Source organism: Kribbella sp. NBC_01245 (genome assembly GCF_036226525.1).
GTDB lineage: Bacteria > Actinomycetota > Actinomycetes > Propionibacteriales > Kribbellaceae > Kribbella.
Genome location: NZ_CP108487.1, coordinates 6,354,390 through 6,412,060 on the forward strand (window position 1 = coordinate 6,354,390; position 57,671 = coordinate 6,412,060).

The 57,671-nt window shown below is 65.5% G+C and carries 53 protein-coding genes (2 of these 53 cut by a window edge); 31 read left to right on the top strand and 22 right to left on the bottom strand.

What is annotated here, in order from left to right:
- The 9 genes from OG394_RS29055 to OG394_RS29095 form a co-directional block, all read right to left on the bottom strand.
- Nucleotides 1-27: the 5' portion of a lantibiotic dehydratase gene (locus OG394_RS29055; protein WP_328990288.1), read on the bottom strand. Its footprint begins 3,066 nt before the window's first position; 27 of the gene's 3,093 nt are visible here — the first part of the coding sequence; it begins with the start codon at nt 25-27; its stop codon lies beyond the left edge, outside the window.
- A gap of 103 nt (nt 28-130) precedes the next feature.
- Nucleotides 131-292: an FxLD family lanthipeptide gene (locus OG394_RS29060; RefSeq protein ID WP_328990289.1), complete on the bottom strand. Its 162-nt coding sequence runs from the start codon at nt 290-292 to the stop codon at nt 131-133.
- Nucleotides 276-641, bottom strand: coding sequence for a hypothetical protein (locus tag OG394_RS29065; RefSeq protein ID WP_328990290.1), 366 nt, complete (start codon nt 639-641; stop codon nt 276-278). The genes OG394_RS29060 and OG394_RS29065 overlap by 17 nt, the downstream gene beginning before the upstream one ends.
- 235 nt (nt 642-876) lie before the next feature.
- A complete protein-coding gene (locus OG394_RS29070; protein WP_328990291.1) occupies nt 877-1,305 on the bottom strand; it encodes a hypothetical protein in 429 nt (142 codons plus the stop codon).
- Nucleotides 1,302-1,766, bottom strand: coding sequence for a hypothetical protein (locus tag OG394_RS29075; protein ID WP_328990292.1), 465 nt, complete (start codon nt 1,764-1,766; stop codon nt 1,302-1,304). Before OG394_RS29075 ends, OG394_RS29070 begins: the two co-directional genes overlap by 4 nt.
- Nucleotides 1,766-2,326 (bottom strand): hypothetical protein, encoded by a 561-nt coding sequence (locus tag OG394_RS29080; RefSeq protein WP_328990293.1) that lies wholly within the window; start codon nt 2,324-2,326, stop codon nt 1,766-1,768. Before OG394_RS29080 ends, OG394_RS29075 begins: the two co-directional genes overlap by 1 nt.
- Before the next feature lie 97 nt (nt 2,327-2,423).
- A complete protein-coding gene (locus tag OG394_RS29085; RefSeq protein WP_328990294.1) occupies nt 2,424-2,759 on the bottom strand; it encodes a hypothetical protein in 336 nt (111 codons plus the stop codon).
- Nucleotides 2,756-2,995, bottom strand: coding sequence for a hypothetical protein (locus tag OG394_RS29090; protein WP_328990295.1), 240 nt, complete (start codon nt 2,993-2,995; stop codon nt 2,756-2,758). Before OG394_RS29090 ends, OG394_RS29085 begins: the two co-directional genes overlap by 4 nt.
- Nucleotides 2,992-3,891: an SAM-dependent methyltransferase gene (locus OG394_RS29095; RefSeq protein ID WP_328990296.1), complete on the bottom strand. Its 900-nt coding sequence runs from the start codon at nt 3,889-3,891 to the stop codon at nt 2,992-2,994. The genes OG394_RS29090 and OG394_RS29095 overlap by 4 nt, the downstream gene beginning before the upstream one ends.
- 499 nt (nt 3,892-4,390) lie before the next feature.
- Here OG394_RS29095 and OG394_RS29100 point away from each other — a divergent pair, with 499 nt between their 5' ends.
- On the top strand, nt 4,391-5,287 hold the full coding sequence (locus OG394_RS29100) for a helix-turn-helix domain-containing protein (protein WP_328990297.1): 897 nt from the start codon (nt 4,391-4,393) through the stop codon (nt 5,285-5,287).
- Between the two features lie 43 nt (nt 5,288-5,330).
- Here OG394_RS29100 and OG394_RS29105 read toward each other — a convergent pair whose 3' ends face one another.
- The 3 genes from OG394_RS29105 to OG394_RS29115 all read right to left on the bottom strand — a co-directional run bounded on the left by OG394_RS29105 (nt 5,331) and on the right by OG394_RS29115 (nt 6,288).
- Entirely contained in the window at nt 5,331-5,543 is a 213-nt protein-coding gene (locus OG394_RS29105) for a DUF397 domain-containing protein (RefSeq protein ID WP_328990298.1), read from the bottom strand.
- Nucleotides 5,544-5,863: 320 nt separating this feature from the next.
- Nucleotides 5,864-6,070 (bottom strand): hypothetical protein, encoded by a 207-nt coding sequence (locus tag OG394_RS29110; protein WP_328990299.1) that lies wholly within the window; start codon nt 6,068-6,070, stop codon nt 5,864-5,866.
- Between the two features lie 41 nt (nt 6,071-6,111).
- A complete protein-coding gene (locus OG394_RS29115) occupies nt 6,112-6,288 on the bottom strand; it encodes a hypothetical protein (protein ID WP_328990300.1) in 177 nt (58 codons plus the stop codon).
- Nucleotides 6,289-6,638: 350 nt separating this feature from the next.
- On the opposite strand from OG394_RS29115, the gene OG394_RS29120 reads away from it, so the two are divergent.
- Nucleotides 6,639-8,492 (top strand): hypothetical protein, encoded by a 1,854-nt coding sequence (locus OG394_RS29120; RefSeq protein ID WP_328990301.1) that lies wholly within the window; start codon nt 6,639-6,641, stop codon nt 8,490-8,492.
- Between the two features lie 21 nt (nt 8,493-8,513).
- On the opposite strand, the gene OG394_RS29125 is transcribed toward OG394_RS29120, so the two are convergent.
- Nucleotides 8,514-9,371 (bottom strand): inositol monophosphatase family protein, encoded by an 858-nt coding sequence (locus OG394_RS29125; protein ID WP_328990302.1) that lies wholly within the window; start codon nt 9,369-9,371, stop codon nt 8,514-8,516.
- 102 nt (nt 9,372-9,473) lie between these two features.
- On the opposite strand from OG394_RS29125, the gene OG394_RS29130 reads away from it, so the two are divergent.
- Nucleotides 9,474-10,109, top strand: coding sequence for a Scr1 family TA system antitoxin-like transcriptional regulator (locus tag OG394_RS29130; RefSeq protein ID WP_328990303.1), 636 nt, complete (start codon nt 9,474-9,476; stop codon nt 10,107-10,109).
- 28 nt (nt 10,110-10,137) lie between these two features.
- Nucleotides 10,138-10,278, top strand: coding sequence for a hypothetical protein (locus OG394_RS29135; RefSeq protein WP_328990304.1), 141 nt, complete (start codon nt 10,138-10,140; stop codon nt 10,276-10,278).
- A 12-nt stretch (nt 10,279-10,290) separates the two neighbouring features.
- On the opposite strand, the gene OG394_RS29140 is transcribed toward OG394_RS29135, so the two are convergent.
- Together OG394_RS29140 and OG394_RS29145 are read right to left on the bottom strand one after the other, a co-directional pair.
- Complete coding sequence (locus OG394_RS29140; RefSeq protein WP_328990305.1) at nt 10,291-11,190, bottom strand: aminoglycoside phosphotransferase family protein; 900 nt, start codon at nt 11,188-11,190, stop codon at nt 10,291-10,293.
- A gap of 15 nt (nt 11,191-11,205) precedes the next feature.
- The gene (locus OG394_RS29145) at nt 11,206-12,612 is read right to left on the bottom strand and encodes a helix-turn-helix domain-containing protein (protein ID WP_328990306.1); all 1,407 of its coding nucleotides are present in this window, start codon (nt 12,610-12,612) and stop codon (nt 11,206-11,208) included.
- 392 nt (nt 12,613-13,004) lie between these two features.
- On the opposite strand from OG394_RS29145, the gene OG394_RS29150 reads away from it, so the two are divergent.
- From OG394_RS29150 to OG394_RS29160, 3 genes are all read left to right on the top strand, one after another.
- The gene (locus OG394_RS29150) at nt 13,005-13,184 is read left to right on the top strand and encodes a hypothetical protein (RefSeq protein ID WP_328990307.1); all 180 of its coding nucleotides are present in this window, start codon (nt 13,005-13,007) and stop codon (nt 13,182-13,184) included.
- Nucleotides 13,185-13,470: 286 nt separating this feature from the next.
- The gene (locus OG394_RS29155) at nt 13,471-13,806 is read left to right on the top strand and encodes a DUF397 domain-containing protein (RefSeq protein ID WP_328990308.1); all 336 of its coding nucleotides are present in this window, start codon (nt 13,471-13,473) and stop codon (nt 13,804-13,806) included.
- Nucleotides 13,807-13,996: 190 nt separating this feature from the next.
- Nucleotides 13,997-14,743 (top strand): SDR family NAD(P)-dependent oxidoreductase, encoded by a 747-nt coding sequence (locus tag OG394_RS29160; RefSeq protein WP_328990309.1) that lies wholly within the window; start codon nt 13,997-13,999, stop codon nt 14,741-14,743.
- A 206-nt stretch (nt 14,744-14,949) separates the two neighbouring features.
- On the opposite strand, the gene OG394_RS29165 is transcribed toward OG394_RS29160, so the two are convergent.
- Entirely contained in the window at nt 14,950-16,152 is a 1,203-nt protein-coding gene (locus tag OG394_RS29165) for a helix-turn-helix domain-containing protein (protein WP_328990310.1), read from the bottom strand.
- Nucleotides 16,153-16,347: 195 nt separating this feature from the next.
- Here OG394_RS29165 and OG394_RS29170 point away from each other — a divergent pair, with 195 nt between their 5' ends.
- From OG394_RS29170 to OG394_RS29185, 5 genes are all read left to right on the top strand, one after another.
- A complete protein-coding gene (locus tag OG394_RS29170; RefSeq protein WP_328990311.1) occupies nt 16,348-17,715 on the top strand; it encodes a hypothetical protein in 1,368 nt (455 codons plus the stop codon).
- A 368-nt stretch (nt 17,716-18,083) separates the two neighbouring features.
- On the top strand, nt 18,084-18,272 hold the full coding sequence (locus OG394_RS29175) for a hypothetical protein (RefSeq protein ID WP_328990312.1): 189 nt from the start codon (nt 18,084-18,086) through the stop codon (nt 18,270-18,272).
- Nucleotides 18,273-18,584: 312 nt separating this feature from the next.
- Nucleotides 18,585-19,001 (top strand): DUF397 domain-containing protein, encoded by a 417-nt coding sequence (locus OG394_RS40150; RefSeq protein WP_442914313.1) that lies wholly within the window; start codon nt 18,585-18,587, stop codon nt 18,999-19,001.
- A gap of 644 nt (nt 19,002-19,645) precedes the next feature.
- The gene (locus tag OG394_RS29180; RefSeq protein WP_328990313.1) at nt 19,646-20,680 is read left to right on the top strand and encodes a serine hydrolase domain-containing protein; all 1,035 of its coding nucleotides are present in this window, start codon (nt 19,646-19,648) and stop codon (nt 20,678-20,680) included.
- Between the two features lie 225 nt (nt 20,681-20,905).
- Nucleotides 20,906-21,466: a DUF6624 domain-containing protein gene (locus tag OG394_RS29185; RefSeq protein WP_328990314.1), complete on the top strand. Its 561-nt coding sequence runs from the start codon at nt 20,906-20,908 to the stop codon at nt 21,464-21,466.
- Here OG394_RS29185 and OG394_RS29190 read toward each other — a convergent pair.
- Entirely contained in the window at nt 21,463-21,729 is a 267-nt protein-coding gene (locus OG394_RS29190; RefSeq protein ID WP_328990315.1) for a hypothetical protein, read from the bottom strand. The two genes, OG394_RS29185 and OG394_RS29190, sit on opposite strands and share 4 nt — an antisense overlap.
- A 160-nt stretch (nt 21,730-21,889) precedes the next feature.
- Between OG394_RS29190 and OG394_RS29195 the strand changes: the two genes are divergently transcribed.
- Nucleotides 21,890-22,042, top strand: coding sequence for a hypothetical protein (locus OG394_RS29195; protein WP_328990316.1), 153 nt, complete (start codon nt 21,890-21,892; stop codon nt 22,040-22,042).
- A 125-nt stretch (nt 22,043-22,167) separates the two neighbouring features.
- Here OG394_RS29195 and OG394_RS29200 read toward each other — a convergent pair whose 3' ends face one another.
- The gene (locus OG394_RS29200; RefSeq protein WP_328990317.1) at nt 22,168-23,499 is read right to left on the bottom strand and encodes a helix-turn-helix domain-containing protein; all 1,332 of its coding nucleotides are present in this window, start codon (nt 23,497-23,499) and stop codon (nt 22,168-22,170) included.
- A 41-nt stretch (nt 23,500-23,540) separates the two neighbouring features.
- Here OG394_RS29200 and OG394_RS29205 point away from each other — a divergent pair, with 41 nt between their 5' ends.
- The 9 genes from OG394_RS29205 (at nt 23,541) to OG394_RS29245 (ending at nt 33,682) form a co-directional block, all read left to right on the top strand.
- Nucleotides 23,541-23,711, top strand: coding sequence for a hypothetical protein (locus OG394_RS29205; protein ID WP_328990318.1), 171 nt, complete (start codon nt 23,541-23,543; stop codon nt 23,709-23,711).
- Nucleotides 23,708-26,080 carry a PEP-utilizing enzyme gene (locus tag OG394_RS29210; protein WP_328990319.1) on the top strand — a complete coding sequence of 791 codons (2,373 nt, stop codon included), beginning with the start codon at nt 23,708-23,710 and terminating at the stop codon, nt 26,078-26,080. Before OG394_RS29205 ends, OG394_RS29210 begins: the two co-directional genes overlap by 4 nt.
- The gene (locus OG394_RS29215; protein WP_328990320.1) at nt 26,077-26,724 is read left to right on the top strand and encodes a gamma-glutamyl-gamma-aminobutyrate hydrolase family protein; all 648 of its coding nucleotides are present in this window, start codon (nt 26,077-26,079) and stop codon (nt 26,722-26,724) included. The genes OG394_RS29210 and OG394_RS29215 overlap by 4 nt, the downstream gene beginning before the upstream one ends.
- Nucleotides 26,724-27,506: a phosphocholine cytidylyltransferase family protein gene (locus OG394_RS29220; RefSeq protein WP_328990321.1), complete on the top strand. Its 783-nt coding sequence runs from the start codon at nt 26,724-26,726 to the stop codon at nt 27,504-27,506. The genes OG394_RS29215 and OG394_RS29220 overlap by 1 nt, the downstream gene beginning before the upstream one ends.
- A complete protein-coding gene (locus tag OG394_RS29225; RefSeq protein ID WP_328990322.1) occupies nt 27,491-28,930 on the top strand; it encodes a Mur ligase domain-containing protein in 1,440 nt (479 codons plus the stop codon). The genes OG394_RS29220 and OG394_RS29225 overlap by 16 nt, the downstream gene beginning before the upstream one ends.
- Before the next feature lie 89 nt (nt 28,931-29,019).
- The gene (locus OG394_RS29230; protein ID WP_328990323.1) at nt 29,020-29,403 is read left to right on the top strand and encodes an HIT family protein; all 384 of its coding nucleotides are present in this window, start codon (nt 29,020-29,022) and stop codon (nt 29,401-29,403) included.
- Nucleotides 29,387-30,727, top strand: a complete 1,341-nt coding sequence (gene murC, locus OG394_RS29235; protein ID WP_328990324.1) for a UDP-N-acetylmuramate--L-alanine ligase — start codon at nt 29,387-29,389, stop codon at nt 30,725-30,727. The genes OG394_RS29230 and murC overlap by 17 nt, the downstream gene beginning before the upstream one ends.
- Before the next feature lie 1,286 nt (nt 30,728-32,013).
- On the top strand, nt 32,014-33,141 hold the full coding sequence (locus OG394_RS29240; protein ID WP_328990325.1) for a hypothetical protein: 1,128 nt from the start codon (nt 32,014-32,016) through the stop codon (nt 33,139-33,141).
- Nucleotides 33,142-33,292: 151 nt separating this feature from the next.
- Complete coding sequence (locus tag OG394_RS29245) at nt 33,293-33,682, top strand: pyrophosphatase (protein WP_328990326.1); 390 nt, start codon at nt 33,293-33,295, stop codon at nt 33,680-33,682.
- A 150-nt stretch (nt 33,683-33,832) separates the two neighbouring features.
- Here OG394_RS29245 and OG394_RS29250 read toward each other — a convergent pair whose 3' ends face one another.
- The gene (locus tag OG394_RS29250) at nt 33,833-34,468 is read right to left on the bottom strand and encodes a 2'-5' RNA ligase family protein (RefSeq protein WP_328990327.1); all 636 of its coding nucleotides are present in this window, start codon (nt 34,466-34,468) and stop codon (nt 33,833-33,835) included.
- Nucleotides 34,469-35,105: 637 nt separating this feature from the next.
- On the opposite strand from OG394_RS29250, the gene OG394_RS29255 reads away from it, so the two are divergent.
- Nucleotides 35,106-36,365, top strand: coding sequence for an MFS transporter (locus OG394_RS29255; protein WP_328990328.1), 1,260 nt, complete (start codon nt 35,106-35,108; stop codon nt 36,363-36,365).
- A 179-nt stretch (nt 36,366-36,544) separates the two neighbouring features.
- Nucleotides 36,545-37,855, top strand: a complete 1,311-nt coding sequence (locus OG394_RS29260; RefSeq protein WP_328990329.1) for a GGDEF domain-containing protein — start codon at nt 36,545-36,547, stop codon at nt 37,853-37,855.
- Between the two features lie 448 nt (nt 37,856-38,303).
- Here OG394_RS29260 and OG394_RS29265 read toward each other — a convergent pair whose 3' ends face one another.
- Complete coding sequence (locus OG394_RS29265) at nt 38,304-43,121, bottom strand: DEAD/DEAH box helicase (RefSeq protein WP_328990330.1); 4,818 nt, start codon at nt 43,119-43,121, stop codon at nt 38,304-38,306.
- 1,010 nt (nt 43,122-44,131) lie between these two features.
- Complete coding sequence (cutA, locus tag OG394_RS29270; RefSeq protein WP_328990331.1) at nt 44,132-44,467, bottom strand: divalent cation tolerance protein CutA; 336 nt, start codon at nt 44,465-44,467, stop codon at nt 44,132-44,134.
- A gap of 264 nt (nt 44,468-44,731) precedes the next feature.
- Between cutA and OG394_RS29275 the strand changes: the two genes are divergently transcribed.
- The gene (locus OG394_RS29275) at nt 44,732-45,670 is read left to right on the top strand and encodes a PIN domain-containing protein (protein WP_328990332.1); all 939 of its coding nucleotides are present in this window, start codon (nt 44,732-44,734) and stop codon (nt 45,668-45,670) included.
- 460 nt (nt 45,671-46,130) lie between these two features.
- Nucleotides 46,131-47,021, top strand: a complete 891-nt coding sequence (locus OG394_RS29280; protein WP_328990333.1) for a DUF2726 domain-containing protein — start codon at nt 46,131-46,133, stop codon at nt 47,019-47,021.
- Nucleotides 47,022-47,136: 115 nt separating this feature from the next.
- Here OG394_RS29280 and OG394_RS29285 read toward each other — a convergent pair whose 3' ends face one another.
- Entirely contained in the window at nt 47,137-47,604 is a 468-nt protein-coding gene (locus OG394_RS29285; RefSeq protein WP_328990334.1) for a hypothetical protein, read from the bottom strand.
- Nucleotides 47,605-48,160: 556 nt separating this feature from the next.
- Between OG394_RS29285 and OG394_RS29290 the strand changes: the two genes are divergently transcribed.
- From OG394_RS29290 to OG394_RS29310, 5 genes are all read left to right on the top strand, one after another.
- The gene (locus tag OG394_RS29290; RefSeq protein WP_328990335.1) at nt 48,161-51,757 is read left to right on the top strand and encodes a hypothetical protein; all 3,597 of its coding nucleotides are present in this window, start codon (nt 48,161-48,163) and stop codon (nt 51,755-51,757) included.
- A 342-nt stretch (nt 51,758-52,099) separates the two neighbouring features.
- A complete protein-coding gene (locus OG394_RS29295) occupies nt 52,100-53,230 on the top strand; it encodes a hypothetical protein (RefSeq protein ID WP_328990336.1) in 1,131 nt (376 codons plus the stop codon).
- A 306-nt stretch (nt 53,231-53,536) separates the two neighbouring features.
- Nucleotides 53,537-55,423: an ATP-dependent nuclease gene (locus OG394_RS29300; protein WP_328990337.1), complete on the top strand. Its 1,887-nt coding sequence runs from the start codon at nt 53,537-53,539 to the stop codon at nt 55,421-55,423.
- Nucleotides 55,416-56,921, top strand: coding sequence for a UvrD-helicase domain-containing protein (locus OG394_RS29305; RefSeq protein WP_328990338.1), 1,506 nt, complete (start codon nt 55,416-55,418; stop codon nt 56,919-56,921). The genes OG394_RS29300 and OG394_RS29305 overlap by 8 nt, the downstream gene beginning before the upstream one ends.
- Before the next feature lie 155 nt (nt 56,922-57,076).
- Nucleotides 57,077-57,671, top strand: partial view of a hypothetical protein gene (locus OG394_RS29310; protein WP_328990339.1) — the start only. 776 nt of this gene lie beyond the right edge of the window; only the first 595 of its 1,371 coding nucleotides appear in the window; the start codon lies at nt 57,077-57,079; its stop codon lies off the right edge, out of view.

The following is a 57,671-nucleotide window of genomic DNA, read 5'->3' on the forward strand; positions in this document are numbered from 1 at the left end:
GCGGTGGTCGAGCGTCATCGCGGTCATCTCCTGCAGGTAGGGAACAAGTATTTGGAAGGCGAACGGCTGGTGCCGGCCGGAAGAACTGAGGTGTCGAACCGGCACCAGCCGTTCAGCAGCAGCTGACTGGTCAGCCCATGTTGGTGGCGCAGGCATTGGGACAGGTCGAGCCGCAGTTGTCGTCGGTGTTGCGGGCCATCAACGGCCCCGCGTCCGCGATCTCCAGGGCACGAATGTCCAGGTCGAAGGCCTGCTCCGGGCCAGTGCTGATGACCTCAGTGGTCGTGCGCATCGGTGTTCTCCTTCTGGTTAGGTGGATTCCGGCGGAATCGCCGGAACAACCGGCCGCGTTGGCGCGGGCCGGTGGACTGTGGTTTCCCTGCCGGTACATCGACGAGGTGGATCTCCTGTGCGCGGATCGTCCGGCCGCGGCCCGGCTCGATGACGACCAACTGTTTGCCTTGGGCAACCTCGTTCTCGATGAAGTCCAGGGCGGCAAGCCCGCGGCGCATGGTCTCGCTGAACGAATCGCCTCGCCGACCGCTGATTCGCCGGAGGAGGATCGAGGTGTCGGCAGCCAAAGTGACAGGCACGACGTAGCACAGCTTTCCTTCGATCCAGCGGGGTTCAAGCTTGTTCATCGAGAGATGCCTTCGTGACAACGGGCCGGCGGGCAGGTATGGGGCGAAGCCCCCGGCGCTCGGGGGAGGCTCCTCAGACCAATGCGAGACAGGGGTCTCGCTTGGGGCGGATTGAGGTGCCGGGGGCCTCGGTCATGGTGAGGGGCGGGACAGGCAGAGTCGCGGCCGGTGAGGACTCCGGCCGTCCCCGGAAGACTCTCGGGTTGAGGATCCCGGTGCCGGTCCCGTCCCGGTCTCAGGGGAAGACCTCCTGGACATCAACTGCGAGGCGCTTCAGGCGCTCGAGTTTGGTTTCGCCCGTCGGCTCGCCGTCGATGATGACTGGTGAATCGAGGTGCGCCAGTCTGGAGACGAGGACTCGCTGCGGGGCAGTGCGTTCGATTGAGGCCAGCAAGGCGCGAAACCCGAGGCCGTTCTCGTACGGAAGGTCCACGTGGGTGGAGATCAACGTGAGCTGATGCCGTTCGGCGTACTCGCGGATGCGCGCAGTGTGCTCTCCGAGGTCGGCGCTGCGTTGCAGCCCGGTGGCATCGACATAGCCGAGCGTCCAAGCCCTGGCCTGCCGTGGCGTCGCCGCGCTGGTGGAGGGCCCTCGTGTCACTCCGGCGCTGGCCGCCAGAAGTGCTTCGACAGCGTCGGAGCTACGGCGCGGCTCATCGGTCATGCGCTGCGAGCCGTTCGCGGTCGCTTTCCAGACAACGGCCGGACCTTGGCCAGGGTGTGCCGCTGGATCAGTTCCTGCCTCGTCTGCGTACCGTGGCGGACGTCAGCGGGGGTTTCGACGTGGGCAAGGCTCGGGACGAGGATGTGCTGTGGGTTGTAGCGGTCGGCGGCGATCAGCAGCACACGAAAACTTGATCCACCAAGGCCTGGATAGTCGACGTAGATGTGCCCGAGGGCTAGGTGCTCGGCGTCGGCGAACTCGGTGAGCTGCAGCCGCGTCCGGGCGATGGCGGCCTTGCCGCGCGGAAGACAGGCGGCATCGATGTAGCCGATGACGAATGGCTGCGGTTCGTGTCCTGCGACGATCGGCTCGTGGAGGTAGCCGGTTCTTGCCGCGAGGACGGCAGGCAGGAGGGCTGGACCTCTTGCTGCGCGGGCGGCCAGGGTGATGGTGGCAGCCATCAGTTACCTCCAGGCAGCTGCAAGGCCAGGCGTGGGGTGGGGCTGCCGATCGGCGACCGGTGTTCTCTGCCGCCGCCTTCGGTGGGGCACTGTGGACACCACAGCTGCAATCGTGAGTGGCGCGACAGCGACAGCATCACCCACATGGCTGGAACGGCGAACACGAACGTTTCTGCCTGTTCCGGGATGACACTGCTGCGCTTCGTCAGGCTGACCAGTACGGCAACCGCGGCCACGCCTGCCATCCAGCCCAGCTGGTGAGCCCCGAGCCAGTGGAACGTGGCCAGGCTCCAGCGGTAGCGCTCAGCTCTGGCTGAGCCGTCGTACGGCATCTCACCGATACAGCGCTCACACAACGGTCCGCGAGCATGCAGGAACAACGCGGCTGCGGCATAGACAACCGTCGACAACCACAGCAGTCCGAGCTCCGAGCTGAAGCGATGGGGAAGGTCAGCGAGCAAGTCGATGGTGGTGTAGGCGATTTGTCCCGCGTAGGCGGTGAACACGATCCGCCAGGCGTGATGGTCGATCCAGGGGCTGATGAAGAGGTCGTAACGCACGGTGTCGTAGATCCGATCTTTGCGGCGGATTTCGGTTGGAAGGCCGGGGTCGAGCAGGTTCTCGAGGATGCGGGGCGACGTCGTCGGGGCTCTGCGGTCAGACGGGCCGACTGAACCGTGCCGTCGCTGTCGGCGGACTTGAGCCGGGTTCTCGCCTGGTCATGCCGAGCTCGTCGTCACTGTCGAGTCGCAGGACTGCTCGCAGAGCCGTGCGGTAGAGGTCGCGGGCGCGGCGCACTACGCCGCGCTCGAGTTTGGCGATGTAGTGGGCGTCCAGCGCGACTACCTGGCCACAGTCGCTGTAGATCCACGCAGCAACGGCCTCGGCCAGTTCGGCTCGCGTCAGGCCATGGGCTTCGCGGGCACTACGCATTCTCGTGTTCGGCGGTCTCTGCTTGCTGGTCGGCAGTCTCGCGGCCGTCTGAGCGCTCATGAGACCCCGCTGTACTGGACCGGCGCGCCGTTGACACGGCGGACGTTGTGGGTGGCGAGATGGTCGCAGCAGTCGTAGCTGCTGATCGTGCGAATCGGCGCCCCTGGACGACGCATGATCCCCGGGGGCGGCTCACCAAGAAGCAGCATGGGGCGCAGGCCCGCAAGTATCTCCTCGATGGTCCGGGCGTCGGCGAGGATGCGCCACGCCGCGGCAAGCTTCTCGGGATCGTTCATGCCAGCTTGCCGTTCTCGGGGATACGGCCAATGCCACCTGCGATACCTGCACCGTTCTTCATCTCGCGTTCGGCGTCGAAGTCGGGGTTTCGCCATTGGCGGCATTGCACGATGCCCGGGTCCTGGATCTGCTGGCCGGGGAACAGGGCCTCGATCTCGTTCTGGGTGCGGAACTGGCAGTGGTTGGGCCGGCCTTGGAGGACCTCCTCGAGGGGGTGGAGGACGCCTTTGGCGTGCTCGTCGCCGGTGTCGAGGAAATGTGAGATGGCCGTGTAGGACCCGGCTGGCAGGCGGTCGACGTAGCAGGCCATGATGTCGGCGATCTCATCGACGGGTCCGGGGTATTCGTGCAGGACCGCGGTGCAGATCAGGCCGATCGGCTTTGCCCAGTCGAGGAACTCGTTGAGTTCAGTGCTGTCAAGGATCTCTTTGGGCTGGTAGATGTCGCCGTCGATGATGAGGACCTGCCCTGGCTGGTCACGCAGTGCCCGGGCGTGCGCGAGAACGATCAGATCGTTGTCGACGTACACGACCTTCGAGGCTCGGCTGGCGCTCAGGACGCTGCCGTAGAGGCTCTTCGCGTCAGTGGGCGGTAGACCGTCGGTGGGAATGCCGGGGCCGAGGTCGATGAACTGTGTGATGCCGACTGCTTGTAGCTCGGCCACGACGCGGTGGACGAAGGCGTTGTTGGCGTGCACGATCTGGCTGAAGACAGGGTGTGGCACGGCCTCGCCGAGTCGGTCGAACAGATCGCGCTCGGCCGAGAAGCAGTTCTTCCCTCCGCTGGCGAGGTTCCACAGCAGAGCGCTGTGTGGGTACGAAAGCGTGTCCTCGAATCCGGGTGGCCAGCCGTTGCGGTTAGCCAACGAATCAGCCTCGTCGGCATATCTCGCCATCGTTGACCTTTCGCAGGGTTCAGGTGTGAGCGCGATGACCGCGCTGTGGGCTGGTGGGAGCCCCCGGAGGTTCCAGGGAGGTGGCTGGTGTGGCCGGCCCTCACAGGGGGAGGGCCGGATCGGCCCACCAGGGGCTCCGATCAGGGGCGACGGAGCCCTGAAGCTCGAGGTCCGCCAGGCCCACGAGCAGTGGGGTGCTGGGACACCCCTGGCCGCGGCTCCGTCGCCGGTTCCCCTGACGGCGCACCGTCAGGGAGCTCGTTTCGTCAGCGACGGCGGAAGCTGCCGAGGTGGTCCATTGGTGGCGGCGTCGGTGTCGTCATTGGTCTCCCCGTTCAATCACTGTCTGGCGTCGGGCATCAGTGAAACAGTGATCGGAACATTTTGCAACCATTTCACTTTGTTACGATTTCACTCTAAGCTTTGAGGGCGGAGGAGCGGGCGCCGCCGATCCGTGGGGGACCGTTGCTACTGTTTGGTCGCTCAGAGAGAGGGGCAGATGACGCCTTCAACGAAGCGCGCACGGGGCGCACGATTGCTGCTCGGCCATCACCTTCGTTACCTACGCGAACGGGCCGGCGTGTCGGAGCAGGAGGTGGCCGACGCTGTCGAGCGCTCGAAGATGACGTGGTGGCGAATCGAGAACGGCCAGACATCCATCCGCGGCTATGACGTCGAGCGCGCCTGTCAGGCCATGGGCGTGACGAACCCTGAGCTCATCGGCAAGCTGACGGACCTCGCGCGGCAGTCCAAGGACAGCGAACGCGGCAGCAAGGGCTGGAAGGAGTCCTACGACTCGGTGGCCAGCGACAACTTCCTGCTCTTCACGTCGCTGGAGGACGCTGCAGCTTCGACCTGCTCCTACGATCGCAACTACCTCCCGGGGCTGTTGCAGACTCCCGGGTACATGCGTGGACTGATGGCGACTGAGCGGCACACAGGGCTCAGTCCCGACCCGGAAGACCTGGAGAAGCGTGCGGCGCTTCGGCTGAAGCGTCAGGAGATCCTGACTCGGGAAGACAACTCCTTGAGGATGCTGTCCGTGATCCACGAGGCCGCGCTGCGTCCGCCGTACGCGGGAGCCGAGGCGATGCGCGAGCAGTTGAACCACCTGCTGGCTGCCAGCGAGCGAGACAACATCTCGATCCGCGTGATGCCGGCCGATCGCGACCATGCGGGCGAGGCCGTGGGGCAGTTCATCTTGCTGGAGTTCCCCACGTACGGCGATCTGCAATTCCCTGCACACATCTACGTCGACGGGTACATCAGCTTCTACCTCACCGATAAGGCGCACGAGGTCGAACGCTTCACGTCCTCGTGGCCGAACATCTGGAGCACCGCACTCGGCGAAGAAGAAACCAGAGACTTCATCACCCAGATGCTGGCCGACCTTTAGCCCCGAAGGACCGCGCTCTCGAAGCTCGCGCGACAGCACATACTCACGGCTGTTCGAGGTCGAACTCGCCATTCTTGGCGCCATCAAGAAAGCGATCCCATTCAAGGGGGCTGAACTGCAGTACCGGCCCCGTTCCGCCGTCCTTGCTGTCTCGCAGAACGACGCCCCCGCCAGGTCGGTCGGCCACCTCAACGCAGTTGTTGGTCGCGTTGCAACGGCTGGACCTACGGAAGTCCAGGTCATTGAGGTCGGTCATCGGTCTCCTTCCGATCATGTGCTGGAGCGTCAGATAGCGGCCGATCTGCGGCCCTGTACGCCGTCCCCGCCCGACTCGACCGGAGCGGGGACGGCAGGGCCCTCAAGGGAGCCGCCCGATCCCGAGGGGGTGGAACGGCGAGCGACCGCAGCGGATGCAGTACGTATCGCTCGCCGGGTTTGGGGAAGGGAGTCCCGGCCGCGGCCGGGGGAGGCCCGCGACGGTGCCGGGCCGGGATTCCGGAACGGGACGGCTGATGCGACTGTCAGGCAGATGCGACGCCGCGCGGAGGCTCAGCCGCACCGTTGCTTGGTGGGTGGTCATGCCGGGCAGTTCGCGATTCCGGCGCCGACGCACTCACGGTCATCTGATGCGACAGCCTGGTCGATCCAGCGCACCTCGGTTGCACCGTCGTGCCCGTGGATCGACAGCAGGTCATCGATGCTGTCCCAGACCGCGGTGCAGGGTTTCGTGGACGTCCATCGCAGCGCTACCGCTCCGCCGCTGAACTCGATGCCCTCGGCCACGGGCCCGGTACCGCTGACCCCGGAGACATCGACGTGACGGATCAGCTCGAACCGCCTGGTCCGTGCCCGGGGAGCGCTCGGCGGGCTGTCGGCCGCCGAGTGAGGGGAAAGGTCGTCGGTGCTCGCAGCACCATGGCGATGCCGGACAGCTTCCACTCGAACAGCAGCGAGCTGTTCAGGATCCGGTCGATGGCGGCGACCTTCTCCGCCGATGTCATGCCGCGGCGGTTGCGCATAAGCGTAGAGGCCAGCGAAGGCGATCGAGTTCGTCATCGGCACGCGGCTTTCAGGACACGGGCGGCGTGACGCCACCGGCCTTGTTGTCGGCTTCCGGCATGCACGGCGTCATCTCCCCCTTGTGGCTGGTACGGGTTGACCACGGGAACCCGGGAACGGCGAGGTATCCGAGAGGACTCCCGGTTCCTACGGCTGGCCTCAGCGCCACAGACCCCCGTCTGTTCTTGCTGAGCATCGAATTCGTCGACTTCACCTTCAGATGCTGCAGCTGTGACGGTTGAACAGCGAAGCGTGATGCCGCTGAACTTTCAGTTCTGTTAAGTTCTTCGCTGTGAGAGCGGCTTTCCTGTCATTTTTGGAAGCTGTCCGCCGTGGATCGGGACTGGTTGCCGCCGACTACGCTGGGTGGCTGGTGCCGCACGACCAGCGTGAGCTGTTCATCCTCGACGCCGCCGGCGCGGAGAATGTCCGGCTGGCCGGCTGGGTGCGTGATGACCTCAGCGATCGACTTGCGGAGATCATCCACCGGAGCGCACCGGCCAAGCACCGCGACCAGCTGGCCGAGCTTGCCCGCTACTACCTCCGTCCCATCGGTTCAAAGGATCGGACTGCAAGCAGGGCATCTCTGAGCAACTGGCGACATAACGCGGCGGAGAACGTCGCCGAAGACTTCATCGCGCGCCATGCCACCGGACTCACCCTCCACGTGTCAGGACTGCCGCATAAGGGCGAACGTCTGAGTCTGGAGTCGTTGTCCCGCGATCCTGCTGTGAGCTGGATAAGGCGACTGGCCCCACAGGAACGTGACGTGGCCATCTACCGAGGCTTGGCGGATGCAGCAGCCGAAGCAAAGTCCAAAGCGGACGCAAAGATGCTAATCGGGGTCGCGCTGATTGCCGCTCGCCTCGCGCCGGAGACGAACCCCGAGCCCGCGACCGACTACGACGGAACGACCTTGGCTGGCATGGACGGCCGTAGGTTCACGCGGTCTCGGCTTGCACTACCGTTGGTCCTGTTCTGCCTGCAACGCGCCGCTGTCGCTGCTCGACAACCAGGACAACAGGCCGATCAACGGACTGCGCTCATCGCAGGTCAGCGTCTCATGGACGCTGCGGAGGGGCCGCTGATACGTCCTGGACCGCTTTCAAGGTTGGACACTGAGAACAGGTTCGAGCACGAGCTACTTGCTGACGGGATCGACTACGCGTGGCAGATGATCTCGACGGGAGACGCTAAGCCGATTCTCGCCAGCCTCACTCGATACGGAGCCCTTGCGTCGGGCATGCTGAACGACCGCGAACACCGCGAGCTGGCTCTGCTCAGCATGGGGGTCGCTCGAAGGCATTCCGATCGCCGCGCCCTCCATATTGAGCTCCACCATCCGTCATTTCGCAATGACTCTGCAGATTCGGTCCTGTTTCAGTTGCGGTTTCGCCGGGAACGGCTCCTGCTGGCAAGCCATCACCGTCCGGGCCTGGATTGGCGTCCTGAACTAACCAGGATGAACGATCTCCTGGTCGTGAGAAGGAGGCTTCTTCCCACTGCCGAGGCGCGCCACCTGGAGAAGGTTCAACTTCATGTGCAGCAGGGAATCCTCCTCCGCCAGGCCCGAGAGCTCACTGCCGCTGGGCGGCCGATGGATACCGTCCCCGTCACTCTGACCGACGACCATATCCGCAGGGCTGTGCACGCAATCGATGACATGATCGCGTTGATGCAGAACAGTTTCCGGATCGCCGACGAGGATGCGGATGAAGTCTCTGCGGCGAATGCTCATCGCCGTAAGACCGAGGCGGACGGCGTGATTCACCTGCTGAGCCGGGTACCCCATCCTGAAGCGCTTGCGAGCGCCCGGCGGCTCCGACGCGACTTGAACCGCCTTGACGAGGTCCACGCTGATCAGCTGACCGATCTTCGCGCCGACGCTACTACCCTATGGCTGCTTGCGATGGCCGACCAAGCGGTGCGCCACAACGAGATCGCGCAGGCCAGGCACTACCTCGGCGCCGCCGTAGCAGAGCTACCCGCAGGCATACCCCATCTAGCCATCCGATCTGCCAGCGTCGCTGTAAGCATCGGAGATGTCGAACTCGCTAAGCAGCTGGTAGAGCACGTGCCGCTTTCTCACGCATGGCCTTCATACCTCAGGCACCTGGTCGAGCGGCTTGGTGTCATCGAACGCTAGAACGCCTTTGTTGTAACCGAACTAGCGCTTGGACCCTTCCACAACGATCTGTGCGGCAACCGCATCTGATGCGACAAGCGTGCTGTCGAAGATGGGCTCGGCAGCATCCAACGCAATATCAATCGCGGTGCGCTCCCGGCCGGCGCCGTCGCCTACATAGAGACCAGCGGCGTATGCCATGCAAATGCCTGCGGCACCATCCCAGACCTTCTGCCGTTCACGGTAGAACAGACCGAATGATTCGAGTGCTGGGTCGGTGAATGGCGCGATATCGATGCACGTCCTCACCATGTCCAGAGTCTGCGATGTCGCACGAACCTTGAGCTGGTACCCGTGAGCCGACAGTTTGCTTTCATACGGCCGCGCGTTCGTGCCGGAACTCCTCGTAACGGAAGCCCGGTGATGCTGGCCGGAAAGGGACGGACCAGATGCTCGCCTGCCATTAATCAGAATCGGCTCATTTTTGCCACTCAGGCTGATGCAGACAGCGCCACGATCGGGTCCGATCTCAGGCGCAAGAACGAACGCTGCCACTGGAATCTTGTTCTCAACTAGACAGACGACACTGCAAAATTCTCGGCCGTCTCGATCAACAAATTGAGATGTCCCGTCGATGGGATCGATGATCCAGAGCCGATCACTCGGTCCACTCCCGTGAAGTGCGTCCGCGCCATTGACGCCCTCCTCCCCGATGATCAACCCGTCGGGATCAGCCGCTCGCACGCACTTGATGATTTGCTCCTGCACGGCCTCGTCTGCCTCTGAAAGCAAGGTGCTATCGGGCTTCTGCTCGACCCAAAAAGATCGCTTGGAACGAAACCCTGCGAGCATGGGCGTCAGGACGCCCTCCAGCTCTTGCCACAACGATGGGATGTCCACAGACGGAGTCTATGGCCCCATCCCTCGCCCGGTTTGCGCCCAGGCGGGTGAGAGCCGAAATCGTGGGGGCCAGCGGTGAGCGCGGCGGAGCAAGGCGCCCGGGTGAGGCGCAAGTTGCCTACTGGCAGAAGGATTGCCGCGATCGGCCGAGCTGGCGCGCGAAGGCCAACCATTCGCCCGAGCAGGTGGCGGCGTGCTGCGCCAAGCCAGTCAGGAAGCCCGAGCGCTAGCCGCGCTGGGCGATGCACACGGGGTGAACGTTGGACCAAACCGCGTCCGCGGCGAACGGGGCGAGAGCTCGGACGGGGGAGCGGGCAGAAGGACTACGGGCGGGCGGTGATGTCCCTGGAACGGTTCAATAGTGCTGACTTCGATCCCGTGTCGCTGGCCGTGCGACTGAAGGTTCGCATGAACCGGCAGCGGATCCTTGAACGGGAGACCGATGTCCCGCAGCTCGAGGTCATCATCGGTGGTGCCGCGTTCCTTCACATCGCCGGCAGCAGCCAGACAATGATCGGTCAGCTGGAACATCTGCTGATGGACTTCCCGCCGCTGGCGGAAGGGCGCCTGGTGGAGCCGACGCAGGTATACGTCGATGGGTACTCGGCCTTCTACATGTCGGCTGATCCCGCTGAGGTCGGCAAGTACCGCCGGGCTTGGCCGAGCATGCGCGAGACCGCGTTGAGTGAATCGGCCTCGCGCGAATTCCTCAAACGCCGGATCGCCGACTTGTCGTAGATGGCCGCTGGCGGATGAGCTCGTCAGCGTGCATTCCGGGCCCGCGGCCGTCGCGGTTCCGGGGCTCGGCAAGGGACTGCGGCTGACCGCCCGAGCACACGGGCATGCCCGGTTGTGGCCGCGGGCGTTCCTCGACGTACGCGAAGCGATGCTGTCCTCGCTGCGGTGATCAGTGGAGCGGCTAGAGCGCAACCCAGTTGTTGGTGCGGTCGCCGGTCCGGATGGCGGTGAGCCGTTGGCGAAGAACTGCGGCGTACGCCGGTTTGGGGTATTGCCGGATTGGGCCGGGCACCTGGGCGAGGTCACGCATGGCAATGAGGGTTTTGTAGCCGTCCCAGTCGCGCAGGTCGTAGCCGTACTCGTCGACGAAGGCCTGGATCCAGACCTCGTCGCGCCCGTAGCGCGTTGCTGCGTGCCAGGTTGGAATCAGGTCGACCTCGCGGGGTCCGCGGCTGACGGAGTCCCAGTCGCACAGGATCGGCGTGGCTGGATCGGTGGAGGTGTCCCAGAGCAGGTTGCCGGCCCAGGCGTCGCCGTGCACCAGTCCGTATCCGAGTGGCCAGCTGAGCTCGGATACCTCGGTGCGCAGGTCGCCGAGGTAGCCAGTGAGCCAATCGAGGTCGTCGGGGCTCAATGCTTGTGCGGCCGCACCTGATTTCAGTGCTCGGCCGAGGGACTCCAGCGGCGTCCAGTCGGCGAGCTCGGCCGGCGGTTGGTCGGTGCTGTGCAGCGCCTTCAAGAGGGTGCCGAGGTGCCGGGAGCCGAGCGGCTCCGCGTGCTCGGCGTCTGGCTGGGGGTAGTAGGTCCAGAAGGTGACGCACGTCGTGTCGTCGATCTCGACGAGTTCGGTGCTCGGAAGTGGCGTGGTGGCGCCGAAGCCTTCTTCGCCGAGCCAGGCGGTCACCGTCTGGGTGACGCGCAGCCGTGCCGGGTCGTTGCCTGTCGCGACACGGGCGATCGCCGGTACGGCGGGCAACAGGTAGACGGCGTTGTTGTAGTGGTGGATCAGCTCGGCGCCGGTGGTGTCGAGGCCATAGCGATCGCAGGCTGTGGTGAGGGCGTCGGCCAGGGGAGTGGGCACGGCGCACCACCTTAGCTACCCGGTGGCTCCTGCGAACTCACGGAAGTCCTTCTCGACCTGCTGGACGGCCGGCAGGTCGCCGTACTCGGCGAGGCGCCGCCGTACGGCGTTGATCGCGGCGAGGCCGCGGGCGCTGGTCAGTCCGGCGGCCGCCGGGAGTACGTCGACGAGGATCGTGCAGGCGCGGTCGACGTCGACCGGGATGCCGCGGCCGCGTTCGCCAGGCAGGTAGGAGGCGGCCAGGGTGGTGGCGGCGAGGACCTCGCGGCGCTGCATGCCTGCGGCGCTCTTCAGCACGATCGGCGCGTGACGCTGGACCTGGCTTGCCTGGCCGAGGTCGTGGGCGGTGTACATGGACTCGGCGGCGAACTGCTCTTCGTTGAAGAACTGGACCCAGAACGGCTCGTCGGGCAGGTCGGCGCGGGCGAGATAGCGCTCAGCCTCGCCGATCGCCTGTGCGGCGGCCGCGCTGTCGCCGGCAAGGCCATGGGCGCGAGCCCTGAGCATGCTGCACCTGGCTTCGGTCGAGGGCGAGCCACAGTCGCGAGCGGCACGCTGCCCGGCTTCGGCCATGGCGATCGCGATCCGGGGTTTGTTGAGCTCGTAGGCCTGCATGGACATATCGGCGAAGATGTGTGCGCCGAGATCCCGGGCGCCGGCGGCCTTGGCCAGCCGTAGCGCCTGAATGTAGTAGCGCTGGGCCAGTCCCTGGTGGGCGCTGTCGAAGCACATGAACGCAGCCAGCCCGGTCAGCCGCGCGGCCGCGGCGAGCAGTTCACGGCCGGTCGAGGTGTCGTAGGTTCCGTGCAAGATCGGCGCGACGGTGTTGTCCAGGAATTCCATCAAGGTACGGCGGGCGTAGCCGCCGCCGAGATGGTGGTCGGCGTCGGCGAAGGCACGCGCCATGGACCACATGACCTGTACTTCGCTGCTGCCGATCCGGCGCGGGCCGGCGTGGGAAGTGTCGGGATCGATCGCGTCGGCGAACCAGCGGCGATACGGATCGAGGAAGGCGGCCGCCGTCCAGGCGGCGCCGACGATGAGCTGTCGCCTGTCCATGTCGGCTCTCCACAGGTACGAGACCGTCGTGACGGTCGATGCAGGAGTACGTCCCCAGGTGAGACCGAGATCTGGGTCGACGCCCACCTGGTCGGCCTGCGCCTCGAGGGCGCTTTCGATCTGGCCCCAGATCCTGACGAAGGCGCCGTCGGTATTGAGCGCCTGGTCGAGCCGTTCGGCCAGTTCCTTGCTGGGCAGCCGTTCTGCGGTCTCGATGCGGCCGAGGAGAGAATGCGAGTCGTGCGTACGCGTTGCGAGCTGGCGTAGCGACAGGCGCCGTACGGCGCGCCAGTGCCGCAGTTCGGCGGCGAACAGCTGCCGTTTCCCTTCTAGTGCCGCGGGCCGCCCCGTTTTCTGAGTCACTCGCCTTCTCCTCACCCCAGCGACGCCTGTCACCGTGGCATCACGGATCGTGGCCGAAAACTCATAGTCGCACGGATTGGGTGTCGACAGATTTTCTGTCGACAGGATCAGTCTGGACACCTGTCGCCAAACTTTTTGTCGACAGCAACCATCTCGACGAGGCCCAGCACGCCTCCCCAGACTCGGTGACGTAGCGCGATGAATCGCCTACCTCCCCGGGCAGGGTTGGTCCTCCACCTCTCGGCCCGGGGAGCTCCGGACAGGGACGGGGAGATGATCGTGTTCACCAATTGGATGATCGAGTCGTACGGCACGGTTCGGCTGTGCCTCGTGCTCGCTGTGGCCTTCCTCTACGTCGCAATGGCCCGCGACATCGCACGCGAGGTCCGCGGATGATGACGACCACGACCGTTAAGCCCGACCCGCAGCGGGTCCGGATCTGGTTCGGCACGCACCCGATCGCCGACTACACCGCCGAACCAGCACTGGCCAAGCGATACGCCGAAGCGATGGACCGCCGCTTTCCGAGCCTGCGGATCACCACAGAGCCCGTCGTACCGCCGGCCACATGAACCGGCGGGCGCCGGCCGCGGGGGGTGCTCCTTCTCAATCACCTCCAGCTGGTGCCCGCTTCGGTGCCCTGTCCGTGCGACCACGCCGGATGTCCCCTGTGGGCCGCACGGCCAGAGCACCTTCTCAATCCCGGTGGGTGACCGGGCTGCACCACTGGGTGCGGTCGTCCGCCGTTCCAACCGCGGGATCGGACGGGATCTCGCAGCGGCCCCGCCGTCCCTACCCGAGGCGAGTTGGGTAGGGGCGGCGTGCGGGCCGACTCGCCGATGGGAAGGACCAGCAGCAATGGCTAGCTTGAGCACGAAGGCCTGGCGCCCACCGGCCGGGTGGGAGAAGTCCCGCTTCAGCAACGCCAACAACAACTGCCTCTACGTGCTGGAGCTGCCGGGCGGCGGCGCATCCCTGCTGGACAGCAAGCTGGAGGACGACAGCCCGGAACTCACCTTCACTGCGGGCGAGTGGAACGCATTCCTCGAGGCCGTGCTCGCTGGACAGTGGCGGCCGGTCGCTACCCGATCTGGTCCGTTGAGGCGTCGCCTCAGCTGGGCCCTGATGTTCGCGCTGTCTCGAAGAAGGCTTGGGGCGGCGCGGACCCCGCGATCCCTGCTGGGTTCCTCCTGATGCACCATCGTCGAGCGGAACTTACGCTTGTCCGCCGCGCTATCGACGGTAGAGCCCAGTGGGGGACAAGGCACCTGGTTCACTCGCGCCGAGCCGGGATCTAGCGGGTGAAGCCCGCACCTCTGCGGGGGTGCGGGCTTCTTCTCTGACTGGGATCCAAAGCTGCTGGCCGGCTCGTAGGATCTGGCCTGTGGCGCGCACCGTGGTGATCAGCGGCGGAGGAACCGGCATCGGCTTCACGACGGCGGAGGTGTTCGCCGCCGGCGGCGACCGGGTCGTCCTCCTCGGCCGACGCGAGGAAGTCCTCGCGGAGGCGGTCGAGAAGATCCCCGGCGCGACGTATTTCGCCGCGGACCTCAGTGATCCGGGAGCCACCCGCGCAGCGGTCGACTTCATCGCCCAGCGCTACGACGGCGTCGACGTCATTGTTCACAGCGCCGGCGGGAATGGGGTGCTCGAGGACAAGGTTGAGCACGCCGACCCGTTGGAGGCGATTGCACACGACTGGATGCTGAACTTCCGGCTGAACACGCTCACCGCCGTTCTCCTCACCGAAGCCCTCAAGGAACAGCTGGTCGACGATGGCGGCCGCGTCCTGTTCATCACGTCGATCTCGGCCTTCCGCGGATCCGGCCGGGTCGCATATGGCGCAGCCAAGGCCTCGCTGCACCCGTACGTCGTGAAGTTGGCTGACGATCTCGGTCCTCGACGGATTACCGTCAACGCGGTCGCACCGGGACTCATCGCCGACACTCCGTTCTTCGGGGGACCGATGACCGAGGAACGGCTCAAGCTCCGCGCGGCCGAGACCGTGACCGGCCGAGTCGGTGAACCGAGTGACGTCGCCGCAACCCTGCACTTCCTGGCGTCCAAGGCCGCCGGCCACATCACCGCCCAGGTGATCCAGGTGAACGGCGGCGCCAAGACCAGCCTCTGAGCTGTGTCTGCCTCGAAGCACCTTTGGCTGAGCCGACACAGCTGCACGTCGACGGGTACTCGGCGTTCCGCACGTCCGGGGATCCCGAAGAGGTCGGCAAGTACCGGCGCGCCTGGCCGGGGCTTGCGGGAGATCGCGCTGAGCGAATCAGCCTCCCGCGAATCACCCGCCGCGGATCACCGAACTGTCGTAGACCACCTTGTTGGTCAGGTCGCCAGGGCCATACGAGTCGCGAGCCGACGCAGTTCTGGTGCACGGCGGGGGCTTCGGCTGAGCAGATCGCGCACAAGTTCACGGGCCATGGGCCGGTTGTGGACGTGGGCGGGGGCGAGTCGTTCGGCCTGCAGCAGCGCGTCGAGCGCGGCGTCGTCGCGGTGCGCCATACCGAGCCCGCGGGCGCGGCAGGTCCAGTAGTGCGTACGGCGCTCGGCCGAGGTGATCGCCTCGATGGGTACCTGGTCGGCCATGCCGAGGGCGTCGCGGGGTTCGCCGAGCTCGACCGCGGTCTCCAGCGCGTGCAGGGCGACGTTCGGCGCGTTGAACTGTGTCTGCCAGGCGTTTCCGCTGGCGGAGGCGACCCTTCGCGCCTGGGCCAGGTGGTCGCGTACGTCGGTCGCGGCCAGCATCCGGGCGGAGACGACAGCCGCGCGCAGGTGCATCGCTCCCCACAGCGCGGTCAGGGTGGCGTCGCGGCCGACGTGCGGATCCAGCGCATTGATGCTGTCGAGCGCGGCGGCCTTGGCCGAGCGGAGCGCGTCGCCGCCGGCGTGCAGCCATACCCCGCACAGGTCCCAGTTGGCGGCCGCGATCGGCGCCGGGGCTCCGAGGGTTTCGGCGGTACGGACCTCGAGCTCGACGGCGGTCCAGGCCAGATCGTGGTGGCCGGTCAGATCCGAGGTGACGCGAGCGATGTGGCAGACGCGGACGAACAGCTCGGCGAGCTGGTCGCGCGCCGCGCCGTCGGCGGCACGGAGCGCGGCCGCGACGTCGTCGACCAGTGCCGGCATGATGCCGCCGAGGGTCTGGAAGTCCGCGGCCTGGCGCAGCTTCTCCGCGGTGATCACCTCGGTGCGAAGCTCAGCCAGTGGCCGGGGCGCGCGGGCAGGATCGCCGAAGTTCGGCATCAGAGCGCGCTGCAGGGACAGCCGCATAGCCGGGATGCCGTTGTGGCCGGAGTCGAGTTCCGGGTTGGCGTGCCGGTACGGCTGCCCGGTCAGCTCGATCATCTCGACACCGAGCACGTTCGCGACCCGGTCGAGAACGCTGAACCGATCGAGCGGGATCTTGCCCCGTTCAGCCTGGCTGACCCAGCTGACGGAGTAGCCGAGCTTCTCGGCGAACTCTGCTTGGGACCAATCGCGCCGCTTGCGCGCGCGAGCGATGCGCTGCCCGGTCGTCTCGGCGGTCATTGCACTCCTCTTTGCTCGCTCACTCCCATTGTCTCTCGGTACGGCGGTACCGGGTGCGGAATCCGCAAAAACTCTGCGGATCTGAGCTATTCCGGTCCAGCACAATGAGTGACATAGCGAGCGCGAGCCGCTACGTCAAGAGGGCATCCGCCGATCCGGCGGCTGTGCGAGATCCAGTTCGGGGAGGAGCTGGTCGTGGAGACCGTGTATCGGCATCCGCTGGCGGCGCTGCGCGCTGGCATGGGGGTGTCGGCCGCCAAGTACCTCCAGCTGCTCGCTGCCGAGCACCGCAGCCTCGGGTACGGCGAGATGGCGGTCCGGCGGGAGAAGGTCGCTCGCTGGGAGTCGGGTGTGGCCGCGCCGACCCGGGCGGTGCAGCACGCGATGGCGCATCTGCACGGCGTACCGGTCGACATCGCCGAGGGACTGGGGTGGCCGCAGTGGCTGTCAGTTGCACAGGATCCGTCGAGCGTGGTCCACGACCACGCCGTTCTCCACTCACCCTGGACCCCTGCGGGTACGGTGGATTCGACCGCCGCTTCCGCGCAGGGAGGCTCGATGGATCGTCGCGGGTTCCTCATCGCATCCGGATCGCTGCTCGCCTCGCTCGGCGGCGAGTGGTCCGGTGCTCTCGACGCCGACGCGTCGACCGGCATCCACATCGGGCGCCGGCCGCTGACACCGGTCCTGCTGGACCGCCTGGAGCAACGCCTCGACGACCTGCGGCGCCTGGACGACACCCTCGGGGGAGGCGAGCTGCGCCAGCTCGCGGCCGCAGAGTTCACGTTGCTCGGCCATCTGGCCGACGAAGCGGTGTACGACGACGTCGTCGGTCGACGGCTCTTCTCCGCCCTAGCCGAAGCGGGCCGGATCTGCGGCTGGCTGCACTTCGACGCCGGCCAGCACGCGGCCGCCCAGTCGTACTACATCTCGGCACTGCGGGCATCAGCGACGGCCGGCGACACCGATACCGGCGCGAACGTGTTGGCGTTCATGGCGATCCAGACCTACTCGGTCGGGGACCCGCAAGACGCAGTCAACCTCGTCCGCACGGCGCAGGCGCAGACCGCCCGGTCCAGCCCAACCGTCCGGGCGATGCTGCACATGCGAGCTGGGCGCGCCCTGTCCAAGGCCGGCCAGCGCAAGGCCTGCGCCCGCGAGCTCGACGCCGCCAGGACCGCACTCGACTCAGCATCCAGTGACGACGTTCCACCCTGGGCGTACTGGATGTCCGCGGGGGAGATCGAGATGATCGCGGCCTCGTCCGCCCTGGAGCTCGACGATCCCCAGAAGGCGCTCGACTACTTCGCGGCTGCCCGCGACAGCGCGTACGCCGCCGACGGCTACGTCCGCGACAACGCGCTCTATCTGGTCCGCTCGGCCGACGCGCACCTGCGGCTCGGCGACGTCGACGCCGCATGTGCCGCCGCGGGCGAGGCGCTGGATCAGCTCGACGGCCTGGACTCAGCGCGGCCGACCGGCGCCCTCGATGACTTCACTCGCGCCCTCCGCCCGTACCGCTCAGCGCGCGCCGCGACCGATCTCCTGGCCCGCACCGGCTAGCCCCGCGCTCGCCTTCACGACCCGTCCCGCGCGCCCAGCGGAGGCGGGTCGATGTGCTGTCCTTGCTCACTGCAACTGTCGCCGAATCCTCAAGTCTGTAAGCGATTCCGGGAAAGGCAACAGGAAGGCAACACGGCTCGAAACAGGCAACAAGTAGGCAGCACCTGGCCGCTAGAAATGCCGTTGCCACCTGCGGTTTCGTGATGGAGCAACACCACCACGGGCCGGCATCCTCCGTCCGGGCCGTGGATCCACTTCATCCGCACCTGGGGAGTAGCGATGATCAACTTCGAGATGCTCTACGTGGCGGCGATCGGCCTGTATGTGCTCATCGTCCGCGACATCGACCGCGAAGCGCGGGACCTCCCATGACCGCCGCCGCTTCCACACAAAAGCGGGTCTGGGTCCGGGTGTGGTTCGGCGAGCATGTCATCGCTGACTACACCGCCGTACCGGACCTGGCCGACCGGTACGCATCCGCGATGGGCCGTCGGTTCGCCGGTCTGAAGGTCACCAGCGACCCAGTACCGCTGGCCCCGGCAGAGCCAGAGTCCTGATGCTGCGGATCCGGGCCTTCACCCGTCAGAGCGGGTGCGCTTCCTCAAATGCGCGCGATGGCCGGTCCCGCGTTCAAAGTCCCTGTCCGCGGCCGCTTCCCCTGTAGGTCGCACGGACGGGGCTCCTAATCCGGCAGGCGACCGGGCTGCGCCAGTGGGTGCGGTCGTCCGCCGTTCCACCTCGGGATCGGACGGGATCCCGGCGGGGCCCAGCCGTCCCTACCCGGTGAGTGCGGTAGGGGCGGCGTCGAGCCGCTGCGCGGTGCCCCAACGCACCTTGAAAGGACAGCAGAGATGACCAGCCCGGACACGATGACTTGGCGACCCTCGTCTGAGTGGATCAAGGCCAGCGCAAGCAATCCGAGCAACAACTGCGTCTACGCCCGGCAAGAAAATGACGGCCGGATCTCCATCATGGACAGCAAGCTCGGGGGAGCCAGCCCGATCCTGACCTTCACCCCCGCCGAGATCCAGGCATTCATGCAGGGCGTTGTCGACGGCGACTTCGACAAGCTCCTTCACCCACCGGGCACCGCGCACTCGTCTTGGCTCCGGATCAAAAGGCGCGGGGCCCTTTTGTCATTCAGGAAGCGAGTCCGTGGGTGGCTCAGGCCAGCGTCACCGACGTGTCCCCAGGACGGATTCGGCTCGGATCACCCGTCGCCCTCCACGGAATCAGCTCGCGCAACGGCTCACGTTTTGACCGACGGCACCGAGCAGCGCTCGTGACATCACCGAGCAAACGGGAAACAGACCAGATGACCGCGGCATTAGCGGTAGTCCTCGCCAACACCGCTGTGTCCAGATGGCCTGACATGCGGCCGACGCAGTGGTAATTCACGACCTCCTCGCGGCGGGTGACTTATGGATCCTGGACCTGCTCATCGTGCTCGCCTCAGCCCTGTTCGGCCTGGCGGCGGCCCAAACGGCTGTACGCGACCCTGACCGGCCACCGTCACCCGAAGATCCGCACTACGCGGACCCGCCTTCCTTCCAGCATCCGGCTGACCGATCGGCCATGACTCGCCGGTGCTCACCAACGAATTCGGCGCCCACGCCCGACTTGGAGGCTTTGTGACACTCGAGCTGCAGACTCAGCCACGTACGACGGTGACTGTGCGATCTGCCCGGCCGCTTGCGGGTACCGTGCGGGTGGACGGTTCGAAGAACGCCGCGCTGCCGCTGCTGGCGGCGGCCGCGGCCGTACGTTTGCTGGCTCTTCGCGCGTTGTGGCGGCTTGTTCAACGGATCACGCGCGCCCCCCAGGCCCAGCTAGGAACAGGGACTTCTCGGGCGGCGAGGCCGCAACCAGTGGGCTGTCTCAATCATTAGGGTGATTCCGTGCGACCACCCACTGCGGATAGGACACCTGCATGTTCAGCACTGACCGCGTCGAGGAGCTTCTCGAGGCCGGATATCGCGACCAGGCCTACCCCGGTGCGGTCTGGAGCGTAGGTGACCTGGACGGCGTCCGGAGCGCAAGAGTGGTCGGCGTTCTGGATCCCGCGCAACCGGACGACCCCATGCTGCCCGACACGGTCTTCGACGTAGCCAGCCTGACGAAAGTTCTCGCGGTGTGGGCAGCCATCGGTGTGCAGGTCACGGCAGGACAGCTGCAGCTTGACCAGCGGCTCGACGGGTTCTGGCCCGAGGTCGCGGGGCACCCGCTGGGCCAGGTGACGGCCCACCAGCTCCTGACCCACACAGCGGGGCTTCCGCTGCGGGCAAACCTGAAGAACCTTTACGGCACCGACCCCGCGGCAATCAGGGCCGGTGCCTTGGCCGAGGCACTGCAGCGGCCGCCGGCCGAAGCGGTCGAGTACACCGACCGGGCCGCGCTGATCCTCGGTTACCTCGCCGAATACCTGTCGGGGCAACCACTCGATCGTCTCGTAACGGACCGGGTCTGGGGTCCGCTCGGAATGGACACCACACGGTTCGGGCCACTTCCGCCCGAGATCGCGGCGCGTTGTGCACCGACCGAGTTCGACGCTGATGCCGGCGTCCGGATCAAGGGAACGCCTCACGACTATTCCGCACGGTTGCTCGGCGCCTGCGGCATCGCAGGTAGCTTCTCGACCGCCGCGGACCTGGGCCGATTCCTGCAGTACATGCTGCAGGCAACCAGTATCCCGGTTGGCGGCTTCGGCGCCGGGTGGGTGACCGCGTCGCTGTCGGTCCAGACCGGCGACCTCACTCCGCCGCGTGGTCTCTTCTGGCAGCCGGCACGCGGCAGCGCCCCGGGAAAGGATGTCTGGGTGCACTACGGCTTCACCGGTACAGCAATGTGGATCTCGCCCTCGCTCGGCCGGTGGGCAACGCTGCTGACGAACAAGCTGTACTACACACGCGACCGCGACCCGCTCATGGGGATTCGCGATCAATTCCGCGAGATCGTCTTCGTATGATGAGCACGCTGTGGTCCGGTCACCTCGTGGTGCCGCATTTCGCAGGTCACCTTGTACAGAAAGGATCTCCGGACCTCGTCGCGGAGGTCGCCCGGGGAGTCGCGGCCGCCAACGGTGATGCAGTGCAACTGGAACAGCCCGCGATTCTTCGCAGAGGCGGTACGGTGCGGGTAAGCGCACACGACGGGGTATTCATCGAGTGGAACGCGGAGGGGCCCCGTGCCGATGGACAGTAGCGAACTGCGGGCCGAGCTCGAGCGGCGAGCGGCGCTGGACCAGGAAGCCCGCAGCGCCGTGGCCGGCTGGTCAGACGACCCTCAAACCGAATTGTGGGATGTGGTCAAGGAAGTAGACACCGACAACACTCGCTGGCTCCTCGAGGTCGTCACTGAGCAGGGTTGGCCGCGGATGTCCGAGATTGGTGAGGAAGCGGCCACCAACGCGTGGCTGTTGGCGCAGCACGCGGACTTGCAGCTGGAACATCAGCGAACGTTTCACCAGCGGATGAAGGAGGCCGTGGCGGCGGGGGAAGCAACCTCGGAACTGTTCGCCTATTTAGACGATCGAGTACGGACCAACGCCGGCAAGGCTCAGCTGTACGGTACCCAGTTCATTGATCGCGGCCAGGGTCTGGAAGTGCAGCCGATCGAGGATCCTGACGGTCTGGCGGCGCGGCGGGCAGCGATGGGCATGGAGCCATTCGAGGAGAATGAGGCGAGGATGCATGAGATCTGGAAACACGACGGCGCCTCGGATACCGCAGGTCGTGACGGCGACCCGGACTAAGCCGGCTGGACGCCGTCTCCTTTAGAGGCGTTCGTCAAGTGCGGCTGGTGCCGAGAGAGCATAATCATCGGAGCGTCGCTGATCCGCCTGACCAGGTCGACGGCGGCGATTGGCTCGGCCCTGCCGGGTATCCCGAAGCTGGTTGCAAGGTCGGCCAGTCCGGCGTGGAGGGCACCTTGCGGGGTGAACACATCGTTTCTGACGGGCAGCTTCAGCAGTTCGGTGACTGTGGGGGCTGGCTGGCCGTAGGCGAAAAGGATCATCCTTACTGCTGCTATGCCGCAGGCCCGGTTGGACCACTCCGCGCGGTCTCCGAGCGCCCAGCCTCCGTGGAGGTCCCATTCGGCGGCGTCGATGAGCTGGCGACACATAGGGACGTCGTGGACGTGAGGCACAGCGGCAGACTCCTGGTGGTGGGTCAGGATGCGGGCTCCCGCACGACAGTGCATCGCCGACGGTGAAGGCGGGAGTCGGGAGAAGCACGTCATAGGAGGACCGGGTGAGGGCTTCGTGGAGGAGCGTCCGTACGACGTCAGCGTGGACACGCCTGGCACGGCCAAGAACGCCGCGACTTAATGAACTGGCCTCACGGGCCGATTGCGTCCCCGCCCGTGAGGACCAGCTCGCGGGAATGTCCCGCTGATATGGAGCCGAAGGTGGGGGAGCGGCGGGTGTGCCGTGCTGGGGGAGGAGCTGCCCGGTCAGGCAGCGAGCCCGATGCGAGATGCGAAGTCCCGCAGACCAGACAGGCCTACTGTCTGCCCGGTGGCCAGCAGTTGGTTGGTGAGTTGCTGTGCCCATGGCCGGTATCGGACTTCCTGGGGGGCGGCGTGTTCGGCGTGCAGCATAGCCTGGAAGGCGCCGTCGGCTCGTCCGCGGCCCCACCAGGCTAGGGCTGTGTCTTCCCAGTACCTGGCGTGCCGTTCCGGGGGGCCGAGTAGGTCGCGGCGGACCTGGTGGCTATAGGTCACCGCCTGGCCGAAGTCGCCCAGTGCTCGGGCCACACCGATGCCGTAAAGGTTGATGTCGTTGTTGCCGAAGGTGGAACCGCCGTGTTCGGTGACGGCTCGGCGGGACTCTTGGAGCAGGTCGTAGGCGGCTTGGCGCTTGTCTGTCAATGCCGCGGTGTAGGAGGCTGTGCACAACATCGAGGCGTAGAAGCCGGCGTCACCTGGCTGTGCCAACGCTGTCGATTCGGTGAATCGGCGGGCCGCGTCCAGCACCACGTCTTGGGCTTTGTCGCGGTGGGCGGAGCGGCGCAGCACGATCGCGGCCAAGCGCTGGGCGCGGGCAAGGGCTCGCGGATCGCCTGCTGCGGCAGCGGCCTGCACCGCCCGGTCTGCGGTGGCCCAGGCCGCCCCGTTTTCGTGCAGCTTGGTCAGCACTTCGGTTGCCAGGGCGTACCCGTCTGACAGCAGGGTCCGGGCAGCTGAGCGGTCGTCGTGGGGCTGGGCGTCACAGGTCGCGGTGGCGGTCCGGATCAGACCCGGCAACTTGACCGCCAGCTCACGGTAGCGGCACACGGCGAAGTCGTGCTTGGCCGATGCCAGCATCCCAGACAACCGGTCAAGGCCGACCGGGCCGGTACTTGGTCCTGCTGAGCCGAACAGCAGGTCATCCAGGTCGGCGACGATCCGCTGCTGAGCCAGTGCGGAAACCGGGAGCAGTGCCGCGCCGGTAACGGCCACCATCCCGGTCAGTAGATCGCGTCGCAGCACGTGGTCACCGTCCTCCATCTCTGAGTGCACCCTATCGGCCGGATCCACCGCCGAGGTGGAACCTGGAACCGACAGGCCGAACAGCGATGCCGGGATGGCGAATAGCCGCGCCATGTGCCGCAGCACCGCCACATCGGTCAAGCGCTGGGTGCCGGTCTCATACCGAGAGATGGTCGTGCCGGACCAGCCGGCCATCGCCCCGGCCTGGGCCTGGGTCAGGCCTAGCGCCGTGCGTGCCAGTTTCAGCAGCGTGCCGTAATCGCCGTGGCGGGCGGCCCGCTGCGCCTCCGGTAGCTCATGCCATTGCGCAGCCATGGGTTCACTCTGCGTCCATCAGTGCATAGGTCGCAAGTGGTGTGCAGATCCCGCACACCGGTCTTCCGGGCAGCGGCCGTTCGCGATGTCCTCGATGGCGGCGGCTGCTGGCGATCCACGAGTTCCTGTTGACCGACTTGATTCTGATCGGCGTCGCGATCGGCCTCGCGCTGGGGCAATCGCCGTACTACGACCTCAGGGGGACCACATGACATCTGACACCAAACCCAGGTTGCTGTCCACGAAGGCGATGACGTTGCGGCACCTGGCGCCACTCATCGCGACGGCGAGCATCGACGTGGGCCATCTCATTTCGCGCGGCAACTGGCGGACGCGGGGTCCGGTCGTGACCGGGTTTCTCGCCGCTACCTATCAGGGCGGTGCTCTGATCGTGCGCAGCTCGGCCGCCGGTGAGGACACCGCGAAAGCTTCGGCTGCTGGCAGGTACGACAGCGTCGCGGTCCCGGAGCACGCCGATTCCGCTGTCCTGCAGGCCGCGATCGACCGGGTGTTCAGCTCGTACGGCGACGACCGTGATGACAGTTACGTGTTTGTGCAGCGTTACATCGACGCGGTGGCGGCGGCCGCGGTCGTCACCACCCGCGTCGCCGCGACCGGTGCGCCCTACTACGTGCTGGCTGTGGATGAGGTCTCCGGTACCAGCGACGCCGTCACTTCCGGCCGCGCAACGGCACCGCGCACCTGGTACCTGGCCCATGGCAAGCCGGCGGCGAACATACCGCCGCTGGTGCGGCAGCTGATGCGCACTGTGGAAGCCGTTCAGAACACGACCGGCAGTGACGAGCTCGACCTCGAGCTGCTCGTCGACGCCGACCGCCGCACTCACCTGCTGCAGGTCCGGCCACTGGTGCTCGCAGACCATCCGTCGCCGGCGTCGGATCGGGCCGTTGCCAGGGCGGTCGAGACCTGCGCGCACCGCCTCGCCGCTGAGCAGCGCAACGGGCATCCGCAGTTGCTCGGTTTGCCGCCGTGGTTCAGCAACATGGCCGACTGGAACCCGGCCGAGATGATCGGCCAGCGGCCGCGCCCCTTGGCGATGTCGCTGTACCGGGAGGTGATCACCAACCGGTCCTGGGCGATCCAGCGGGCCCAGTACGGCTACCGCGATCTGCGCGGGGTGCGGCTGCTGCACGAGTTCGCCGGCCAGCCCTACATCGATGTGCGCGCGAGCCTGCTGTCGTTTATTCCCGCATCGCTTCCCTTCGCGGCCGCGCGCCGCATCGTGGCCCATCAGCTCGATCACGTTGCAGCGATGCCGCATCTGCATGACCGGATCGAGTTCGACGTCGCCACCACCGCGGCCACCTTCGACCTCGACGACCGCCTAGACCAGCTCACCGATGACGCGGACCTGCTCGCCGTGCACCGTAGCGAGCTACGGAGCGCGCTGTCCGCGATCACTGTGGCTGGGATGCGGCGGTTCGCCCGGGACGCTTGGCAGGTCGAGCTGGCGTCGGCCCGCAGGGCGATGTGCCTGCAGGGCTACGCGGCGGATCCGCTGCGCCGGGTCGACGCGCTACTGACCGGGATCCAGAAGGCCATCGCGGTGCCGTTCGCCCACACGGCCAGGGCGGCATTTCTCGCGACGGCATTCACCCGCAGCGCGCTTACGACCGGTCTGGCATCACCGGATTCGGTCGACCAGTTCATGCGGTCCCTCAGCACGGTCTCGGCCGGACTGCGGGCTGACGGCGCGGCTGTTGCCCGCGGCACCATCGACTGGGAGGTGTTCGTCCAGGTCTACGGGGACCTGCGTCCAGGTACCTACGACCCGGCCACGCCGCGCTACCGCGATGCCCCCGACCTGTACCTGCGACCGTTCGTCACCGACACCCACCACCCGGCGCCGGGGATGAGGCTCGACTCGGACGGGCCCCTGTTCACGGCGGCCGCGAAAACGGTCACCGCGGAACTGAACCGGCTCGGTCTGGAGTACAACGCCAAGGCCTTGACCGGGTTCATCCGGTCAGCGATCGGGGCCCGCGAGCTGGGCAAGTTCGAGCTGTCGGCCTGGATCAGCGACATCCTCACCGGTCTGCTGCAGGCCGGTGACCAGCTCGGGCATACACCCGACGATGTGGCGTTCTGGCGTCTCGGGGACGTGCGTGGACTGAGCGAGGGATCGCTGTCGCCGGCCCGGCTGCGCGACCGGGTCGAGGTGCGCCGCGAACGCTACGCCGTGACCCAGCGGGTGCATCTGCCGGCCACGATGGCCGATCCGCTCGAGGTGCGCTGTTTCGCCACCGAGCCCGGCCAGCCGACGTACGTCGGTACCGGCGCAACGACCGGACCGGTCCGGCTAGATCCACGGCCCGGGGACAACCTGGACGGGATCGTCGTACTGACCAGCGCCGATCCGGGCTTCGAATGGCTGTTCTCCCGGCCCGTCAAAGGGATCGTCACCTTGTACGGCGGGGCGAACTCCCATATGGCGGTCCGGTGCGCCGAGGCCGGTGTCCCGGCAGCGATGGGCGTCGGCCAGGCGATCTACGACCAACTGGCCTCCGCGCACGTCGTACGTCTCGACTGTGCTGCCCAGACCATCGAGATCGTCTCGTGAGGCCACTGTTCGTGGGCATCACCCAGCGGGTCGTCACCGTGCCGCACCGCGCCGAGACCGGCGACTATCTCGACCACCGTTGGGCCCAGCGGCTGGCCGACCACAAACTCACCGCGCTGCCGCTGCCCAACCACCTGCAGGCGATGCGCTCAGTTCTGCGGGCGGTACCGATCCGGCTGCTGATCCTGTCCGGCGGCAACGACCTGGCCGCGCTGCCCGGCGCGACCGATGCGCACCCACAACGCGACGAAGCCGAGCTCGCCGCGATCGAGTACGCCCGCGACCGGGAGATCCCCGTGCTGGGGATCTGCCGCGGCGCGCAGCTGCTCGTGTCCCGGCTCGGCGTGCAGCTGCACCGGCGCGGCGGCCACGGCGGCACCGTGCACGGCATCCGCACCCTCGCCACCACGCCGGCCCCGTGGGCCTGGCCGCCGCGGTTCGAGGTCGCCTCACACCACGACTGGGTCATCCCCAGACACCCACTCCCGGCCGCGATCGAGGTCCTAGCGCAGGCCGACGACGGAACCGTCGAAGCATTCACCCACCCAGCAGAAAGGCAGTGGGGACTCATGTGGCACCCCGAACGCGAAGCACCCGGCGGATTCGCCAACCAAACCCTTCGGCACATCATCGGAGGCCTGTGATGGAAGCGGTCATCCTCGCCGCCGGGCGCGGCTCCCGCCTCGGCGACGCCACCACCGACGTACCGAAACCGATGGTGCAGCTGGCCGGCCGCACCCTGTTCGAGCGCACCGTCGAGCAATTCCACGCCCACGGCATCAACCGCATCACTGCCGTCACCGGCTACCGCGCCGACCAGTTGCCCACCGGCGGGCTGCGTGTCGTCCACAACGACTGGTGGCAAACGACAGGCATCGCCTTCAGCTTGCTGCAGGCCGACGCCCACCTCACCGAATCGGTGATCGTCGCCTACAGCGACATCGTCTTCGAACCCGCCGTACTGCAGGCACTCCTGTCCCACGACCACGACGGGGTCAGCATCGCGGTCAACACCGACTGGCGCCGCCTGTGGGAGCACCGCATGGACGACGTCCTCGCCGACGCGGAATCACTGCGCCGCACCGATGACTGGGCGATCACCGAAATCGGGCAACCCGCGGCCACGGTCGACGACGTCCAGGGCCAGTTCATGGGCCTGATCCGGATCGACCGCTCGGCCCAGGACCGGTTCTTCGGGCTGTACCGCGACGCGCTGCGCACCGAACCACTCGACGGATCACCCGCACCGTCGCCGGGGTTGTGGGACATGACGACCTGGCTGACCCGGTGGCTCGATGCCGGCGAACACCTCGCCGGTGTCCCGGTCCATGGCGGCTGGCTCGAAATCGACACCGTGACCGACCTCGACACCTACATCCGGCTGCACGCCACAGGGGAGCTGACCTCGATATGCGCACTCGACTGAACCCCGGCGCGAAGATCCACTTCTCCGGGATCGGCGGCAAAGGCATCGCCCCGGCCGCATCCCTTGCCTTACAGGCCGGTTACGACGTCACCGGTGACGACCTGATCGAGAACCACCGCACCGCGGCGCTCCGCGCTGCCGGCGCCACGATCATGGCCGGACGCAACGAAATCCCTGACGGGGTCGAGGCTGTGGTCGCCTCGTCGAGCATCGACCTCACGCCTGGCACCGCGATCGCCGCCGACCCGGCCGCCCCTGCACGGCGGCCGGTGACGCTGCAGCGGCTGGAGTTCGTGCAGCACGTGTTCGCCCGGCACGGCAAGGACCAGATCGCCGTGGCGGGATCGGTCGGCAAATCCAGCGCGGCCGCGATCACCACCTCGGTCTTCGCTCCCACAGATCCGTCCTGCTACATCGGCGCCGACGTCGACACCACCCTGTGCGGAGCCACACTGGCCGCCGGGCCATGGGCAGTCACAGAGGCCTGCGAGTACCGCGACGCCTACCTGGCCCTGGCGCCGAAGATCGCGTTGATCCTGAACCTCACCACCAACCACGAAGACCACTTCGGTGACGGCACCGCCGGCTTCGCCCAGTCCCTGCGGACGCTAATCGACGTCTCGGCCGGCCCCCTCGAGCACGTCGTCACCACCAGCGAGGCCGCGTTCGTCCTCAACCAGCACGGTCTCGGGATCGACCGTGCCGCCCACACCATCGGGCAGGACGGGGCCGACTGGCAGCTGAGCATCGACCATGCCACACCGGACTCGACCCGGTTCTCGCTGCGCCACGCACAGGGCCGCGACACCTTCGAGGTGCCGCTGACCGGGCCGCACTCGGCCACCGCGGCCGCGCTCGCTGTCGTCGCTGCCCGATACGCCGGATTGAGCGATGCCGACATCCGGGCAGGCTTGGCCCTCGCGCGGCTGCCGCAGCGGCGCATGTCGCTGGTGCACACCGCACCAGGCCTGTCGGTGTACGACGACAACGCCCGGCTGCCTGTGCAGCTGACCAGCCTGCTCGCCGCGCTACGCCAGTGCCATCCCCGCCAGCCCATCATCGCGGTGATCTCGCCGTGGGGCCGCCGCAACCGCCGCGACCTGGCCCAGTGGGCCGCAGCCGCCGCGCAGGCCGACTTCGTTTACGTGCTGCCCGTCGGCGACGCCTCCACCGCCCATGGCGGTGCCGAATACCCGGCGTCCGCGGTCGACCTGGTCGACCTGATCCACCACATCGGCGGCTCCGCCCAGGCCGTCAACAGCCCAGGAGAGATCGCTGCGCCCGGCGTCAGCGAGGCCGCGCCTCAGGTGTACGTCACTGCCGGGTACGACACCAGCCAGCCCGTGTTCGCCGAGATCCACCGCAACCTGCAGGTCAGCGACGCCGACAGCTGTGTGCCGTGCGGCACGGCGGCACGCTCGTGACGCGGCCAACAGGTCCGGACGTGTGGCCAGCTGACGACTCAGCCCACCGCAACAGCCCGCAACGGCCAGGGGCAGGTCCACGGATCCCTGTGCCAGCGCTCGATCCATGCCCGTTCTGCACCCGGATCGCCGAGCCCAGCGAACTGCCTCGCTCGGCGACCGCCGCGGTAGTCGCCGACGCGTATCCCCGGACACCGGGCCATCTCCTGGTCGTCCCGCTCAGCCACGTGGGCGACTACTTCGCCGTGCCCCCGAATGTCAAGGCTGAGATGTGGGCGTTGGTAGACTCCGCCCGGTCCCACCTACTGGCCAACTACCGGCCGGACGGGTGGACCGTCCGGATCAATATCGGGGATGTCGCCGGCCAAACCGTCGATCACGCTCACATCCACGTTGTCCCGCACTACACCAGCCGGACCGGCAACACGCCGGATGAGAACACACCAGAGGAGACCTGTGTCCGCAGTGGGTGAGCAGTTCGACGGGTCCTTGCCCTGGTCCGGGCGCCGGATCCACTTCGTCGGTATCGGCGGCTGCGGCATGAGCGGTCTCGCGCTCGTCGCCGCCCAGCTCGGCGCCACCGTGTCCGGATCCGACGCGAAACGGTCCATCTTCTTCGACTCCCTGGCCGGCACCGGCCTGATCGACCTGCACATCGGCCAGTCGGCCGACCACCTGCCCGCAGCCGGTGAGGTCGTGTATTCCAGCGCCATCCGGCCAGACAACGTCGAACGTGTCACCGCGCACCAGCGTGGCTTGACCGAGCTGCACCGCTCCGCGCTGCTGGCCCAGCTGACCCGGATGAACCGCACCATCGCGGTCGCCGGCGCCCACGGCAAGACCACCACCGCCGCGCTGCTGGCCTACGTGCTCGACCACGCCGGGCTCGAACCCACCTACATCGTGGGCGGCCTCTTGCGCCCGCCCGCGTTGCATGCCCGTGCCGGTACCGGTGGCCTGCTTGTCATCGAAGCCGACGAATCCGACCGCAGCTTGCTCGACTACGACGTCGACATCGCACTCGTCACCAACGTGGATCTCGACCACGTTGGTGACGCCGCCGGTTACGAATCCAAGGACGACGTCGCCGACGTCTTGTCCCGCTTCGCCAAGAGCGCCGACTTCACCATTGGATCCCAAAGCGCGGCCGACGACCTCGCTGAGCGACTCCCGCAGCTGAAGGTCGCCGTACCAGGACGCACCGACAAGCCCGCCTCGTTCCTGCTCGACGGCGAGACCTACGACCTGAGCCTGCCCGGCTGGCACAACGCCGAGAACGCCGCCCTTGTCGTCCGCGTCGCCCGCGAGCTCGGTTGCAGCGCCGACGCCATCCGCGCAGCTCTCGCCACCTTCCCCGGACTGGCGCGCCGCTTCGAACTCCGCGGCCAGACCGTGACCGGCGCCCGGGTGTTCGACGACTACGCCCACCACCCGACCGAGGTAGCCGCGGTCTTGCAGGCCGCCCGATCGGTCACCACCGGTCGCGTGATCGCAGTGTTCCAGCCGCACCTGTTCTCCCGGACCCAGCAGTTCACCACCGAGTTCGCCCAGGCCCTCACACTGGCCGACCTGACCTACCTCGAACCGGTCTACCCTGCCCGAGAAGACCCCGCCGCATGGACACACGTGTCCAGCCTCAACATTGCGGCCGCACTGCCTGACGCGGTCTTCCGCTACATGACCGACCGGGCCGACCTGGCCAGCGACCTGACCACCGAGGCACAGACCGATGATGTGATCGTCCTGGTCGGTGCCGGCGATGTGACGCTCCTGGCCGAACAGCTCGTCACCGGCTGAACCGCTTGCCAATGGCAGATCGAAGACCTACCGGCTAGGTGATGTCGAGATCGACGGAGCCGGCAGGGGTCAGAAGTTGTCCCACACAACGTAGGACAACTTCCGTGGCACTAGGCCAGCTAGCAACCCCGGGGTCGACCGCCGGCGGCTGCACTGCTGCTACTCACCCCTGGAGCTGCACGACGGCGGTTCAAGTTCTGCTGCTCAGCGGCGGCAAGGAGCCGAGGCGGGGCCTACTTCCTGGCTGACTTCAGCGATCCAGGAGCTGTCCGGCAGGCGGCTGACTTCGTCATCAGATCGATCAAGCTTCGGCGCGCAGATGTCGCTGTTGCAGAGCCGGGTGCGGCATCGTAGTGAGCTGGCCCGTGAACTTCGGGATCGTCGAACAGTTCCAAGGAGATGTCGCCGTGCCGGGACCTGCGCATCGATGGCAGCTATTGACGATGGAGGGAGTCGCCGACAGAACAGGTCTCGACCTGGCGAAGGTGCGAGAGATGTACTCGTTCGCGCGACACACCATCCCTCAGCCTGACGACTACGACCGAGGCAACCCTTTGTGGGGACCTGCCACGGTCGACAGCTGGTGCATCCAAACCGGACGGCCCGCTAGCTCAGAGGCGTTGTGGCCGTTCCGACGGCCGAACCTGGAGGACGCGGACGACCCTGGCCAGTCCAGTCGGACGGGCTTGGCCAGACTCAAAGCGGCGCGCCGGGACGACGGACCTTTAGAACCCGCGACTCGAGTCCGTCGAGGAATTGAAACGATCACAACGGACAACGGTCCTGTCGACCTCTATGTGATCGAGTGGCACAGTTCCCGCAGCCAGATCGTCTACCTGCAACCGGTGGCGCCAGCGACGGCTGACCAGGACGCAATCGCGGCCTACGCTGAACGACTCCTTCCTGCCAAGCTATGTAAAGACGCGCTCGTCATCGTGCCGCAGCCCATCACTCTGCCTCCGGGCGATGCCCTCACTCTTGACGAAGGGCGCGGTCTGCGGTACGGCCTCGGTATGCGCACCGAAGTTGGGCCTTGGTACCGATCCGGTCCGACCCCAGTTGTCGATATGTATCGGCTAGTCCCACCCGGTTCTGAAGGCGGGCGCCGTGCCAGCCTTGGCTCTCGGGTCCGTAGGAGCCGACCTGTCGCGCAGTGGGTCGGTCGCCCCGATCTCTCGACGTTGTGGTTCGTCGTACTGGCGAGTCCTATCCCGGTGTGGATCGACGGGACGCTGACCGCGGAGAACATTACCCGTGACGCCCGGGACGACAGGGAATCTGGATTCGTGGTCACCGCACCGTTCTCCCACCTGGAGAACGCGCGATCCAGGATGCAGCTGGCACTACGTCAGCCCTGGGACCCGTCAGCCGCGCCACCACGGGAGTTCGCCCGTCTGTTCCCCGCAACCACGCAGGTGCTGATCCGCGATACCCGCGAGCAGCTCGACGCCATCGCACCAGCACTCAGTAGTCTGCGCAACGGTCCCGGCTGGTATTTGGCCTGTCAGCCATCGATACCTGCGATCGACCTTGACCTGCCGCCGGGCGCCTCCAATCTGGCCGACACCGAGACGTCCGAAGGCGTACTCGACCTCGTGTCGGCCGAGTATGACGCGTTGCTTGCCGAGTCCGCCAAGCTGGCCTGCGACCAACCTGCACGCGGTGAGCTTCTCGACGTCGCCATCCAGGCTGCACGAGAACAAGTCCGCCGGCTCGCACCCAGCATGGCCGACTGCCAGCACGTTCACCTCATGCGCGGACCGTTCGCGGCACCCCTGCAAGGACCATTCGCCGAGGCCTGGATTGCCGGACTGCACCAAGTCGACAACTCGCAGGCGTCATCCCTGCGCCGGGTTCGGCGGCTACTCGACATCACTGGTCACAGCGACAAGACTGTCGAGGCCGTCTATTCCGCCGTTGACCCCGGTACCGGGTCGCCGCCGCACGACCAGGACCTGGTCGTCGTGCTTGCTCCAGCGACACCAGGAGCGCCGCACTGGGCCGTTGTCGACTGGCCCAATACCAACCAGGGCACCGATCAGGGGTGGACCGACCAGACCGTCCTCGTCGCCGACTCGCCGGGCGAGCACACGCTACTTCTGGCCGTCACCCCGATCAGCATTGGCCGGCCACGCATCACCCCAGTACGAGTCAATCCCGGCGGAAGGTCTTTCGCTTTTGGGACCACCAGCAACACAGCAATCAGCACCTATCTCAACCTGCTCGAACGCGTCATCGCCCCCATCCCTGCCACCCAGCTCGCGATCTTCACCAAGAGCCACCGCGACGTCAACCATCGTCTCTGGCAGGCAATCTCGACGACAACCGGTCCCCTTCGGATCACGTGGCCAGATCTTCAGCGCTGGGCACGCAATGACCTCGAGGCAGGGCGGCGCGTCCGTGCAGTGACGTAGTCACAACTCCGGCCAGCTTGTGCACTTGTTGCGGCGTCTAGCGCCCGAAGCAGTCGGTTCCCAGCTGAAGTGGGGAGTGGTGCTGGACCGAGCGCTGGCGGGGGGATTGACCTGCGCGCCAGTCCGTTAGGTCCATCCCTACGCTGTCTGTATGGATCTAATGCGGCTGGGCGATGATGTCGAGGCGATCTCGCAGGGCTATGCCCGTGCGCATGGGTTCAGGCGGGACGAGACGTGGTTCCTCCTGAAGCTTCAGGAGGAGGTCGGCGAGCTGACCCAGGCATTCTTGATGCGGACTGGCCAGGCTAGGGCCAAGGGGAACACGCAGCAGGAGCTCGACGACCAGTTCGGCGCCGAGCTGGCCGATGTGTTGTGTCACGTGGTGCTGATGGCGCGGCACCATGGGGTCGACCTGGTGGAGCAGGTCGAGCGGAAGTGGCTGGTGTGGCATCCCGACAATTTGGCCTCCGCTGCGAGCGGGTCGGAGGCGACGACCACGGGTCCGCTGATGGCTGGGACGCCCGAGGACGCTCCGCTCTGACAAGGAGATGATGGAGGTGCCGCGGCACCTGTTCGTGCCTGAGGCACCGTTGCCGGAGGCCTACGGGCTGGGCGTGGTGGTGACGCACTGGGACGGGCAGGGTGTCCCGACGAGCTTGTTCTGGCGGGGATTAATTACCCTGCTGGCTGGCTACGGGGCCGGCGCGGTCAAGTCGATGGTGTCGAGCACCTTCCAGGTGTAGATACCCTCTTCGGGGTCTTGGTCGACCGCGAGCAGAGCGACCTGGTCGACGGTGAAGGTGACCGGGTCGCGGTCGGCATTCAGCGCGTTGACAGCGCCAAGGATCGGGTCCGAGTCGCCGTCGGTCAGGCCGTAGCCAAGGCTTGCGTGTGGCCGCTGCCGTGCGCCGTTCGGGTGCAGAGCATCGGCTCCGAGCACCAGGTCGACGGCTGACCGGGTGCGGTTGACCAGCTCGGTGAACTCCGGGACCTGGTAGGCGGTCCGCAGCGTGACTCCGTGCACGCCCATGACTGGCGGCCTCATCGTGAGGTCGAACGGTGCCAGGTCGGCCAGGCTGCCGTGGAGCGCTTCCTTGAGTGCGGTCAGATTCTGTGGTGCCAGGTCGGCCACGTGCGCTTCAATCAGCTGCACGGTCACATGCATCCACTCTGGCCTCTGGACCGACATCAGCGCGGGACGCTCGCGGATAACATCGTGATACTCCGCGACGTACCGCCGGACAACCTCGGGAACGACGATGTAGACGTGCAGCTTCCCGTACGGGGACTTCCACTTAGCCGCGTTAGTCTCGAAGAACCGCTTCATTTTCACCCAATCCACTGCCATACGGCTCACCGCAGCCGATCCGAGGCTGCGCGACGTCAGCATGCCAGGTTCGTGTGGTCTGCTTCGGCCGGTGTTTCAGCGGCCGAGAATCCTTCTGCCTGCGCCAGGTCCTTGCGGCATGCCGGTCCACAACTGCCCGCGGCAAAGGATCCGACGAGATGACCACGCAACCTCGGCTCGAGCCGAGGCATCTTCTATCCGCAACCGGTGAGGCATTGCCGGTTTGTGCAGCGCTGATGGTGAAACATCTCCGGGGCCTCCAGCGATAGAGGGGGCAGGGGAGGGCTTGGGCTGATGCTGGAACGTGGCGGGACGCGATGTTCACGCAACGATGTCCCACCGGAGGTACTGCGGCTGCGGGCGTTGTGGGTGGTCATCACGACGACGGCAGGCACGACAGAGGAGCGTGATGAGGAACTACTCGCCGGGCTAAGACCGCGTGGGTCTGGGCGACCCTGTAGGTGCCAGATTGCTGATCGTCCGCGCTGCGGCTTCCGGCGGCTTTCGTCTTGAGTCACCACGCCGACGGGTCCTGGGGACGCAAGCCGCAGCGATCCTTCCAGCCGCGGATCGGCCTGCGATCGCGCACAACGTGGTTTGTGGGTAGTTTGAATCGGTGACTCGCCGGCCCGCCCCGCAGCCTGGTCAGGATCCAGCAGAACCGAAGGCGACCTACCGCGACGTGTTCGCGGTCGCGGAATTCCGTGCGTTGTGGTTCGCGCAGCTGGCATCCGTGGCAGGGGATCAACTCGCCCGGGTGGCGCTTGCAGTTCTCGTGTTCGACCGGACCGGATCGGCTGGGCTGTCGGCGTTGACGTACGCGTTGACGTTCCTGCCCGATCTGGTGGCCGGGCCGCTGTTGTCGGGGCTGGCGGATCGGTTTTCGCGGCGCCGGGTGATGGTGGTGTGCGACCTGGCGCGGATGCTGCTGGTTGCTGTGATGGCAATCCCGGGTACGCCCTTGTGGCTGCTCTGTGTGCTGCTGGTGGTGGTCCAGTTCTTCGCCTCGCCGTTTCAGGCGGCCCGGGCAGCGTTGCTGCCGTCGATCCTGACCGGCGAGCAGTACGTGAAATCGAGCGCGGTGTCGAACATGACGTCGCAGTTCGCACAGGTGGTCGGATTCGTTGCCGGCGGCACTCTCGTCGCTGCTCTCGGCGCGCACCGCACGTTGCTGGTCGACGCTGCCACCTTCGCGGTTTCGGCCGCGCTAGTTGGCTTCGGGATCCGCGACTATCTCCTCGATGGAGACCCGGCTCACCGACCGTCGTGGCTGACGCAGATCGCGGCGGGTGCGCGGCTCGTCTGGGGGGACCGGCGCCTGCGGTACCTGGTGCTGCTGGCGTCGCTGATGGGGTTCTACATCACGGTCGAAGGTCTCGCCGTCCCGTACGCCGCCGCGCTGCCCAACGGCCCAGTCACGGGCGCGGTTGCAGTCGGGGTCCTGCTGGCGGCCAACCCAGCCGGCACGGTCACGGGCATGGTGCTGGTGACCCGGCTGGATCCGGTGCTGCGGATCCGGCTGATCCGGCCGTTGTCGATCGGGGCATGCGCACCGTTGATCGGCTGTCTCGCCCAGCCGGGCCTCGTGGTGACGGTGCTGTTGTGGTTCGTGTCTGGGGTCTGCTCGGCCTACCAGCTGCAGGCGAACGTGATGTTCGTACAGAGCGTCCCGGACGCACAGCGGGGCCAGGCGTTCGGCCTGGCCCGCACCGTGATGATCGTGGCGCAGGGGGTCGGGATCCTGCTGGCCGGGATGGCGGCGGACCGGTGGCAGCCCGCTCATGTCGTTGCGGCGGCCGGCGTGCTCGGCGTGATCGCCGCGGCTGGTGCGGCCACGGGTTTCACCCGGGCAGAGCGTGCGCACACGCCGGCCTGAGCTCAGCGAACTTGCTCCGGATCGGAGAAGGAAAGGGGGGATCGTCAGTGCCATTCGCCGTTACGCATGAGCAGGCACCTCCTCCCAAGGGGGGCTCTCCGCATCGCCAGTGACGGTGACATTCGGTGATGAGTCGCTTACCCTGGCGGTGGGGACCTACGTGAGGCGGGGGTTGTTCCATGTTCAGTATCCGGCATCGGCGGCCCGGCCGTCGCCGCCCGGACCGGTCGCGCGCGCTGCGCAACTGGGAACTATGGTCGATCCCGCCTGTCCTGCTCGGCTACGTCCTGACTGTCGACGTCCTCGCCCTGGCCGCCCCGGCTATTGCGGCCGGCGTCGACCCGATCGGACAGACGGATCTGATCCGTTTCGCGATCCTCGCGGTGGGCTCTGCGGTTCACATCGAGGCGGCCCGGGGGACCGAGCGGCTGCGTGAGCTTGCCGCAGAGGGCCTGCCGTATGTGAATCTCAAGGGCATGTGGACCTTCGCCGCGGTCCTCCTGCTGCCGCCTCCGCTGGCGTTCGCGCTGATCGTGTCGACCTACCTGCACTCATGGCTGCGGCTGAACCGGGTCCGGGCCTACCGGCTCGTGTTCACGACCGCCACCGTGGTACTCGGCTCGGCGGCTGCAGCGCTGGTGATACAGGCGCTGTCGCCTGATGGCTATCCGGGTTTTCCCTCAGGTCCGGTCGGACTGGTCGTGCTCGTGCTGGCGGGACTGGCCTACTGGTTCGTCAACTACGGCCTTGTCATCGGCGCCGTGCTGCTGTCCAGCCCAGAAACCACCGCCCGCCAGATGGTCGGCCGGCTCAACGACCACTTCGTTGGTTTGGGTTCGCTCGGACTAGGCGCGGCAACCGCGATCGTTCTGCTGCATCAGCCTTGGGCGATCCCCGTCCTGCTCGCCCCTCTCCTCGGCCTGCACCAAGGGCTGCTGGCCGGTCAGTTCCAGACCGCCGCCCGCACCGACGCCAAGACCGGACTGGTCAACGCGGTGTTCTGGCATGAAATGGCGGCAAAAGAACTCGAGCGCGCCACCAGCACCAACTCTGCGCTAAGCGTGCTCTACGTCGACCTGGACTACTTCAAACCGATCAACGACACCCACGGCCACGATGCCGGCGACCAGGTCCTCCAAGAGGTCGCCGCCGAGCTGCAGCGGGCCACCCGTGCCGACGACATCGTCGGGCGTCTCGGAGGTGAAGAGTTCGCCATCCTGCTGCCCAGCACGAACCCTGCCGATGCCGCCAAGCTCGCCGAGCGCGTCCGCCGGCGCGTCGCTGGCCTGTGCATCACTGTCCCTGGCAAGAACGGTCAGAACGCGATGATCGACAACCTGACCTGCTCGGTCGGTGTTGCGACGTTCCCCGACGCCGCGGATACCCTGCAGCTGCTGGTGAAGGCCGCCGACGAGGCGCAGTACGCAGCCAAGGCCGCAGGCCGCAATCAGTTCGTCGTCGCCCCCGTTGCTGTGCCACCGCTTCCGTAGTACCTGCCGGTCGATCCCGCCTAGCGAGCTTCGATGAAGCTGGTACGTCGTACCGGTGTCACTGGTGAACGGGGCAGCGAGCCGGGCATCAGACGTCGGTCAGGGACTGGGCCGCTGCGTCAAGACTGGCATCGAACCGAGCTCGGATGCTGTCCGGCAGGCAGACCCGACGCACACGACCGTGTGCTGGCTCAAGACCTTGACCACATCCTCCTCTCCAATGACGGGCGGCCGAGTAAGGGGCTAGCTGGCCTGAGTCCGGAGGAGACCTGTGGTTGGGGCCTGCACGTGACGAGGTAGACAATCGCCTCAGTTGCATGTCGGGTAGTGCCCGTTGACCACGGTGAGTGTGCTGGGTCGTTCGCGCCCAACCATTCGGAGGCGTCCAACCACCCTCTATGGGCTGGAAACGTATGGGCGGTACCCATTCGCGGCCAGCCCCGAGGTGTCAAGGTTCGACGATCTCCAGATCGGGCAGGGCATCAATGATCTTCATGGTCTCCACGGAAACGGTCACCACCCGGCCGACCAGGTCGATGATGTAGCGCGGGTCGGCTACCTCGGTAGACCACTGGTTTGCGTCATTGACGATCCCAGAGTTCTTGTCGGTGCGCACTTGGTAGCGCTCCAGGACCCATTCCAATGCCGTCCGGGGTCCCAGCCGGTATCGGTGTGTATCTTCCGGGATGCCGTCTAGCGTGATGTGATCGTTGTAGACGATCGTGCTGCGGTCCGCCTTTTCTCCTGCGGCCTTCTGCTCAGCGCTTGGGGCGCCTGGCCGCATCTTCTCGACCCGGTAATACCGGTAATCGTCTCCGTCGCGTTGCTCGAGAGCGTCGAGACCGCCCAAAGGATACGGCGTCACCGACTCATAGCCGAGGTGAAGGTTCGACAGTTCTCGTCCGGCGCGGACGAAGCCGCGGAAGTCCCGGACCAGGGGGATTCGGGGTAGTAGCTTTTTCAAGTCCGCAGCATAGGTCTTCCGGTATACCGGGGAGTGCAACAAGCCATAGCAGTAGAAGTAGACGTCGTCCTTCGTGACGGACTGATCCGGATAGGACTGTCGGAATTTTGCCAGGGCCTCGTCGGTGATGTTGTCAACCCGTCGGTACCCGCCGACGCCGCCCTCTTCGTCGGTGTCGAAGGCCAGGTCCAGAGTGTCCTCCTGAGCGGGGAGTGGCTCCCAGACCCACCGAGGAAAGAACTGCCCGGTATCGAGTAGGTGCAGATCGGGCAGCCGATCGGTCGCGATCACGCTGAACTCGTAATGCGACGACACCCCAGTCAGCAGGAAGCCGTAGTTATCGTGATCGGCCGTAGGAAAGGCACTCGGCAACCGTCTGCGGTCCTCGTTCAGCGCGGCGGAGAAATACACGTGCTGTAGTTGGAACGGCCGATAGCATGCGATCCGATGCGATGACGAATCGGCGCTGATCGGCTGCCCTTGCGAGAACCGGGCAAGGAGGCGGCGCGACCAGCTGATCAGACGTGGGTCGCGTGGTACGTCCCGCTCGCTGAGACCGTCTGCAAGAGCGCCCTGGTAAGTGCTGACGAGGCGGTCCACGCTCGCCGTCAACTCCGCGGCCGAGGAGTTGTAGACCCACGCATCCCGGTTGGTGGTGAGCCCCTTCGAGGTGACGGCGAATACCGACACACCGTCCTTGGCATGCAGCGGCAGGAAGCCACCAAACTCCTCGCGTCGTTGATCCAGCCAGTCGCCGTGCTCGTCAGGTGTGATGCGAACTGCCCCAGTGCCCAGGATCGAGCGTGCCTCGACGATCTCGGCGACCTTTTCCTGCGCAGTGGTGAAGTCACCCACCTGTGCATAGTGCAGTTCTGCCGGACCGGGCCGGGCCGTGTCCTTGACTAGCACCACGATCGCGATGCCTGCGATGGATCCACCTGAGCCCTTGGCGAATGCCTCGAATATCGGTCGACCCTCGGCGCCGGCGTTGCGACGGTTGCCGCGCAGATTGAAGATATGAATCGCGGCGAACTCTTCGTGAAGGGACTTGCGCATGCCGTCGGCGGAGTTGGAGTTGAGGAAACCGCCGTTGGTGACGTAGGCGATGACACCGCGGTCGCCGACCCGCAGAGAGGCCCACTTGATCGCCCGAACGTATGAGTCGTAGAGACCGCGAATCGAACTCGTCGCCGATTTCGCAGCGTAGGTTTCCCGGATTGCTGCGTCGATGGTCGGGTACACGGTGTTGGCGTTGTCGTCGTTGGCTGAGGCCTGACCTACCGAATAAGGAGGGTTGCCTACGATGACTGTGATCGGCAGGTCACGCTGACGGCTGATCCGCTGATTGTTCTCCGGGAAGATATGGAGATCGTCTCGGTCGCCGTCCTCATAGGACTGAAAGGTGTCGGTGAGCACCAGGCCGGGGAACGGTTTGTAGGAGCCAGGCTCCTCGCCGTCGTCGATCGCCAGTGCAGCATAGGTGGTCTCGATGTTGACCGCGGCAATGTAGTACGCCAGCAGCAACATTTCATTGGCGTGAAGCTCGTGGGCGTACTTACGGGCGAGATCATGGGGGGAAATCAGCCCCGATTGCAGTAGCCGCACGACGAACGTGCCGGTGCCCGTGAACCCATCCAGGATGTGGACGCCTTCGTCGCCGAGGCCCTGCCCGAACTCCTGGCGCAGGACTGCATCGGCCGATCTAAGGATGAAATCGACGATCTCGATCGGCGTGTAGACGATACCGAGCCGGTCGACGGTCTTCTTGAAGGCAGTGGCGAAGAACTTGTCGTAGAGCTCGACGATAACGCGCTGTTTACCGTCGGCGTCTCGGACACCCTCAACACGGCGACGTACCGAAGCGTAGAACCGCTCGAGCTTGTCGTTCTCGGCTCCGAGGTTGTGCTCGTCGAGGCTACGCAGCATCAGCTCCATGGTTTGCGCGACAGGGTTATGTGCTGTGAAGTCGTAGCCCTCGAAAAGGGCTTCGAACACAGGCCGGGTGACCAGATGTTGGGCCAGCATCTCGACGGCCTCATTGTGGCTGATCGACTCGTTGAGATTGCCCTGCAAACCAGCCAAGAACGCCTCGAACTCCCTGGCTGGCGGCGATTCAGGATCCGCCAGCAGTCCCTGAATCCGGGTTATGTGGGCCTGAGCGATGTCTGAGACGTCACGTGCCCAGGTTTCCCAGTAGCGTCGTTCGCCGACTTTTTGCACGATCCGGGCGTACATCGCGTCGCGGAATCCCTCGAAGCCATAGTCAAGGGTGAGCTGGGAACTTTGGTCGCTCTCGCTGCTCGGGCTCTCATGCGGACGTTCGGCCTCAGGACGAGGAGTCACATCGTCGATCACGAGCCTGTTGGTCTTGTTCTTGTTCAGCTCGATCTGGTTGATCATCGCGTGGAATCGGTCGTCATGGGACCGCAGTGCCTGCAGTACCTGCCAGACCACCTTGTAGCGCTCGTTGTCCCGCAGCGCCTCCTCGGGACTCACCCCGGAAGGCACCACGATCGGCAGGATGATGTAGCCAAGTTCCTTGCCGGGCGCTTTGCGCATCACGCGCCCTACGGACTGTACGACATCCACCTGGGAGCCGCGCGGGGTCAAGAAGAGCACGGCGTCGAGGGCCGGCACGTCCACGCCCTCCGAGAGACAACGGGCGTTGGTAAGGACCCGGCACACGTCATCGGGAGTCTTGTCTCTCAGCCAGGCCAGATGCGTGTTGCGCTCGTGGATTCCCATCGTGCCGTCCACGTGTGCAGCCTCAACGCGGAGCTGGTTTCGCACGGCGCCGTTCGCGGCCTCGTCCTGGAGCGCGCGGTCGATCAGTGTCGGGAAGCTGGATGCGGCGATCTTAGAGGCCTTGATGTCTTTGGCGAAGGCGACCGCCATACGCATCGGTGCCTTGTCCGCGATCGCTGTCCCGGCCGAGCCGTAGTGTTTCGACAGACCGTTCCAGCACCCGATCAGCTTTGCGGCATCACCAAGAGCGATCTCGCCGCCATGTGCCATGGCGCCCTGGAAGTTCTCCGCGACGTAGGACTCGTCGACAGCCAGGACCAGTACCTTGTAATCGGTCAGCAGGTCCGCCTCAACTGCGTCCCCGAAGCCGAGCCGGTGCAGCTCGGGGCCGTAGGTGCTTGCATCTCCCATGTCGGCGAGGACGGCCTCGGCATCGAGCGCCTTACGACGAACCTCCTCACCGAAAACTCTCGGCGTAGCGGTCATATAGAGCCGCTTGGCCGCCTTCAAATAGTCATTGTCGTGCACCCTCACGAAGTGAGACTCGTCAGTCCCAGCGAGGGTGACACCGGTAGTCCGGTGGGCCTCGTCGCAAATGATCAGGTCGAACGCATCGAGGCCATCCTGTTGTGCCTGAGCCACAACGTCGATTGACTGGTAGGTCGCGAAGACGACCTTCATCCGGTCCGTTGCATGTCGGCCGCTGGTCATCCTAGCCAGGAGGGCGGCTGCATTGGTAGTGGCGGGCTCTGTGAGGTCGATGACGGACATATCCGCGTCGTCGCTGTTTACTCGGCGACCGACCCGAACATCAGAACAGACCGCAAACGGGCGAATGTCGAGCGACGCCTCGGCCATCCATTCGCGCAGTGACTGACTTAGCAGCTGGATGGACGGAACAAGGAATAGCACACTGCCGCCGACGCCGACCAGTTCCTCGGCGATCCGCAACGAAGTGAACGTCTTTCCGGTTCCGCAAGCCATTACGAGCTTGCCTCGGTCGTGCTCCACGTATCCGCGGCGGACGTCGTCGAGGGCGCGTTGCTGATGCGGCCGTAGTACCTTTGGTCCGGTCGGTACCAGGATTTCAGGGGTGGTCCACGAAAACTGAGACCAGTCCACCCTGGCCTCGGACAGGTAGCCGATGTCGATTCGCTGTACAGGTACCGCGAGCCCCTGAAGCGCGTGCTTGGCGTTGTCGGACCAGTCGGCGGCGGTGTCGAAGATGTAACGGTCGGAGAACTCGACACGGCCTGAAGATGCCACAAATGAATCGATGTCCGCCTTGGCGACTTTGTGGCTGGGATCGTAGAACTTGCACTGAATTGCCGTGTAGTCGTCGCGGTCGCGGTTCGCCGCCACCAGATCGATTCCCGTGTCGGGCCGACCTTGTCGACCAGGCCATTGCGACCAAAGCCACACCTCGGAGAAGCGCGCGGTCCACTCGGGGTCGCTGCGCAAATAGCTGGCAACCAAACGCTCGAACTTGTCGCCCTTGTCGCGCTCGTCAAGAGCAGTGGCCCGCAACTGCTCTAGTACCTCGTGGATCGTGACCATAGGCCGCATCTTTCCGCACAGTCCCTGTGCCGCAACTAGGGGGGAGGGAACGGTCGTGTGTAGCCGGCGAAGCCAGCGCTTTACATCGCGCGAGATCAGCCCACGACGAACCCAGTTGGTCGACCGAAGGGTCTCCCAGGTTTCCGTCGTGGCCTCGTGCTCCGCGAGCGGCTTCGGGCCACCGCGAATCCCTCCTGTCGCCAACACTGGAGCAGTCCCTGGCCCCGTAGACCGTGCTGGCGCCGGACCAGCTAGTAGATCTCAACGCCGAGAGCTGACAGCAGCCGGAGTCTGTAGTCCCCGAGGTGACAGGTCCGGCGCTCAACTTCTGCCCGCACGAGCGTGGACCTGTCACCTCGACAACCCGGTGATGCCGCTTGGCCGTCGTGGACTGTGTGGGCGCTGGTCGATCCGGCCAGCGCTGACCGCGGTCACAGCTGATGGCGCGAGTGAGGCATGGCGGGCGAGCGTCTGGAGCGTTCGCTTGCGGTCAGGTCAGCCGGCATTGACGTGATGGCGAAGGTCCCGCGGTTGATAGCCGCCACGGACACTTAAGCCGGCCGCAGCCCAGAAGAGGCGCGAATCGGACAAATGACCGCCGAAGTGTGCCAAGTCAGCCCAGGATGCTCCTGCCGCAGCGCCAGGAGGCTGGCCGTTGTGAGTCAGCCACGCTGAACATCCTCGCGTGTGCAGGGCCGCTCGACCCAGCCCAAAGCATAGGGCCGACACGCCGTGTAATCCACGGTGAAGGCAAAGTCGCCGTCCGGCTGCGCAGGATCGTTGGCCGCGCGCTTCCGCCAGCCACGGCGCTCACCGGACATGGTGTCTTGCCAGGGGTTGTTCAGCCGTGGAGTGTGCGGCCAGCCTGCAATCCGCCCGAAGCGCCCGCGACTGATCCATTGGAGGAGATCGCGGACCGGTTGACGACCGGAAACACGGCGACACGATCCGTCGATGCGACGTGTTGGCGCACTAGACCCGCCCGCTCCGGATCGAGTTCTGATCTGGAGCTATTCACCGTGTGAGTCCAGATCGATGGCACGATGGATCGAAGCCTCGTAATCGGCAGCGATCGAATCAACTCGCACGCCCATTACCTGCGGCTGGTCGCGCGTGTGCTTGTCCAAGAGCAGATCGTGCAGGCCGTCGATGCGGCTCTCAATAGTGATAAAAGTGAGCCGCCACTCCTCGATCTCGACATACGAGCCTTGGCGCCACGTCATCGTCGTCGCCGGTCCCAGAATCTGCCCGCTCGCCGCGAGCCCGTCCTGCACGGCGAGGCGGGCCAACCTCACGGCGTCATCGCGGGTATCTACCGCCGTGCAGACCTGCCAAGTAGTCGACATCATTGCTCCCAGCTGTCGATGAGATCCATACGCATGGCGAACCTTTCGGTCGCTTTCCTTGCCTGAGGAGCGGGCTCCCCGATTCCGGACTGGGCATGGCAGCGGTCTCAGTCTCTGACAAACAATTCGCCAGAGCGCGAGTCAGGAGTCCGCCGCGGACGCGCACCGGGCCTCACCTGTTGCCCACAGGCTGGAGGCGACCCAGATTCTAGCGCCGCCGACCACGGCTGCCCTAGGACCACGAGGGTGCGCAAATTCGCAGCGGTGGTGGCGGTGACCTGTCAGGATTTCAGCATGCTCGTCACCTTGACTCCTGGCGTCGACCGGGACCGCGTCCTCGAACTGCTGTGGAAGGCCTCGGTCGAGATCACCAACCACCACGGCGACCAGGACAGCTACGTGAAGTGGGTGATGGACATGGCACGGTTGCTGCGTGGCCAGATTGCCCAAGCCGACTTGGACCAGCTGCTGCTCACGCCGGCCTTCTACCGCCTCGCGGATCCGGTCACGAATGGGACGCCGCAGGCCCGCCAGTGGCTTGAGGCCGAGCTGTCCGCCCGGGCGGCTGGGCTCACTGCCGCCCACGAAAAGCTTCAAATGCAGATCCGCACTTGGACTGCGTCCGCCGACAAGGCCTTGGCGGTGGTCGACACCAGTGTGTTCCTTTCACACCCGGCGTGGACACGGGACGCGGACCCTGCCGCGGTCGTCGCCAGTATTCCCTGGGCCGAAGAGCTGGGGGTCGGGTTCGCTGATGTGCTGCTGGTGCTCCCCGAGGTGGTGATCCGCGAGCTCGACCGGCAGAAGGAGTCGGGCAACCAGGCGCTACGCTGGCGCGCCTCGGTAACGCTGGCCGTCATCGACAGGCTCCTGCCCAACCCGCACGACACGGTCCTGATCCGGGCCGCGGATCCCGACTGGGATGCGATTGCTGCGCGAGATGAGATGCCACATGGACGAGTCGATCTGCGGGTGTTCTTCGACGATCCGGCGCACCGGCCGCTCGCGGATTCCGACGCGGAGATCATCGATCGAGCGATGGCGGTACAGACGCTCGCCGGCGCCAAGGTGCGGCTGGTGACCATGGATACTGGGATGGGACTCAATGCGCGCCGGCGCGGATTGCTGGTGACGAAACCGGAGAGAGTCATCGAGCCTCCGCCCCCTGAGGGCCGGTCGACGCGCTCAGGTCGGCAGAGCTAACGGTGGCCCACGGCCTACCGGTGAGCTGAGCGATTGTGTGTTGTCACCTGCTGGGCTAACCCTCCCCGACAGGGGCATTGCCCTGTGGCACCTGCGGGGTGAAGGGCGGGCCCCGGCCCCGGCTGTGCTACCGCAACCGGGGTGGGGGTGTGACCGCGCGGAACGTTGATGGGTGCATCATCTGGTGTTTCCCCTCCTCGACCGATGTCCTGAGACATCGACCAGCCTTGACCTGGGCTTGCCACGTCCCAGGACATCGGTGAACTTCTGTGTCAGGACATCGGTGACACATCCGGGGGTGCTTGGCGGTGACACTCTCGGCTGTGTCGAGCGGTGCCGACCATCAATGAATCCGCTGATCCTCGTGTCCGACTCGCGATCCGTGATAGGACCCGGCCCGATGGCTGGCTGCGGCGCTGGAGCCGGCAGCCGGGCGGCCGGGAAAGCTATCGTGCAGAGCGTGCCAGGACTACGGAGGATCCTCACCGACGGCGAATCGAAGGTGGACCGTGTGCTCGACGAGTACGCGCGCGAAAACGGTTACCGGTTGCTCCTCAAGCCTCGCTTCCGCGACGTGATCGACGTCGACGACATGCACCTGACCGGGCGCGAGCGGAACTTCACCTTCACGGCACACTTCGACTTCATCGCCGCCGACGCCGCAACTAGCCTGCCGATTCTTGCGATTGAGTATGACGATGCGCGGCATCGGACGGATCCGGAGCAGCGTGAGCGCGACAAGATCAAGGATCGGCTCTGCCAGGCCGCAGGTCTGCCGATGCTGCGCGTCGATAGCCAGTTCGCCCGTCGCGAGGGCCGTTGGCGGGTACTCGGCTACATCTTGGAGATGCACGAGGTCGGCAAGGCTTTCCACGCCGCCCAGCAAGCTGGGCAGGTTCCGTGGGACGAGCCGTTCATCCACAATCTGATCATCGACATGAGCAACTCCAGCCGTCCGACATTCACCGGCCTCGATCAGGCTGCGCTAGAGCGGCTCAGCGACCTGCGCGGTGCCGGTACGATCGGCCCCTACGGGGGGTGGTGGCGCGACGTCGACGGACAGATCGAGGCGTGCTGTGTGCTCGATCTACTGAATGGCCAGTTCATCTCCTCGCTGGTCTCGATCCGCAAGTTCGCGATCGAGGGCATCTCGGCTCGGGCGGTCGCCGACGAACTAGCGACCGCCGAACTCGGCTGGCTGATGCAGCGCTACGAGGCCGGGGAGCCGGTCGCGCTCAGCGCCCAGCAGGGCAATGCGCTGCTAGATCGGCTCGGACGCGACATTCGTCGTGCCTGGTCTCCGGAGGGCTGGATGATGCGCTGGGGCTCGATGCCGTCGTCGGAGACCTGACGGCGACAGGCGACGCTGAACTCGACCCCGCGGCGCACGCCACAACACCCCCGGAACCCATCACCGATGTGCTCACACATCAACTGCTACCGATCTCCTGGCGCAGAACCATCACCTAGGCCGTGCTGGATTGCCGTGTGGTCGCCGCCAGACCGGCGGTGAGCCTATGAGATTGGGCCAGGTCGGCGAGCCGGAACCCGACCAGGTCGTTGCTGCTTGAGGTGCGAGCCGCTGCGGATTCCGCTGGGGGTATGACGACAAACAGGGCGTGCCCTGTTACCGCGGCGTCGATCCAGTCGCAGTTGGCATCGAGGTTGCCCGGCAACTGGAGGGCGGAGCCGCGGGCGGCGAAGGATATGAGTTCTCGGCTGGTGTGGAGCAACTGCAGTCGACCAGAGCTAAGCCATTGACGGCGCTGCCACTCCTCCGGGCCGACCTTGCTGATCACGCCAGCCATCGTCAGCTGCTTGCGGATCGCAAGATAGGAGTCGGCTGTCCTGGGTTCAAGGAGCAGGCTGGCGAGAGGGCCTTCCTGCGTGTCTAGGGTTGCTAGAGCCCAGTGGGGCGGGTGGGCGAGCACCACGATGCGACCACCTCTCCTGAAGAAACATCTGTTATGTCGCCGAGGCCCGCAGTTGCTGACCGATGCCCGCTTGCCAGCGGCTCCACAGCCGCTAGTGAATCACGATTTCGAGTGGCGATAGCACTAGCAATTTGTAGCTATCGAGATGGTGGGTGCGACGTTTCAGCTCTGTCAGAATCAGCGGGTGTAGCCGTACCCGCGAGAGATCGGAAGGTCGGGATGCCCTCCGCCGACGAGGCCGGTGATAGCCAACTCGGCCCTTGCTGATGTTGGACACGGTTGACGGCGACAGCGTCGCGTCGCGGGCGAGCTTCTGCAGTGGTCCGCCAGGCATGAGGCAACCTTAGGGCTATGCGGTCCTCGAAGGTGCAGATCCGACAGGTTTCAACATATCGACAGGGGTGAGTCGCTACGATCCAACGCCGAGCTCACCGTCGGCCCTGCGGTTAGGCTGAGTTGCGGCCAGTTCTGACGACCGCGCGCAGATGCTCGTCGGGAAGAGGTGACAGTGGCGGAGAGAGAATTCGGTGGGCCATTCTCAGTCGCAGCTCATCAGGTGGAAGCACTCGGCACCAGCTTCGTACCCTTCGTCAACGCCTTGCTTGATGCCGAAGCTGCCGTCGCTGGTCTGGACGGCTGGCAGCTGAGCACCACATACCGCGAGAACATCGGCGACCTGGGCATCGACGCCGGAATCCGAGGAGCCCGCAAGACCCGCCACATTCCAGCCGGCGACAGTGCCTGGCAGTTCAAAGCAGGAGACCTCCTGCCGGCCAAGTGCAAGGCTGAGTTGCTTCGACCTGATCTGCGTGAACCGTCGGCAGCCCTTGAGACCGTCCGGGCCGGCGGTACTTATCGCCTGGTTCTCGGCGCAGACTTAACGCCCGTCAAGGTCACCAAGCGACGCAAAGCGCTGGAAGAGGCAGCAGCGAGCAAGGGGATCGAGGTAGTTTCTGGGATGTTCGAAGTTCTACCGGCGAGTGCGTTGGCTTCCTGGGCCGAAGAGCACCCATCCCTCGCGGTATCACCGCTGTTAGGCGGGATCGGGAACGTCGCAATGCCGCTTGCCCAATGGAGCCGCGTCGGCCGGCTCAGCAACGAATGGCAGGCGTCGGCCTCACGTACGAGGCTACCGACCTACCTCGAGACATTTGTGACCGGTCGCCGCGTTCCTGACCTGCGTCTGGAGGGGGTCAGCGGTATCGGTAAGACCCGAGCAGTGCTTGAGGCCCTTCGCTGCCAACCCTTCGCGCATCTTGTCGCGTATCTGCCCGCCTATAGATCTGCCCCGCAAGGTCTGCTTCACCACCTTCAGTTCCAGCGGCGACCGACAATTCTGGTGATCGACGAATGCGAGGCACGCGAGCACGACCAACTTGCTGGCATGTTGACAGTGGATTCGCCAGTCCGGCTCATCACCATCGGACACCCCACGGGGTACAGAGGACGCTCGGAACCGCTGGTGATCGACGATCTCGAGGAGCACGCTGTCGCTGGCGTCATCAAGACTGCGGAACCGAACCTGTCCGCGGAACATCGAGATTTTGCTGTTGCAGCTTCGGCCGGGAACCCCCGGTTGGCGCAGATCTTCGCCGATGCTCTGAGTAAGAACCCGAATGCCACTGTCAATGATCTCATCAGCCAAGACATCATCGAGACCTACATCACCGCGGATCTTCCTAAGGACAGCAACCGCCTGGCCTACTATGTCGTCGCGCTTGTTCCCCACGTGGTATTCCATGGCGGCAGCAGCAATGCCTTTCGCGAGCTTGCGTCGGTTCTTCCGGTCACCGAGATCGATCTGAGGATGGCCCTCGACCACCTGGACGGGCTCGGACTCGTCTTAGGCGTCAGTTCGACCGGTCAGCCAGACGTCCGTACCTGCAAGATCACGCCGCATCCATTGGCCTTGCATCTGGCCCGTCGTGCTTGGGAAGTCCTGACGACCAGGATCCTGAACGACCTACTGCCGGCGGTGGCGAACAGCGACCTGCTCGACGACCTGGTGCAACGAGTCGCCGAGCTGGGCTCATCCGACGTAACCAGCGCTGCCGCACGACACATTCTCGGCTCGGCGAAGCTGCTCGAAGCGCTCCGCCCCAATGGCAGTCATGAATACGGCACTTTGTTGTCGAACCTGGCCGCGATCGCCCCAGAGGCTGTCTGCGACCTCGTGGAAGCCGAGGTGAATGCCAGTCCCGAGTACGAGCTACTCGACCTGCTAGAACAATGGGAAGCGGCACGAGAAGCACTCGACCGCCTCGCGTGGAACACCAGCACCTTCAGGAGAGCAGCAGACCTCATCCGCCGGATCGCTCGAACGGCGCCTATTGAGGATCCGAGCAAACCTAGCCCCGCCATCGTCGGCCTGGCGGACCTTGATAGCCACGACCCATTCATCGTGCGATTCACAAACCTATTCGGAGCGATCCTGCCCAATACGGCAGCGACTCCAGCGGCCCGCCTCAGATACCTGCGGGCCATCCAGACATCCAGCGATGTAAGGGACCGCCGGCTCGCCGTCCTGGCAGCAAGCCGAGCGATACAGCCGGACGAAACAGCCTTCGGATCCCTGCATAGCCAAGGCACGATGCTGATCGAAAGCCGCGGCATTCCCTCCACCTGGGGCGCAGCCTGGGACTACAAAGCCGATGCCATCACCATCCTCGGTGCGTTGGCCAAGGACGTGGACCCCGTAACAGCTAACTCGGCTGTCGCTTCTCTGGCGGACGCCATCCAAGAGCTGCTGGAGACGAACTTTCTCAGCATGACTCTCGTCCCTGCCCTGCTGAGACTCGCGTCGACGCAACTTCAGCCGGTGCGCACAGTAATGGCCGAACTGCGACTACTGCATCGCGACAGCCAGAACAGAAGCATCCTCAAGAATCTCGAATACCTCGAGACCAAGCTCCCGGGGCCAACCGCAGAAGAGACGGTGGAGTACCTGGCCGATGTCAACACATCGCACGACCTTGACGGCGACTGCTTCTATCCGCAACTGAGAGCGGCCGTTGAACGCATCAATCAGTCCGATCGCATCAGTCTCCTGCTAGACATTCTGCAGCGGAGACCACGTGCGTCATTCTGGATCGGCCGGATGCTCGGCGAGGTTGCTGGCCAAGATGAGACCGTAGAAGCCGCCCTCACGGAGCTCGCGCGCACCGGCGAAACGCCCTTGATCGGCTACCTCCACGCCCTCAACCAGAGTCAAAGCGGCGCTCACGACCGGTTCCTCGACGCCCGAGTAGGCGCCACGCTGGACCGCGGCACACGGTTGCGTGTGACGGTGCGCAGTCCACACACCGAGGAAGCGGCGATCCGCGCACTCAAACTCAGCGCCCGTCTCGAACCGAGCGACGGTGCACGCGTACTCCTCGGCTGGAAGGTGCGCGATGAGGAGCTGGTGACACTGCTGAGTAACTGGCTGACCCGGCTCAGTACGCAAGCGGACTACAACGCCGTCGTCGACTGCGTACGCCAGATGCTGTACGGGCGCCCCGCCTGGATCGAGATCGTCGATCCCCTCGTGGCGGAGCTGGTTGCCCAATGCAAGCGCTTCCCAAAGCTCATGCTGGAAGCGGAGGACTGGAGCTGGCTCGCGATGCGGCAGCTCAATAGCCAGCCACAAGCGCTCGCCAATCTACTGGTCGAGCTGATCGAAGCCGGCCGTTTCCAGGTCGGCGCGCTCGGACGTACTGGTCGGAAGCTCCTGCCAGCCTGCGTCGCAGCAACCCAACCCCAAACCTGGCTAAGACTGATGGATGGCACAGCAGCCGAGAACCCCCGCTATGTCCGGGCGGCAGCGCGCTGGCTCGGCGAGGCCACCGACGTGGAAACCGCGAAGCTCTGGGTCGGTCACGATGTCATCAAGGCGAGATCACTGGCTGCGGTCACTGACCTCCGTACCGAGTTCGGGCCAGTTTGCCGGTTCCTCATCACACAATTCGGGCAGGACGTCGACGTCAGTTCGCTGATGGGCGGCTCACTGGTTGCCGGACGATGGATTGAGGAAGAGTCGGACGAACTCGAGGCTGAGCTCGAGGTGCTCGTGCAGCGTGTCAACGACAGTGACCCGATTGAGCTTAGGCAGTGGGTGGAGGCGACTGTAGAACATCTTCGCGAGCAGATTGCGCGGGCGAAGCCGGTTTACTAACGAAAAACGGTCAGAGAGTTCCCAAGTCCGTCAGCAGCCCGGGCCGCCAGGTTCGTTCGCTGTCAGCCGGTCCGTCCGCACGGTACATGCCTGCAGCCGCTGAGCCACATGCTCCGGAGACACCGCCATCGCCGGCTGACAGGCTCGGAATGCCTCCTAGCCGCGCGCCGCAGCATAAGCCAAACTTCATGGTGCTTCTTCGGCACTCGTCACAGGGTCTCCCAGACCCGAGTTGGACCGGGCTCAGACTGACACGGTTCGAGCCCGGTAGGGCGGCCGGATACTGCAAGCGTCTTGCGTCGCCGCTCAGAAACTGTCGGTAGTCGGTCTTAGTGTGCCCGTATGTCTTCACTCTCCGAGGAGGTCAGGGACCTTCGCAGCCCGGTCACAGTCTGGATGCGGAAGACGTTTCCCCATCACCAAGGAGTCCAAGCCGGCTTCAGGCTGGCTGCAGGGGAGCAGTTGCTGGTCAAGCCGCCGGATGTTGCTGCATCTACGCAGGGCTCCGCTATTGATTGGTGGCTGAGGATGCTTGTGGACGATGCGGTATCGCTCACGTTGCCCCGCCTCGGTCTGCTTCGCCGTGGCCCGTGGTTAGCAGCGGGGACGGAACTGCTGGCAGACCTCGCCAGCGATGGCCAGGCAGCTGATGCACCGCCGCGATCGTCGGTCATGAGGCCCGCCCGATTCTCTGCCCGCTCTGACGAGTGGTGGGCCCGAGTGTCATATGCGCTCGCTCTTCTGGCCGAGCTATACCGCGCGCTCTCGGTTACGGGTTCCCGGCTAATGCAGCTCACTCCTACAAGCACATCCGGCGATCTGCTGGCGTTGGCCAACGATGCTGAAGTTGCCGATCTCATCGCGATGAAAGACCTCGCAACGGAGAATCTCTTCCCGTTGCTTTCAGCGGGGCCGGTGGCGACTGGTATGACCTTCGAGGGAAGCCAATACCTCAATGCCGACGCGGACCTGATCGTCGACGGGACCCTGGTGGACTTCAAGGCTGGGCAAGGAAGGCGCCCACGTCTTGACGGCCGGCGCACCGCCAAGCTCGACCGCTCCGAACTCGACCAGCTCCTCGGCTATGCACTGCTGGACTACGACGACGAATACAAGCTGCACACTGTGGCTGTCTATGCCGCCCGATACGGCTATCTCGCGGCCTGGCCACTCACAAAGTTGTGCAACGTCATGGCTGGCCGCCAGGTCGACCTGGCACAGCTACGCTCCGAGTTCGCGGGCGTTCTTCGGCGCGACCTCCCCAGATACTGGAGCAGCAGCCGGACACGACGACTGCCACCGTCAGCTGTCCACCTCGAACGTCGACGTAGCACAGTTGTCGTCGCTGACCTTCCACCAACGCTCAACGCCGCGGTGCATCCGCTGCTGCTGGAGGAGACCCGTCGGCGTACAGCGCACCTCGAGAACTACCTAGTGGAGTTCTTACTGCCGGGCGAAGCGGTTATCTACTGAGGCGCAACGCGGCAGGTGCACTACCTAGCCGTGTGGCGATCGGGTCTCACTCAATCGTTGGTTGCAGCACACCCCATCCGGCCTGCTACGACGCAGACTGCGAAGGCCCGGCACCATCCGGAGGCGCTGAGCCCGGTCGACGATCCGCTCAGAGTGCTGAAGTCGGCACCGGGGCAAGCTCAACCCACGGACCGTCACTGATTGCACCTACTACATCCGGGCCGGGCTGACGCGCGGGCCGTCGTAAGGATCTTGCCGGTCTCTGCAAGAGTGAACACCCGGCACCTGTCCCCTGAGGAACGCGACATGAAAATCCGACGAGTCGACATCGAGAATTTCCGTGGCATCAAGTCGGCGTCGTGGCGTCTGCCTGCCAGTCGGCGGTTCTTCACGCTCATTGGGCCAGGCGACTCCACAAAGACCACCGTGCTCACCGCCATCGAGCGGGCATTGCATGACCGGGCAGGGCTCACTGTCCTCGACACCGACTTCCACGACGCCAAGGTCGAGGACCCGATCCGGATTCGAGTGGCGATCGACGATCTCCCGGACGAGCTCATCGCGATGGACGCCTTCGGCGGACACCTTGCTGGCATCGATGAGCAGGGCGAGTGGTCGCACGATCCGACCGACGACTCGCAACGATGCGTCATCGTCGAGTTCCTGGTCGAAGCTGACCTCGAACCGATATGGCAGTCGTACCGGCCGGCGCTGGACGGGATTGAGGAAGAGGAGCCGCATCCAGTGCGCGCACGGCACCGGTCCCGGCTGACGGCGTACCGGATCGATGACCGGATTGATGCACATCTTCGGTGGTCCCGGACCTCGTCGCTCGGCAAGCTCACCGCGAACCGCGCGGATACCCGAGCCACGCTCACCCACGCGGCCCGGGCCGCAAAGGATGCCGCAGCTGAGGCGGTCACCGATGAGTTGAAACTTCTTGCCAAAGACGTGCAGAAGCAAGTCCAGGACATCGGGACGACCCATCTCACCGATCTCAAACCCGGGCTAGACCTGTCTTTGTCCCATACCCAGGGCAATCTGGCCCTGTTCGAAGGCGACGTTCCGCTTACTAACTTCGGCCTTGGTACCCGCCGCCTCATCGGCGCCGCGACCCAACAGCTCGCGAACGAGGGCACTGCCACTCTGCTCGTCGATGAGGTCGAGCACGGCCTCGAACCCCACCGGCTGGTGCACCTGCTCGGCCACCTGCGCAACAGCAGTGCGTTCGCCCAGGTCTTCGTCACAACGCACTCCCCGACCGCGCTCCTCCACCTTGAACCCGACGAGCTGGTGATGGTCAGGTCGACCAATGGCGTCACCGAGCTGAAGCCGCTGGATGACCCATCCAGCCTCAGGCCGCTGCTGAAAAGCTGTCCGGAAGCTTTCCTGGCCCGGCGAATAGTCGTCAACGAAGGAAAGACCGAGTACGGCGTCGTGCTGGAGCATCTCGGCCAGTGGGATCACGGAGCTAACCCCGAATCAGTGCCGTCGGCTGCACTCGGGGTTGTGGCCATCGAAGGTAACGGCGGCACCGGTGCGGCAGGGCGGACTGAACAGTTTCTGCAGGTCGGCTACGAGGTCGTGCTGTTCATCGATAGCGACGACCAGGCCGCGAACGACATGGTCCCGGGTGTCGAATCCCTCGGTGGCACGGTCGTCCAGTGGCGGGACGGGCACAGCATCGAAACCGCAGTCTGTGCCCAGCTGGACGAAGCTGGTCTGAACGCTTTCATCCAGGCCGCGCTCGATGTCGCCGACGACGACGAGACCGCCGCGAAGCAGTCCGCCGAAGCTAACCTCATCGCGCATGGTGCGCCGGCGACCTCCTCCGGCGCCAACACACTCGACGTCACCACCTGGGCGCAGACAGGAGTCGACCTAGACAAGGCCCGCGGAGTCGTAGGCCTGGCCGCCAAGAAAAAGGGGTGGTTCAAACGAGTCGACAAGGGCCGCAGACTTGGCCGATTCATGCTGGACACCCCCGCGCTTCAGACAGGCGACGTCAAGACCACGATCGACCAACTGAAGGTCGCCATCTACGCCCGATCCTCACCGGCTGCACCTGAAGCTGCCGAGACCGATGCCGAACTACACGATGAGCAAAATGCTGAGGACGACGCCGACCAGGTGCCACCCCTAGAAGCAGGGACACAGGAGACAGCACTCCCGCAAAAGGCCGCGGATGCCTGAACATCTTTCCGATGGCATGAGATCTGACGCCGACGGCTTCGCCGCAGTGCTCCCGGCGTCGGTCGTGATGCCCGCGGGCGCCGGCAAGACCCATCTGCTCGCCGCCACCTCGAAGCAGATCGTCGCCAATGGCGGCAATGTCCTCGTGCTCACCCATACCAACGCCGGCGTCTATGCCATCAACGTTCGCCTGAAGCGATTCGGCGTTACCAAAGGCGCTCAGGTGTCCACTCTCACCAGCTTCGCCTTCCGCCTCGCCCGCTCGTACCCGGTTCTGGGCGACATGCGCGTCCCCAAGGTCGTGGTCCCAGAAGACTCTCAGAAGTACGTCCAAGCGGCCACGAAAGTCACAGCTGCTGTGCATATCAAGGCCGTCCTCGCCGCGTCCTATACCCACGTTCTTGTCGATGAGTACCAGGACTGCAACCGTGACCACCACGCCCTCGTCCTCAAGCTAAAAGAAGCTATACCGAACATCGGCATCCTTGGCGACAACCTCCAGGCCATCTTCGGCTTCGCCGAACCGCTACCTGCCTGGGCGGACGTCCTCACTGAGTTTCCCGAGCACACCGCAATCAAGCCCGAGCCACACCGCTGGGCGGGACACAACGAGGAACTCGGCACGTGGCTGTTGAAGGTCCGCGACTATCTCAAGCCTGGTCAGGTCCTCGACCTCGCAAACGCCAACTTCCCCACCGGCGTAAAGTTCACCAACATGGCCGGAAACCCTGGCGGCGTTGCTGCAGCCGCCCGAGAGGCCCTCAAGCTACCCGACGATGAGACCGTCCTCATCATCAGCGCCCGCAACCATCAGAACGCTCGCAGCATCGCCGCGGACCTCCATGGCAGCTACACCGTCATGGAAGAGATCGCCGGAAAGTTCATGGCCGACTGGCTCGCCAAGCTCGTCGCGACGGACCCACCTGCCTATGCCCACTGGCTGTTCGAGTTCACCAAGCGATGTCACTGCGGCCACGGCATCCTCGACCCCAATCCTCTCGGCAAGCGGTACCAAGACGGTCGCGTCGGCGCCGACCTGCTGAAGACCAGCAGCAAACGCGAAGGCGCCAAAGTCGCCATTGAGGCGCTGGATCGGGTCGTTGTGAATCCCACACTGGCTGAGCTTGCCGCTGCAATGGACACCATCCCCGGCTCCACCGGCCTGCAGCTCCACTCGCACGAGGCCTGGTACGACGTGAGGACCGCCATTCGTGGCGCCATCGCGAACGGGAACGACAAGTCGGTCCTGCTTGACGAACTCGCCAAGGCCCGCGATGTCCTGCGGCATCCGGGACGGCGCGAACGCCGCCGCATCATCTCCCGCACCCTTCTCGTCAAAGGCCTTGAGTACGACCACGTTATCGTCGCCGACGCCGCGAACCACCTTGAAGTCAACGACTTCTACGTCGCCCTCACGCGGGCACGCAAGAGCATCCACATCCTTGGCACCGCCGACATTATCCGGCTGGTGCCATCTCCTGGCAGCGAGCCAAGTTAGCGACGCCGCTGTACGACACCAGGGGACAGAGCCAACCCGTCCTGCAGCGATTCGACGTGAATCTGCCTTAGACGCACCTCGTGCGCTCCAGCCCCTGCGCACCGGAGAATGCATTTCAATCGACGGCGAGCTAGCTGACCCGCGATGATAAGGCTATGAGGCAGATCTCCAGGCTCCGGTTCGACGCACTCGCGGCGTACACGCGCTCACCTCTCGTAGCCACTTTGTCTCACGAGCTTGGGTGGTTCGAGTGGCCCGACAGCCGCTTGATCGCAGCCTTGCTGGTCGATACCGACGATGAATACTCCGCCGTCATTTTGGCTCCAGACCTCAACGAACGGTTTCGCTGGATTGCGATGACCCACTTCCACAGCGTCCCCGAGCAGGTGCTCCCGGAGCTTGCTGCGCTTGCTGAAGGCCTTGCGAAAGACCTCGATGAGGTGCGACAGCAAGGAGATGAACAGGCGGTGGCGATGGACCTATTTGCCCCCGTCCGCCCCGCCGAACGCCTTCATCCAGACTTCCTGCAATTGTCCACGCACGCGGGCTACGGACCAGCGCGCGCCCTGATTGAACCCATGATGCGATGGCACGAGGACGGTGACGGAAACTTCGTCGAGCAGTTTCAGACAACGGGCTTCGACACACGGATGTGGGAGTTGTACCTGTTTGCCGTCATCACAGAAGCCGGTCTGGTCCTCGACCGCACGCATGTAGTGCCCGACTTTGTCGGTAGAGGTCCGAACGGTG

Coding starts and splice junctions, on each gene's coding strand:
- OG394_RS29060 (WP_328990289.1), bottom strand. CDS start 292: ATGCGCACGACCACTGAGGTCATCAGCACTGGCCCGGAGCAGGCCTTC.
- OG394_RS29065 (WP_328990290.1), bottom strand. CDS start 641: ATGAACAAGCTTGAACCCCGCTGGATCGAAGGAAAGCTGTGCTACGTC.
- OG394_RS29070 (WP_328990291.1), bottom strand. CDS start 1,305: ATGACCGATGAGCCGCGCCGTAGCTCCGACGCTGTCGAAGCACTTCTG.
- OG394_RS29075 (WP_328990292.1), bottom strand. CDS start 1,766: ATGGCTGCCACCATCACCCTGGCCGCCCGCGCAGCAAGAGGTCCAGCC.
- OG394_RS29085 (WP_328990294.1), bottom strand. CDS start 2,759: ATGAGCGCTCAGACGGCCGCGAGACTGCCGACCAGCAAGCAGAGACCG.
- OG394_RS29090 (WP_328990295.1), bottom strand. CDS start 2,995: ATGAACGATCCCGAGAAGCTTGCCGCGGCGTGGCGCATCCTCGCCGAC.
- OG394_RS29095 (WP_328990296.1), bottom strand. CDS start 3,891: ATGGCGAGATATGCCGACGAGGCTGATTCGTTGGCTAACCGCAACGGC.
- OG394_RS29100 (WP_328990297.1), top strand. CDS start 4,391: ATGACGCCTTCAACGAAGCGCGCACGGGGCGCACGATTGCTGCTCGGC.
- OG394_RS29105 (WP_328990298.1), bottom strand. CDS start 5,543: ATGACCGACCTCAATGACCTGGACTTCCGTAGGTCCAGCCGTTGCAAC.
- OG394_RS29115 (WP_328990300.1), bottom strand. CDS start 6,288: ATGACATCGGCGGAGAAGGTCGCCGCCATCGACCGGATCCTGAACAGC.
- OG394_RS29150 (WP_328990307.1), top strand. CDS start 13,005: ATGATGACGACCACGACCGTTAAGCCCGACCCGCAGCGGGTCCGGATC.
- OG394_RS29155 (WP_328990308.1), top strand. CDS start 13,471: ATGGCTAGCTTGAGCACGAAGGCCTGGCGCCCACCGGCCGGGTGGGAG.
- OG394_RS29165 (WP_328990310.1), bottom strand. CDS start 16,152: ATGACCGCCGAGACGACCGGGCAGCGCATCGCTCGCGCGCGCAAGCGG.
- OG394_RS29175 (WP_328990312.1), top strand. CDS start 18,084: ATGACCGCCGCCGCTTCCACACAAAAGCGGGTCTGGGTCCGGGTGTGG.
- OG394_RS40150 (WP_442914313.1), top strand. CDS start 18,585: ATGACTTGGCGACCCTCGTCTGAGTGGATCAAGGCCAGCGCAAGCAAT.
- OG394_RS29180 (WP_328990313.1), top strand. CDS start 19,646: ATGTTCAGCACTGACCGCGTCGAGGAGCTTCTCGAGGCCGGATATCGC.
- OG394_RS29185 (WP_328990314.1), top strand. CDS start 20,906: ATGGACAGTAGCGAACTGCGGGCCGAGCTCGAGCGGCGAGCGGCGCTG.
- OG394_RS29190 (WP_328990315.1), bottom strand. CDS start 21,729: ATGATCCTTTTCGCCTACGGCCAGCCAGCCCCCACAGTCACCGAACTG.
- OG394_RS29195 (WP_328990316.1), top strand. CDS start 21,890: ATGCGGGCTCCCGCACGACAGTGCATCGCCGACGGTGAAGGCGGGAGT.
- OG394_RS29200 (WP_328990317.1), bottom strand. CDS start 23,499: ATGGCTGCGCAATGGCATGAGCTACCGGAGGCGCAGCGGGCCGCCCGC.
- OG394_RS29210 (WP_328990319.1), top strand. CDS start 23,708: ATGACATCTGACACCAAACCCAGGTTGCTGTCCACGAAGGCGATGACG.
- OG394_RS29220 (WP_328990321.1), top strand. CDS start 26,724: ATGGAAGCGGTCATCCTCGCCGCCGGGCGCGGCTCCCGCCTCGGCGAC.
- OG394_RS29225 (WP_328990322.1), top strand. CDS start 27,491: ATGCGCACTCGACTGAACCCCGGCGCGAAGATCCACTTCTCCGGGATC.
- OG394_RS29245 (WP_328990326.1), top strand. CDS start 33,293: ATGGATCTAATGCGGCTGGGCGATGATGTCGAGGCGATCTCGCAGGGC.
- OG394_RS29250 (WP_328990327.1), bottom strand. CDS start 34,468: ATGAAGCGGTTCTTCGAGACTAACGCGGCTAAGTGGAAGTCCCCGTAC.
- OG394_RS29260 (WP_328990329.1), top strand. CDS start 36,545: ATGTTCAGTATCCGGCATCGGCGGCCCGGCCGTCGCCGCCCGGACCGG.
- OG394_RS29265 (WP_328990330.1), bottom strand. CDS start 43,121: ATGGTCACGATCCACGAGGTACTAGAGCAGTTGCGGGCCACTGCTCTT.
- cutA (WP_328990331.1), bottom strand. CDS start 44,467: ATGTCGACTACTTGGCAGGTCTGCACGGCGGTAGATACCCGCGATGAC.
- OG394_RS29295 (WP_328990336.1), top strand. CDS start 52,100: ATGTCTTCACTCTCCGAGGAGGTCAGGGACCTTCGCAGCCCGGTCACA.
- OG394_RS29300 (WP_328990337.1), top strand. CDS start 53,537: ATGAAAATCCGACGAGTCGACATCGAGAATTTCCGTGGCATCAAGTCG.
- OG394_RS29305 (WP_328990338.1), top strand. CDS start 55,416: ATGCCTGAACATCTTTCCGATGGCATGAGATCTGACGCCGACGGCTTC.